This window comes from Amycolatopsis sp. CA-126428 (genome assembly GCF_002904335.1).
Taxonomy (GTDB): domain Bacteria; phylum Actinomycetota; class Actinomycetes; order Mycobacteriales; family Pseudonocardiaceae; genus Amycolatopsis.
Window position 1 is genome coordinate 168,303 of record NZ_PPHF01000010.1, and the last position, 57,671, is coordinate 225,973.

45 protein-coding genes, 2 tRNA genes and 2 pseudogenes (2 of these 49 cut by a window edge) are annotated in these 57,671 nt (G+C 70.7%); 29 read left to right on the plus strand and 20 right to left on the minus strand.

Features of this window, described 5'->3' with window-relative positions; all coding sequences use genetic code 11:
* From C2L58_RS02460 to C2L58_RS02475, 4 genes are all read left to right on the plus strand, one after another.
* On the plus strand, positions 1-765 hold the 3' end of the coding sequence (locus tag C2L58_RS02460) for an acetolactate synthase large subunit (protein WP_233225514.1). It extends 1,128 nt beyond the left edge of the window; only the last 765 of its 1,893 coding nucleotides appear in the window; its start codon lies off the left edge, out of view; its stop codon occupies positions 763-765.
* 1 nt (position 766) lies between these two features.
* A complete protein-coding gene (gene ilvN, locus C2L58_RS02465; RefSeq protein WP_003080760.1) occupies positions 767-1,273 on the plus strand; it encodes an acetolactate synthase small subunit in 507 nt (168 codons plus the stop codon).
* Between the two features lie 38 nt (positions 1,274-1,311).
* Complete coding sequence (gene ilvC, locus C2L58_RS02470) at positions 1,312-2,325, plus strand: ketol-acid reductoisomerase (RefSeq protein WP_013223583.1); 1,014 nt, start codon at positions 1,312-1,314, stop codon at positions 2,323-2,325.
* Between the two features lie 87 nt (positions 2,326-2,412).
* On the plus strand, positions 2,413-2,694 hold the full coding sequence (locus C2L58_RS02475) for a DUF397 domain-containing protein (RefSeq protein ID WP_013223584.1): 282 nt from the start codon (positions 2,413-2,415) through the stop codon (positions 2,692-2,694).
* Here C2L58_RS02475 and C2L58_RS02480 read toward each other — a convergent pair.
* The 4 genes from C2L58_RS02480 to C2L58_RS02495 all read right to left on the minus strand — a co-directional run bounded on the left by C2L58_RS02480 (position 2,691) and on the right by C2L58_RS02495 (position 6,991).
* Positions 2,691-3,554, minus strand: coding sequence for a nuclear transport factor 2 family protein (locus C2L58_RS02480; protein WP_103335448.1), 864 nt, complete (start codon positions 3,552-3,554; stop codon positions 2,691-2,693). The genes C2L58_RS02475 and C2L58_RS02480 overlap by 4 nt on opposite strands.
* A gap of 71 nt (positions 3,555-3,625) precedes the next feature.
* Positions 3,626-4,942 carry an ankyrin repeat domain-containing protein gene (locus C2L58_RS02485; protein ID WP_103335450.1) on the minus strand — a complete coding sequence of 439 codons (1,317 nt, stop codon included), beginning with the start codon at positions 4,940-4,942 and terminating at the stop codon, positions 3,626-3,628.
* 328 nt (positions 4,943-5,270) lie between these two features.
* Positions 5,271-6,095 carry a TIGR03620 family F420-dependent LLM class oxidoreductase gene (locus C2L58_RS02490; protein WP_103335452.1) on the minus strand — a complete coding sequence of 275 codons (825 nt, stop codon included), beginning with the start codon at positions 6,093-6,095 and terminating at the stop codon, positions 5,271-5,273.
* Positions 6,092-6,991 (minus strand): TIGR03620 family F420-dependent LLM class oxidoreductase, encoded by a 900-nt coding sequence (locus C2L58_RS02495; protein ID WP_103335453.1) that lies wholly within the window; start codon positions 6,989-6,991, stop codon positions 6,092-6,094. The genes C2L58_RS02490 and C2L58_RS02495 overlap by 4 nt, the downstream gene beginning before the upstream one ends.
* An 87-nt stretch (positions 6,992-7,078) precedes the next feature.
* On the opposite strand from C2L58_RS02495, the gene C2L58_RS02500 reads away from it, so the two are divergent.
* From C2L58_RS02500 to C2L58_RS02525, 6 genes are all read left to right on the plus strand, one after another.
* On the plus strand, positions 7,079-7,642 hold the full coding sequence (locus C2L58_RS02500; protein WP_103335524.1) for a TetR/AcrR family transcriptional regulator: 564 nt from the start codon (positions 7,079-7,081) through the stop codon (positions 7,640-7,642).
* 125 nt (positions 7,643-7,767) lie between these two features.
* Positions 7,768-9,366 carry a phosphoglycerate dehydrogenase gene (serA, locus tag C2L58_RS02505; protein ID WP_103335455.1) on the plus strand — a complete coding sequence of 533 codons (1,599 nt, stop codon included), beginning with the start codon at positions 7,768-7,770 and terminating at the stop codon, positions 9,364-9,366.
* Positions 9,367-9,596: 230 nt separating this feature from the next.
* On the plus strand, positions 9,597-12,989 hold the full coding sequence (locus tag C2L58_RS02510) for a S8 family peptidase (protein ID WP_199191060.1): 3,393 nt from the start codon (positions 9,597-9,599) through the stop codon (positions 12,987-12,989).
* Positions 12,990-13,217: 228 nt separating this feature from the next.
* Positions 13,218-14,255 carry a 3-isopropylmalate dehydrogenase gene (locus tag C2L58_RS02515; protein WP_103335456.1) on the plus strand — a complete coding sequence of 346 codons (1,038 nt, stop codon included), beginning with the start codon at positions 13,218-13,220 and terminating at the stop codon, positions 14,253-14,255.
* 665 nt (positions 14,256-14,920) lie between these two features.
* On the plus strand, positions 14,921-16,525 hold the full coding sequence (cimA, locus tag C2L58_RS02520) for a citramalate synthase (RefSeq protein WP_103335458.1): 1,605 nt from the start codon (positions 14,921-14,923) through the stop codon (positions 16,523-16,525).
* 31 nt (positions 16,526-16,556) lie between these two features.
* Entirely contained in the window at positions 16,557-17,327 is a 771-nt protein-coding gene (locus C2L58_RS02525; protein WP_103335460.1) for a fumarylacetoacetate hydrolase family protein, read from the plus strand.
* On the opposite strand, the gene C2L58_RS02530 is transcribed toward C2L58_RS02525, so the two are convergent.
* On the minus strand, positions 17,324-18,574 hold the full coding sequence (locus C2L58_RS02530; RefSeq protein WP_103335461.1) for an FAD-dependent oxidoreductase: 1,251 nt from the start codon (positions 18,572-18,574) through the stop codon (positions 17,324-17,326). The two genes, C2L58_RS02525 and C2L58_RS02530, sit on opposite strands and share 4 nt — an antisense overlap.
* A gap of 502 nt (positions 18,575-19,076) precedes the next feature.
* On the opposite strand from C2L58_RS02530, the gene C2L58_RS02535 reads away from it, so the two are divergent.
* From C2L58_RS02535 to C2L58_RS49715, 4 genes are all read left to right on the plus strand, one after another.
* On the plus strand, positions 19,077-19,811 hold the full coding sequence (locus C2L58_RS02535; protein ID WP_441296287.1) for an HAD family hydrolase: 735 nt from the start codon (positions 19,077-19,079) through the stop codon (positions 19,809-19,811).
* 51 nt (positions 19,812-19,862) lie between these two features.
* A tRNA-Gln gene (locus C2L58_RS02540) sits at positions 19,863-19,934 on the plus strand.
* A 100-nt stretch (positions 19,935-20,034) separates the two neighbouring features.
* Positions 20,035-20,110: transfer RNA gene (locus C2L58_RS02545), tRNA-Glu, on the plus strand.
* Between the two features lie 143 nt (positions 20,111-20,253).
* The gene (locus C2L58_RS49715; protein WP_199191061.1) at positions 20,254-20,646 is read left to right on the plus strand and encodes a hypothetical protein; all 393 of its coding nucleotides are present in this window, start codon (positions 20,254-20,256) and stop codon (positions 20,644-20,646) included.
* Here C2L58_RS49715 and C2L58_RS49720 read toward each other — a convergent pair.
* On the minus strand, positions 20,643-20,789 hold the full coding sequence (locus tag C2L58_RS49720) for a hypothetical protein (RefSeq protein WP_199191062.1): 147 nt from the start codon (positions 20,787-20,789) through the stop codon (positions 20,643-20,645). The genes C2L58_RS49715 and C2L58_RS49720 overlap by 4 nt on opposite strands.
* Before the next feature lie 90 nt (positions 20,790-20,879).
* Between C2L58_RS49720 and C2L58_RS02555 the strand changes: the two genes are divergently transcribed.
* Complete coding sequence (locus tag C2L58_RS02555) at positions 20,880-24,338, plus strand: tetratricopeptide repeat protein (RefSeq protein WP_146073517.1); 3,459 nt, start codon at positions 20,880-20,882, stop codon at positions 24,336-24,338.
* A gap of 192 nt (positions 24,339-24,530) precedes the next feature.
* Here C2L58_RS02555 and C2L58_RS48455 read toward each other — a convergent pair whose 3' ends face one another.
* Positions 24,531-25,403 carry a helix-turn-helix domain-containing protein gene (locus C2L58_RS48455; protein WP_233225515.1) on the minus strand — a complete coding sequence of 291 codons (873 nt, stop codon included), beginning with the start codon at positions 25,401-25,403 and terminating at the stop codon, positions 24,531-24,533.
* Between the two features lie 193 nt (positions 25,404-25,596).
* Here C2L58_RS48455 and C2L58_RS02565 point away from each other — a divergent pair, with 193 nt between their 5' ends.
* Both C2L58_RS02565 and C2L58_RS48460 read left to right on the plus strand, forming a co-directional pair.
* Entirely contained in the window at positions 25,597-26,043 is a 447-nt protein-coding gene (locus C2L58_RS02565; RefSeq protein WP_158264072.1) for a DUF2690 domain-containing protein, read from the plus strand.
* A 34-nt stretch (positions 26,044-26,077) separates the two neighbouring features.
* Positions 26,078-26,389: a hypothetical protein gene (locus C2L58_RS48460; protein WP_146073519.1), complete on the plus strand. Its 312-nt coding sequence runs from the start codon at positions 26,078-26,080 to the stop codon at positions 26,387-26,389.
* Positions 26,390-27,050: 661 nt separating this feature from the next.
* Here C2L58_RS48460 and dnaK read toward each other — a convergent pair.
* The 5 genes and pseudogenes from dnaK to C2L58_RS02585 form a co-directional block, all read right to left on the minus strand.
* Positions 27,051-28,778: pseudogene (gene dnaK, locus C2L58_RS50210) on the minus strand (molecular chaperone DnaK); the annotation flags it as partial.
* Positions 28,779-29,174: 396 nt separating this feature from the next.
* A pseudogene (locus C2L58_RS50215) lies at positions 29,175-29,828 on the minus strand (caspase family protein); the annotation flags it as partial.
* Positions 29,829-29,831: 3 nt separating this feature from the next.
* A complete protein-coding gene (locus C2L58_RS02575) occupies positions 29,832-30,188 on the minus strand; it encodes an effector-associated constant component EACC1 (RefSeq protein WP_103335469.1) in 357 nt (118 codons plus the stop codon).
* 137 nt (positions 30,189-30,325) lie between these two features.
* Positions 30,326-30,685 carry a DUF6292 family protein gene (locus C2L58_RS02580; protein ID WP_103335471.1) on the minus strand — a complete coding sequence of 120 codons (360 nt, stop codon included), beginning with the start codon at positions 30,683-30,685 and terminating at the stop codon, positions 30,326-30,328.
* 105 nt (positions 30,686-30,790) lie between these two features.
* On the minus strand, positions 30,791-32,326 hold the full coding sequence (locus C2L58_RS02585) for an alpha-L-arabinofuranosidase B (protein WP_103335472.1): 1,536 nt from the start codon (positions 32,324-32,326) through the stop codon (positions 30,791-30,793).
* Positions 32,327-32,757: 431 nt separating this feature from the next.
* Between C2L58_RS02585 and C2L58_RS02590 the strand changes: the two genes are divergently transcribed.
* From C2L58_RS02590 to C2L58_RS02600, 3 genes are read left to right on the plus strand one after another with little or no spacing between them, the layout of a single operon-like run.
* Positions 32,758-34,215, plus strand: a complete 1,458-nt coding sequence (locus tag C2L58_RS02590) for an NAD(P)/FAD-dependent oxidoreductase (RefSeq protein WP_103335474.1) — start codon at positions 32,758-32,760, stop codon at positions 34,213-34,215.
* On the plus strand, positions 34,212-35,288 hold the full coding sequence (locus C2L58_RS02595; protein ID WP_103335475.1) for a hypothetical protein: 1,077 nt from the start codon (positions 34,212-34,214) through the stop codon (positions 35,286-35,288). Before C2L58_RS02590 ends, C2L58_RS02595 begins: the two co-directional genes overlap by 4 nt.
* A 27-nt stretch (positions 35,289-35,315) precedes the next feature.
* Positions 35,316-35,915, plus strand: coding sequence for a TetR/AcrR family transcriptional regulator (locus C2L58_RS02600; RefSeq protein ID WP_103335477.1), 600 nt, complete (start codon positions 35,316-35,318; stop codon positions 35,913-35,915).
* A gap of 174 nt (positions 35,916-36,089) precedes the next feature.
* On the opposite strand, the gene C2L58_RS02605 is transcribed toward C2L58_RS02600, so the two are convergent.
* The 3 genes from C2L58_RS02605 to C2L58_RS02615 form a co-directional block, all read right to left on the minus strand.
* Positions 36,090-36,503 (minus strand): histone-like nucleoid-structuring protein Lsr2, encoded by a 414-nt coding sequence (locus C2L58_RS02605; RefSeq protein ID WP_103335479.1) that lies wholly within the window; start codon positions 36,501-36,503, stop codon positions 36,090-36,092.
* Between the two features lie 247 nt (positions 36,504-36,750).
* Complete coding sequence (locus C2L58_RS02610; protein WP_103335481.1) at positions 36,751-36,936, minus strand: hypothetical protein; 186 nt, start codon at positions 36,934-36,936, stop codon at positions 36,751-36,753.
* 520 nt (positions 36,937-37,456) lie between these two features.
* A complete protein-coding gene (locus C2L58_RS02615) occupies positions 37,457-38,128 on the minus strand; it encodes an HU family DNA-binding protein (RefSeq protein WP_103335482.1) in 672 nt (223 codons plus the stop codon).
* Between the two features lie 643 nt (positions 38,129-38,771).
* Between C2L58_RS02615 and C2L58_RS02620 the strand changes: the two genes are divergently transcribed.
* From C2L58_RS02620 to C2L58_RS02635, 4 genes are read left to right on the plus strand one after another with little or no spacing between them, the layout of a single operon-like run.
* On the plus strand, positions 38,772-40,514 hold the full coding sequence (locus C2L58_RS02620; protein WP_103335484.1) for an ATP-binding protein: 1,743 nt from the start codon (positions 38,772-38,774) through the stop codon (positions 40,512-40,514).
* 35 nt (positions 40,515-40,549) lie between these two features.
* Positions 40,550-41,710 (plus strand): exonuclease SbcCD subunit D, encoded by a 1,161-nt coding sequence (locus tag C2L58_RS02625; RefSeq protein ID WP_103335485.1) that lies wholly within the window; start codon positions 40,550-40,552, stop codon positions 41,708-41,710.
* 1 nt (position 41,711) lies between these two features.
* Positions 41,712-45,113, plus strand: coding sequence for an AAA family ATPase (locus C2L58_RS02630; protein ID WP_233225516.1), 3,402 nt, complete (start codon positions 41,712-41,714; stop codon positions 45,111-45,113).
* A complete protein-coding gene (locus tag C2L58_RS02635) occupies positions 45,110-46,102 on the plus strand; it encodes a hypothetical protein (RefSeq protein WP_103335487.1) in 993 nt (330 codons plus the stop codon). Before C2L58_RS02630 ends, C2L58_RS02635 begins: the two co-directional genes overlap by 4 nt.
* Before the next feature lie 41 nt (positions 46,103-46,143).
* On the opposite strand, the gene C2L58_RS02640 is transcribed toward C2L58_RS02635, so the two are convergent.
* A complete protein-coding gene (locus tag C2L58_RS02640) occupies positions 46,144-46,656 on the minus strand; it encodes a hypothetical protein (RefSeq protein WP_103335489.1) in 513 nt (170 codons plus the stop codon).
* 162 nt (positions 46,657-46,818) lie between these two features.
* Between C2L58_RS02640 and C2L58_RS02645 the strand changes: the two genes are divergently transcribed.
* Positions 46,819-48,873, plus strand: coding sequence for a glycoside hydrolase family 3 C-terminal domain-containing protein (locus tag C2L58_RS02645; protein WP_103335490.1), 2,055 nt, complete (start codon positions 46,819-46,821; stop codon positions 48,871-48,873).
* 4 nt (positions 48,874-48,877) lie between these two features.
* Here the strand turns inward: C2L58_RS02645 and C2L58_RS02650 are convergent, their stop codons facing one another.
* From C2L58_RS02650 to C2L58_RS02665, 4 genes are all read right to left on the minus strand, one after another.
* Positions 48,878-49,456: a hypothetical protein gene (locus C2L58_RS02650; protein WP_103335492.1), complete on the minus strand. Its 579-nt coding sequence runs from the start codon at positions 49,454-49,456 to the stop codon at positions 48,878-48,880.
* Positions 49,457-49,509: 53 nt separating this feature from the next.
* A complete protein-coding gene (locus C2L58_RS02655) occupies positions 49,510-49,773 on the minus strand; it encodes a hypothetical protein (RefSeq protein ID WP_441296286.1) in 264 nt (87 codons plus the stop codon).
* An 82-nt stretch (positions 49,774-49,855) separates the two neighbouring features.
* Positions 49,856-50,563: an MBL fold metallo-hydrolase gene (locus C2L58_RS02660; protein ID WP_103335495.1), complete on the minus strand. Its 708-nt coding sequence runs from the start codon at positions 50,561-50,563 to the stop codon at positions 49,856-49,858.
* Positions 50,564-50,858: 295 nt separating this feature from the next.
* Complete coding sequence (locus C2L58_RS02665; RefSeq protein WP_004560682.1) at positions 50,859-51,560, minus strand: IclR family transcriptional regulator; 702 nt, start codon at positions 51,558-51,560, stop codon at positions 50,859-50,861.
* Positions 51,561-51,702: 142 nt separating this feature from the next.
* Between C2L58_RS02665 and leuC the strand changes: the two genes are divergently transcribed.
* From leuC to C2L58_RS02690, 4 genes are all read left to right on the plus strand, one after another.
* Complete coding sequence (gene leuC, locus C2L58_RS02670) at positions 51,703-53,136, plus strand: 3-isopropylmalate dehydratase large subunit (protein ID WP_103335497.1); 1,434 nt, start codon at positions 51,703-51,705, stop codon at positions 53,134-53,136.
* A 21-nt stretch (positions 53,137-53,157) separates the two neighbouring features.
* Positions 53,158-53,760, plus strand: coding sequence for a 3-isopropylmalate dehydratase small subunit (gene leuD / locus C2L58_RS02675; RefSeq protein WP_103335499.1), 603 nt, complete (start codon positions 53,158-53,160; stop codon positions 53,758-53,760).
* Between the two features lie 220 nt (positions 53,761-53,980).
* On the plus strand, positions 53,981-54,766 hold the full coding sequence (locus C2L58_RS02680; RefSeq protein ID WP_103335500.1) for an HU family DNA-binding protein: 786 nt from the start codon (positions 53,981-53,983) through the stop codon (positions 54,764-54,766).
* 619 nt (positions 54,767-55,385) lie between these two features.
* A protein-coding gene (locus tag C2L58_RS02690) for an AfsR/SARP family transcriptional regulator (RefSeq protein ID WP_103335503.1) crosses the window boundary here: on the plus strand, positions 55,386-57,671 show its 5' portion. The gene runs 579 nt beyond the window's last position; 2,286 of the gene's 2,865 nt are visible here — the first part of the coding sequence; its start codon is at positions 55,386-55,388; its stop codon lies off the right edge, out of view.

A 57,671-nucleotide genomic window follows, 5' to 3' on the forward strand; every position in this document is an offset into this window, starting at 1 on the left:
GCCGACTGGTGGACGCAGGCCGACGACTGGCGCAAGAACTACCCGGCCGGCTACGAGTGGCCCGACGACGGTTCGCTGTCGCCGCAGTACGTCATCGAGCGGATCGGGCAGATCGTCGGCCCGGACGCCGTCTACGCCGCGGGTGTCGGCCAGCACCAGATGTGGGCCGCGCAGTTCGTCAAGTACGAGAACCCGCGCACCTGGATCAACTCCGGCGGCCTCGGCACCATGGGCTACGCGGTGCCCGCCGCGATGGGCGCGCAGTTCGGCGTCCCGGACAAGCAGGTGTGGGCGATCGACGGCGACGGCTGCTTCCAGATGACCAACCAGGAACTGGCCACCTGCGCCATCGAGGGCGCGCCGATCAAGGTCGCCGTGATCAACAACGGCAACCTGGGCATGGTCCGCCAGTGGCAGAACCTCTTCTACTCGGAGCGGTACTCCAACACCGACCTCGGGACGCACAAGCACCGCATCCCGGACTTCGTCCTGCTGGCCGAGGCGCTGGGGTGCGCCGGCCTGCGGTGCGAGACGAAGGAAGACGTCGACGCCACCATCCGCCGCGCGATGGAAATCAACGACCGCCCCGTCGTGATCGACTTCGTCGTGGGGAAGGATGCCCAGGTGTGGCCGATGGTCGCGGCCGGCACCGGCAACGACGAGATCATGGCGGTCCGGGGCATCCGGCCGCTGTTCGACGACGACGAGGTTTCGGTCGAGACGACCGAAGCAGCCGCGGAAGCCGCTGGAGAAGGTGAGCGCTGAGATGAGCGTCCACACGCTGAGTGTCCTGGTCGAGAACAAGCCCGGTGTGCTCGCGCGCGTTTCGGGCCTGTTCTCCCGCCGCGGGTTCAACATCGAGTCCCTCGCCGTCGGGCCCACGGAAAACCCCGAGGTGTCCCGCATGACGATCGTGGTCGCCGTGGAAGAGCTACCGCTCGAACAGGTGACGAAGCAGCTCAACAAGCTGGTCAACGTGATCAAGATCGTCGAGCTGGAACAGTCGACCGCCGTGCAGCGCGAACTGCTGCTGGTGAAGGTTCGCGCCGACAACACCGTGCGCAGCCAGGTCCTCGAAACCGTCCAGCTCTTCCGTGCGAAGGTGGTGGACGTGTCCCCGGAGGCGCTCACCGTCGAGGCGACCGGGACGTCGGACAAGATCGGCGCCCTCTTGCGGATGCTGGAGCCGTATGGCATCCGCGAACTCGTGCAGTCCGGCATGGTCGCGGTCGGGCGCGGAGCCCGCTCGATCACCGCAACATCGCCGCGTTAAGCAGTCTTTGTAAGTCAGGAAAGGAAGCAGTAACCCCCATGGCAGTGGAAATCTTCTACGACGACGACGCCGACCTCTCGATCATCCAGGGGCGCAAGGTCGCTGTCATCGGCTACGGCAGCCAGGGCCACGCCCACTCGCTGAGCCTGCGCGACTCCGGCGTCGACGTCCGCATCGGCCTGCCCGAGGGGTCCAAGTCGCGGGCGAAGGCCGAGGAGCAGGGCCTGCGCGTGCTCACCCCGGCCGAGGCGTCGGCCGAAGCCGACCTGATCATGATCCTGGCGCCGGACACGAAGCAGCGCTTCATCTACGAGCAGGACATCGCGCCGAACCTCAAGGACGGCGACGCGATCTTCTTCGGGCACGGCTTCAACATCCGCTACGACCTGATCAAGCCGCCGGCCAACGTCGACGTCGCGATGGTCGCCCCGAAGGGCCCGGGCCACCTGGTCCGCCGCCAGTTCGTCGACGGCAAGGGCGTCCCGGCGCTCATCGCCGTGGAGCAGGACGCCTCCGGCAACGCCCAGGCGCTCGCCCTCTCCTACGCGGCCGCCATCGGTGGCGCCCGCGCCGGCGTCATCAAGACGACGTTCACCGAGGAGACCGAGACCGACCTCTTCGGCGAGCAGGCCGTGCTCTGCGGTGGCGCGTCCGCGCTGGTGCAGACCGGTTTCGAGGTGCTCACCGAGGCCGGCTACGCCCCGGAGATCGCCTACTTCGAGGTGCTGCACGAGCTGAAGCTGATCGTCGACCTCATGTACGAGGGCGGCATCGCGCGCCAGCGCTACTCGATCTCCGACACCGCCGAGTACGGCGACCTGACCCGCGGTCCGCGCGTCATCTCGCCGGCGGTCAAGGAAGAGATGAAGAAGATCCTCGGCGAGATCCAGGACGGCACGTTCGCCCGCGAATGGGTCGCCGAGGACGAGGCCGGCCGGCCGAACTTCACCAAGCTCGAGGAGCAGGGCAACCAGCACCCGATCGAGGCGACCGGCAAGAAGCTGCGCGACCTGATGTCGTGGGTGGACCGGCCGATCACCGAGACCGCTTGATCGTTTTTCGGCAAGACGCTGAAGGGGACGCCCGGTGCCGGGCGTCCCCTTCAGTGCGTTCGGTGGTCGTTTCGCTACGCTGGAGACATGAGTGATCAGCCGGTCGACGACAAGGCGCACATCCGGCACCACCTCGACTTCACGAAGGCCGAGTGGATCCGGGCCGAGCCCGAAGGCGTCACCCTCGACGACTGCGTCGAGTACGCGTTCATCGAGCACACCGACGGCGTCACCTACACGGCGATGCGCCAGTCGGCGAAGCCGGACGGGGTGATCCTCGTCTTCACGCCGGGGGAGTGGGACGCGTTCGTGAAGGGCGTCCGCGACGGCGAGTTCGACCTGCCCGAGGACCTCGCCGCGGAGGCTTAGACCTTTGCCGCCAGCTCGGGGATCCGGCCGAGGTCGCCGGCGATGCCGAGGTGGTCGCCGTAGTCGCGCGATTCGACGACCAGGCCGCCCGAGATCCGCATCGCGAAGATGTTCGCGATCCGGACCGGCTTCCCGGCGTAGCTGCCCTGGTAGGCGAACTCGCCGATCAGCACTTCCGGATCGGCGCTCTGGTAGGTGACCAGGTCCGCGATGGCGAACTCGGGGTTCATCGCCTTGCCCGCCGCGAAGTGCGCTCGCAGCTCGTCGCGGGTGCGCACCACCGCGGAGCCCGGCAGGAACGGGTGCGTGACGTGCGTTTCCTCGGCGTACAGCTCCGGCAGCTCGTCCCGGCGCCCGCCGGCGACACCGTGCACCAGCCGCTCGAACACCGTGCCCGCGCTCTCCGGCGTGACCGGGGACAGCTCGCGCGGCGGCGCCCCTTCGTAGGCCTTGACCAGCTGGTCGACGCCGTCGCGGATGACCGCGAGCCGCAGGTAGTCGTGGTAGTCGCGGGAATGGACGATGAGGCCGTCGCGGATCCGCAGCACCTGGATGTTCGCCGTCTGGATCGTCCGCCCGGTCTCGACCGACTCGGCGTCGTAGTCGTATTCGGCGACGATCACCTCGGGGTCCGTCGTCTCGTGGACGACGACGTTCTTGCGCTTGAGCCGCAGCGCCCCGGCGAGGGCGCTGGTGAACCGTTCGTGGACCGTCGCGCGGCCGGTGATGCGGGTGGGCCGCGGCACGGCCTGGGGGTGTTCGACGACGGTGTCTTCGGCGTAGAGCGCGGAAAGCTCCGCCCATCTTCCTTCGCTGATGCCGTCGGACAGTGCGGCGAACACCTCGCGGGGTGAGTGCATGAGATCCTCCCAGTGGGCAAAACGGAGTCTGTAGTCCGCCTTGGACGATACGGACTACAGACTCCGTTTGTCTACTTCAGCAGGTCCCGCGCGGCCGGTTGCCCGCACACCTCCGCCCACTTCTCCGGGGTGCTGTCGAAGATCGCGTCCCGCGCGCCGACGTCGGCGCCGTTTTCGACGAGCGTGCGGAGGACGTCGAGATGCCCGGACTGCGCGGCCAGGTGCAGCGCCGTGACGCCCTCGCCGTGGTTCGGGCCGCCGAACGTGCCGCGGAAGTTCACGTCGGCGCCGAGGTCGAGCAGCGTCCGGACGGCGTCGAGCCTGCCCTGCGCCGCCGCCCAGGCCAGCGCGGTGCCGCGGTAGACGTCGGCGTCCACCTCGGCACCCCGGGCGACGAGCGTTCTCAGCGCGTCGACCCGGTTGTTGCGCGCCGCCCAGGTGAGGGCTTCGTTCCTGACTTCGGCGGGGTCGTCCGCCGGCTGCCAGCGGGGGAAACCGCTGTGGGGGCGGTAGAAACCGCGGTGGGCGCCGCCGCGGCCCGAGGTCAGGAGTTGGTCGAGGGCGTCGATGTCGCCGAGCCCGGCCGCGACGCGCAGGTTGCCCGGCGCGCGGCTGTGCGCGGCCAAGGTCTCCGCGGCTTCGCGGTGGCCCCAGAACAGGGCGACGACCAGGGGCGTGCCGCCGTCGCCGCGGGCCGAGACGTCGACGGGTGCGCCGTGCCGCAGGAGCAGGTCGAGCAGGAGCGGCAGGTTGCTGTAGGCGGCTTGGTGCAGGGGTGTCCAGCCGTGGACGTTGCCGCGGGCCGGGTCGGCGCCGTGGTCGAGGAGGATCCGGCTGAGCCGCTCGTCGTGCGTGGCGCCGGCCATGCCGAGCAGGTCGTTGCCGTTGGTGCCACGGGCGTCGACGAGCCCTGGGAACTCGCCGAGCAGCGTTTCGAGCCGCTCGGGATCCCGTGCCTCGATCGCCCGGTACGCGCGGGCGAACGGCTCACCACTGTCCACAAGAGACTTGACGTGGTCGCGAAGTGCTTTCCAGGAACCGAAACCGTGCTCGCGGGCGACGACCGCGCGGGCGCCGTCTCGGGTGAGCGGCTGGTCCCAGCGGGCGAACGGCTCCTTCACGCCGGGCGTCTCGTCCTCGGCCGAGGCGAGCAGCCCGAGCGCGCGTTCGGCGTAGTAGCCGACGTCCTGGTGATACGGGTGCTGCAGGGTTTCCCCGTGCTCGGTGACGCGCCGGACGTAGGCCTGAAGCTTCGGCCAGCTCGGGAACCCGTGGTCCCGCGCGATCCGGAACTGCGCTTCGGCGAGTTTGACGCCTTCGGCGCGCGCGAGGTCCTTTGCGCGCTTGCGCAGCTGGTCCAGGCTGGGTTTCGCGGGCAGCGTGCCCATGGTGCCTCCTTCCCTCGACGCCCGTGGTCCGCCGGCACCGGGCAGGAAAGAGGTGCGGAGCTGGTGGTGCGGTGAAACGGGGGTGGGCTCGGCCCTTTCCGCGGACGGGACGCGGCCCGCACCGCGCCCCGCCACCCTACCCCCGCGTGAAGGAAGGGTCATCACGCGTGATTGGCGGGTCGACTCGCGTGATTGAAGGGTCGACTCGCGTGATGGGAAGGTCGACACGGCGAAGCTGGGGCTCGTCGCCGTGTCGTCGCCTCAATCACGCGTGTCGGCTTCCCGATCACGCGTGTCGGCTTTCTGATCACGTGAGTCGACCCCTGAATCACGGGCGGAGGTCGGCCAAGAGGCGGTAGGACTTCTCCGTGCGGGCCAGGACCTGGACGCAGACGTGGTCGGCGCCCGCGTCGAGGTGGGCCTGGATCCGGGTGGCCGCCGCCTGCTCGCCGGTGGCGACGATGGCGTCGACCAGGCGATCGCTGCCGCCGTCGGCCAGGTCGGCGTCGGTGAAGCCGAGCCGGCGCAGGTTCGCCTGGTGGTGCGGGGCCTGCCGGACGTACAGGCCCACGTGCTCGCGCGCCGCTTCGCGGGCGGCCTCCGGCGGGGCGTCGAGGATCACCGCCTGCTCGACCGCCAGGTACTTGCCCGGTCCGAGCCGCTCCCGCGCGAGCGCGGTGTGCTCCGGCGGGACGAAGTACGGGTGCGCGCCGTCCGCGCGTTCGGCCGCCAGGTCGAGCGCCCGGGGGCCGAGCGCGGCGATCAGCCGCCGGGGCCGCGGCGACGGCGGTGGCAGGGCGGGCAGCTCGGCCTCGTCCATCCCGGTGAGGTACTCGCGCATCGCCGAAATCGGCCGTGCGCCCGGGAAGTGGCCACCGAGGCCGACGGCGAACCGGCCGGGGTAGGCCTCGCCGAGCGCCCGGGTCGCCGCCTCCGCCGTGATCGGGGCGCGGCGGTCGAACCGCGCGATCCCGGTGGCCACGGTGAGCCGGGACGTCGCCGCCAGGAGCAGGGCCGCCTGCGTGAACGCGTCCCGGCCGGCGTACTCGCCGAACCAGAGCGCGTCGAAGCCGAGTTCCGCCACCTCGGCGGCCGTTTCGCGGACCGCGCCGATCGGGGCGCCGTCGAAGAACCGCCAGATCCCGACACTCATCGGAGCACCTCCGGGGCCAGCTCGGCCAGGATGTCCACAGTGGATTCGAACGTGGCCGCCGACGGCGTCAGCAGCACGTGGTCCGCGCCCGCGTCCCGGAGCTCGGCGAGCCGTTTCGCGATGGTCGGCGCGTCGCCCCAGAGGACGAGGTCGTCGACGAACCGGTCGCTGGGCCCGGCGATGTCGGCGTCGGTGTAGCCGAGCCGTTTCCAGCCCGCCAGGTACACCGTGATGTGGTACTGCCGCGACTGCGCCACCCGGCGCCGCACGCTCTCGCGAGCGTCCTCGCGGCTGCCGACCAGCACGGTCTGCTGCGGGATCAGCAGCTTGTCCGGCCCGAGGATCTCGCGGGCGTACGGCGTGTGCGAGACGGGTTGGGCGAACGGGTGCGCGCCGTCCGCGTGGTCGCGGGACAGCTCCAGCATCTTCGGCCCGACGGCGGCCAGCACCCGGGGAAACGCCACTGGCGAAGGGCTTTCGGCTTCCGTGGCGTCCATTTCGGACAGGTACGCCCGCATCCGGTCGATCGGCCGGTAGTCCTCGCCGAGCTTCGCCGCCTGGAACGCGTGCCCGGCACCGATGCCGAGCACGAACCGGCCGGGGTGGGCCTGGGTGAGCGTGGCGCCGCCCTTGTGCGCGGTCGTCCCGCGCCGGGCCCACAGGTTCGCGATGCCGGTGCCGAGCACGACGTCGGGCACGGTCGCGAGCAGGTCGCCGAAGTGGGCGAAGACCTCCCGCGTGCCGGGTCCTTCGCCGCTCCAGACCGAGCGGTAGCCGGCGTCGGCGAGGCGCCGCGTGGCCGCGCGCTCGACGTCGGGCGGGGGTTGCATGGGCGCGCTCGGCAACCAGGCGCCGATCGCGCCGAGCCGGGTCCGCGTGTCTTCGATCAGGGTCATCCTCGATCCCTCCAGTAAGCTGAGGCTGCCTCCGGTTAATATACGGAGGCAGCCTCCGATTGGCTAGCCGGTATGGTCGGGAGTGCGATGACCGACGTGAAACCGATGCGCGCGGACGCCCGCCGCAACTACGAGCGCCTCCTCGAAGAGGCCCAACGCGCCTTCGCCGAACACGGCGTCGAGGCGTCCCTGGAGGACATCGCGCGCCGCGCCGGCGTCGGCATCGGCACGCTCTACCGGCACTTCCCGACCCGGGACGCGCTGCTCGAGACGCTCCTGCGCGCCCGCTTCGACGCCCAGGCCGAGCGGGCCCGCGAACTGCTCACCCACCCCGAGCCGCTGAACGCCCTGCAGGCCTGGCTCGCCGGGCTCGGGGACGCCACCGGCACCTTCCGCGGCCTGGCCGAGCTCACCGCGGACGCGCTGAACGACGAAACGTCCCGGTTGTACGAATCTTGCCACGCCATGCGCGAGGTCGGTTCCCAGCTGGTGGAACGGGCGAAGCGCGCGGGCGAACTCCGCGAGGACGTCACGGCGCACGAACTGCTTCTGTTGCTGCACGCGGCATCCTGGGCGGGCGGGCACCTGCCCGGCGAAGGGGGCATGCAGCGGCTGCTGGCCCTTGTTTTCGAGGGATTACGGGCGAGTTAACGCCGGGGGACGCCAAGGGCCGCCACCGCGCGTTAAACTCCGGCTCGACCGGGGCACAACGACGTGCTTTGACCGTTTGTCGACACAGAGCGTCCTGGAAGTGACCAGATAGTGGGAGCCGCATCGTGAGCAAGCCCAATAAGCCCGTCGTCCTCATCGCGGAGAAGCTCGCCCCCTCCGTGCTGAGTGTCTTCGGTGACGAGGTGGAGGTCCGGCACGTCGACGGCACGGACCGGTCCGCGCTGCTCGAGGCGGTGAAGAGCGCCGACGCGCTCCTGGTCCGCTCCGCCACCCAGGTGAACGCCGAGGTCTTCGCGGCCACCACGCAGCTCAAGGTGGTCGCCCGCGCCGGCGTCGGCCTCGACAACGTCGAGGTGCCCGCCGCGACCGAGCGTGGGGTCCTGGTCGTCAACGCGCCGACGTCGAACATCGTCTCCGCCGCCGAGCACGCCGTCGCCCTGCTGCTGTCGGTCGCGCGCCGCGTCCCGGCCGCCGACCAGAGCCTCCGCGGCGGCGAGTGGAAGCGCAGCTCGTTCTCCGGCGTCGAGCTGCAGGGCAAGACCATCGGTGTTGTCGGCCTCGGCAAGATCGGGCAGCTGTTCGCCCAGCGTCTCGCTGCCTTCGACACGAAGCTGATCGCCTACGACCCCTACGTCTCGGCCGCGCGCGCCGCGCAGCTGGGAATCGAGCTCGTCACCCTCGACGAGCTGCTGACCCGCGCCGACGCCATCTCCATCCACCTGCCGAAGACGCCGGAGACCAAGGGCCTCATCGACGCCGAGGCGCTGAAGAAGACCAAACCGGGCGTCATCATCGTGAACGCCGCCCGCGGCGGGCTCATCGTCGAAGAGGACCTGGCCGACGCGCTGCGCTCGGGCCACGTGGGCGGCGCCGGTGTCGACGTCTTCGTCAGCGAGCCGACCACGTCCAGCCCGCTGTTCGAGCTGGAGAACGTCGTCGTGACGCCGCACCTGGGCGCCTCCACGGCCGAGGCGCAGGACCGCGCGGGCACCGACGTCGCGAAGTCGGTGCTGCTGGCCCTGCGCGGCGACTTCGTGCCGGACGCGGTGAACGTCTCCGGCGGCGGGGCCGTCGGCGAGCACGTCCGCCCGTACCTGTCGCTGGTCCAGAAGCTCGGCCAGCTGCTGACGGCGCTCAACCCGACGTCGCCGACGTCGGTGACCGTGCAGGTCAAGGGCGAGATCTCCAACGAGGACACCGGCGTGCTGCAGCTCGCGGCGCTGCGCGGGGTGTTCACCGGCGTGGTCGAGGACCAGGTCACGTTCGTCAACGCGCCGCAGCTGGCGGAGAAGCTGGGCGTGCAGGTCGAGCTGGAGACCGAGCCGGAGAGCCCCAAGTTCCGCAGCCTGGTCACCGTCCGCGCGGTGCACGCCGACGGCGCGGTGCTGACCGTGTCCGGTTCGGTCACCGGCCTGGACGAGGTCGAGAAGCTGGTCGAGGTCAACGGCCGCGGGTTCGACCTGCGGGCCGAGGGCACCGTGCTGCTGGTCGAGTACCCGGACCGCCCGGGCGTGATGGGCCGGGTCGGCACGCTGCTGGGCGAGGCGGGCATCAACATCGAGGCCGCGCAGATCAGCCAGACCACCGACGGCTCGGACGCGGTGATGCTGCTGCGCGTCGATCGCCACGTTGACGCGCACCTGCTGGAGCCGATCGGGGCTTCGGTCGGGGCGCACACGATCCGTGCGGTGGACTTCAACTGACGTAACCCTTTCGAAGGCCCCCTGTCACCCGGCAGGGGGCCTTCGCGGGCAATCACATTCACGTAACGGAGTCCTTTGCCTACGTAAGTAGGTGTTTTGGGGCATTAGGTTCTCCCCGCGAGGTTGAACCACGCGTCGTCGAGGGCACGGCGCTGTGCCGCGCTTCACCGTCGGGGGTGTCAGGAGCGGCAGGCAGGTTCGGGTCCAGACCTCGAGTAAGGGGCCGACTCATGAGCAGATCCCGCCTCCCCACGCGCGCCACGACGGCGGCCTTCGCCGTCGTTCTGGCGGCCGCGCTCGGGGCGCCGGTCGCGAGCGCCAGTCCTGAACGGGCACAGCCTGATCAAGCACAGGGCGCGCAGCTCGCGGAAGGCGTTGCACCCGCCAAGATCGACGACGCGAAGCTGCAGGGGAAGCTGTCGCCGCGCCTGGGGGCCGCGCAGGGCCGGGTCACCGCGTTCGTCGAGCTGGCCAAGAAGCCGGCCGTCGACGCGTTCACCGCCACGCAGCCGCAGGGCAAGGAGCAGGCCAAGCGGGCCGCTCGCGCCGCCAAGGCGGACACCGCCGCCGCCGTGGACTCCGTCCTCGGCCAGCTGCGTGCGGGCAACGCCCAGCCGCAGGTCGTCACCCAGACCGCCAACGCCGTTCCCGGCGTGGTCGTCACCGCCGACGCCGCGAAGCTGCGTGAGGTCGCGAAGCGGGCGGACGTCGTCGCGGTGCGCACGGTCGTGCCGAAGACCCGCACCAACGCCAGCGCCGAGCAGCTGACCAACACCCTCGCCGCCTGGCAGCAGACCGGCAAGTTCGGCGACGGCGTCCGCGTCGGCGTCATCGACGACGGCATCGACTACACCCACGCCGACTTCGGCGGCCCCGGCACGCAGGCCGCCTACAAGGGTGTCGACAGCACCAAGCCGACCCCGCTCTTCCCGAGCGCCAAGGTCGTCGGCGGCACCGACCTCGTCGGCAACGACTACGACGCCGCGACGGCCGGCAAGACCACCCCGAAGCCGGACCCGAACCCGCTCGCCTGCGGTGAGCACGGCACGCACGTCGCCGGCACCATCGGCGGCTTCGGCGTCACCGCCGACGGCAAGACCTTCAAGGGCGACTACAAGAAGCTGGACGCCAAGAAGGTCGACGCGATGCAGATCGGCCCGGGCACGGCGCCGAAGTCGCTGCTCTACGCGATCAAGGTGTTCGGCTGCACGGGCTCGACGAACGTCACCTCGCAGGCCTTGGACTGGGCGCTGGACCCGGACGGCGACGGCGACTTCACCGACCACCTCGACATCGTCAACCTCTCGCTCGGCTCCGACTTCGGCGCGCCGGACGACCCGGACTCGCTGTTCGTGCGCAAGCTCGTCGCGAACAACGTGCTACCGGTGATCTCCGCGGGCAACGGCGGCGACATCAACGACATCGCCGGCTCCCCGGGCAACACCCCCGAGGCGCTCACCGTCGCCAGCACGCGTGACGCGGGCATCCTGCGTGACGCCGCCGAAGTCAAGGCGCCCGCGACCGCGGCGGGCCAGAAGACCGGGCAGTACAGCCAGAACTACGCCGGCTACGACACCCTGGACCTGACGGCGCCGGTCGTCGCCCTTTCGGCGGCGAACGCGGCCGGTTGCGCGCCGTACTCCGCCGAGGACAAGGCGAAGGCGGCCGGCAAGTTCGTCTTCCTGGAGTGGGACGACAACGACTCGACCCGCGCCTGCGGTTCGGCGGCGCGGGCCAACAACGCGCAGGCCGCCGGGGCGAAGGGCGCACTGCTTTCGTCCACGTTGGAGCACTTCAGCGCGGGTATCGCGGGCAACGCGGCGATCCCGATGTTCCAGTTCACCGGGTCCGCGACGAAGACGCTGCGCGCGGCGCTCACCGCGGGCACGCTGCAGGTCCGGCTCTTCGGCACCGGCCGCGCCTCGATCCAGACCTACGACAAGACGATCGTGGACACCCCGAGCTCGTTCACCTCGCGCGGCACCCGCGGCCCGGCGCTCAAGCCGGACCTCGCCGCGCCGGGTGACACGATCACCTCGGCGTTCCGCGGCAGCGGCAACGGCCGGACCGTGCTCTCGGGCACGTCGATGGCCGCCCCGCACACCGCCGGCATCACCGCGCTCGTCCGCCAGTCGCACCCCGACTGGTCGGTCGAGGAGGTCAAGGCGTCCGTCATCGACACCGCCGGCCACGACGTCGGCGACGGCGCGGGCCACACCTACGCGCCGCAGCGCGTCGGCAGCGGCCGGATCGACGCCAAGGCGGCGCTGGACAACCAGGTGCTCGCCTACGTCGTCGACGACCCGGGCGCGGTCAGCGTCAGCTTCGGCACCGTCGAGGCGTCCGGTCCGGTGACGCTGTCGAAGACGATCAAGCTCGTCAACAAGGGTGTCACGCCCGCCGAGTACTCCGTGGCCTACCAGGCGGTCAACGCGCTGCCGGGCGTGGAGTACACAGTGGACAAGCCGTCGGTGAAGCTGACCCCGCGCGGCACCGCCAAGGTCAAGGTGACGCTGAAGATCGCCGACCCGAAGGCGCTGCGCAAGGTCATGGACCCGACCATGGCGGCCACCCAGGCCGGCCTGGCCCGGCAGTTCGTCGCGGACGCCTCCGGGCGCGTCGCCTTCACGCCCACCAGCGGGGCCACCGTGCCGCTGCGGGTGTCGGTCTACTCCGCACCGAAGCCGGTTTCGACGATTTCGACGCCGCCGTCGGTGAAGTTCGCGCCCGACGCCACCCAGGCCGTGCTGAACCTGACCGGCAAGGGCGTCGACCAGGGCGCCGGCGCGCAGAAGTACCGCTCGCTGATCAGCGTGCTCGAGCTGCAGGCGGAGTCCCCGCAGCTGCCCGAGTGCGACGCGGACGTGGTCACCGACTGCACGCTGAACAAGACGGCCAAGGGCGGCGACCTCCGCTACATCGGCGCGGCTTCGACCGCTCCGCTGGCGAAGGCCCAGGGCGAGCCGGAGAACGCGATCCTCGCGTTCGGCCTGTCCACCTGGGGTGACTGGGCGAACATCGGCAGCAACACCTCGCCGTTCGTCGACATCGACACGACCGGGGACGGGCAGCCGGACTTCGAGACCTACGTGACCAAGGCGACGTCGACCGACGTGCTCCTGGCCACCACGGTCGCGCTGACCCCGGGCTTCCCGACCGTCGACGTCCAGGCGGTCAACGGCCAGCTCGGCGACGTCGACACCAACGTGTTCGACACGAACGTGCTCACGCTGCCGGTTTCACTGGCCGCGCTGGGCATCGACGCGAACGCCGACAGCCACCGCATCTCCTACACGGTGGGTGTGAGCGGTTTCTACGTCGCGCCGGGCACGACGAACGGGCTGATCGACTACGTCGGCACGCCGCTTTCGTTCGACGCGCTCGCGCCGGGCTACGCGGTCCAGGGTGGCGGCGACGCCGCGCTGGGCTACGTCGCGAAGCCGGGGACGGCGCTGGTCGTCACGCGGAACGCGGCGTCGGCCGCGGCCGACAACGCGCTCGGGCTGCTGGCCATCGAGCACCACAACGCCGCGGGCAATCGGGCCAACGTGGTCAAGGTGGACGCGACGCAGGGCGCCCGGCCGGGGAACGAGCGTCAGCCGATCGGGGCTGGTCGCCGCTAGGGCCCGACAAGATCGATTCCTGCAGGACCAGGGGCGTCTCCGGCGGATTTCCGCCGGGGGCGCCCCTCTGTTGTTCACCCGATTGGGTGTCTCACCCTGCGGGAGGATGCGGCATAAGGGTGGTGCGGCTACGGCGGTTTGTCTACGGCCGGTAACCTTCCGGCTGCTGGCGTTTTGTTGCGGTGGGCCATCGGTGCGGCCGGTGGTCCGGTCGACGGAGGTGTGTGGATGCGGCTCGCGGTGATCCCAGGAGACGGGATCGGGCCCGAGGTGGTCTCCGAGGCGCTGAAGGTGCTCGGCGAGGTAGTACCGACGGCGGAGATCACGAACTACGACCTCGGCGCCGCGCGATGGCACTCGACGGGCGAGCTGCTCCCGGAATCGGTCCTCGGCGAGCTCCGTCAGCACGACGCGATCCTGCTGGGCGCGGTCGGCGACCCGTCGGTGCCGAGCGGAATCCTGGAGCGCGGCCTGCTGCTGCGCCTGCGGTTCGAAATGGACCACCACGTCAACCTGCGCCCGGCGCGGCTGTACCCGGGTGTCCGGGGACCGCTGGCCGACGCGGGCGACGTCGACATGGTCGTCGTGCGCGAAGGCACCGAAGGCCCGTACGCGGGCACCGGCGGCCTGATCCGCAAGGACACCGAGCACGAGATCGCGACGGAGGTCAGCGTCAACACGGCGTTCGGCGTCCGGCGCGTGGTCGCCGACGCGTTCAACCGCGCCGAGGCCCGGCCGCGCAAGCACCTGACGCTCGTGCACAAGACCAACGTGCTCTCGTTCGCCGGGTCGCTCTGGTCGCGGATCGTCGAAGAGGTTTCGCTGGAGCACCCGGAGGTGACGGTCGCGTACTCCCATGTGGACGCGGCGACCATCCACCTGGTGACGGACCCGTCCCGGTTCGACGTGATCGTCACGGACAACCTGTTCGGCGACATCATCACCGACCTCGCGGCCGCGGTGACCGGCGGCATCGGCCTGGCGGCCAGCGGCAACCTGGACATGACCCGCCGCAACCCGAGCATGTTCGAGCCGGTCCACGGTTCGGCGCCGGACATCGCGGGCCAGGGGCTGGCCGACCCGACGGCGGCGGTGCTCTCGGTGGCGCTGCTGCTGGACCACCTCGGGCAGAAGGAATCCGCACGGCGGATCGAGGCTTCGGTGGCGTTCGACCTGGCCACGCGGGACCAGGCTTCACCGGGGGCCACGCAGGCCATCGGTGACCGGCTGGCGGCGCTGGTTTCGTCGAACGTGCGTACTGCTTGATTTTTCGGGGAAGCCCTGCACCTGTTGGCTGGGTGCGGGGCTTTTTCGTGTCCGTTGGCGGCTTGTCGCCGGGCTTGTCGCCGGGCTTGTCGACTGGCTCGTTGGCGGCTTGTCGCCGGGCTGGTCCATCGGCTTGTCGGCGGCTCGTCGACGGCTTGCTGCCCGGCTGGTCCACCGGCTTGTCGACGGCTTGCCTCCCGGCTGGTCCACCGGCTCGTCGAAGGCTTGTCGCCCGACTTGTCCACAGCGCTCCCGGGATGTGGAGAAGTGAGCGGTCGAGCGGCTTTTCGGGCGGTTCCGTCGGTGGGGGCCGATAGACTGGACCGGGGTCAGCCCCCAGGGTGCGGTGGGGTATGTCTGGGGCCTGATGGGGTCGTCAAGCCGCGGCGGGGGCGAAGTCGCGGTAGTGGGCGCCGATGCTGGGCATCGAGGTCAGGAAGCCCGAAAAGGCAAGCGCGAGTTTCCCGAATGGTGGGAGCTTGGCCCAGCTTCTGGACGTGGCCGCGAGCGCTGTGGCATGATGCGACCGTGACCAGCTTCGCGATCATTATCGACGAGCGCGCCGGACGATAGCTCCACAAGAGCCCCCGGCGCGCAACCTCTCGCACCCATGCGGGAGGTTTTTTTGTTGCCTTGAAACGCCAGGAAGACGCTAGGAGAAGACCGTGACCCGCAAGGAGCCCGCCGATACCCCGCTCGGCGACGCCTTCCACCTCTACGACACCACCCTGCGCGACGGTGCGCAGCGAGAGGGCATCTCCTACTCCGTCCAGGACAAGCTCGCCGTCGCGCGGCTGCTGGACGAGCTCGGGGTCGGGTTCATCGAAGGCGGCTGGCCCGGCGCGCTTCCCAAGGACACCGAATTCTTCGCCCGCGCCGCGAAAGGCGAACTGAAGCTCCGCCACGCCGCGCTCGTCGCCTTCGGGGCGACCCGCAAGGCCGGCACCACCGCCGACGCCGATCCGCAGGTGCGGGCCCTGCTCGACAGCGAAGCGCCGGTCATCACCCTCGTCGCCAAGTCCGACCTCCGCCACATCGAACGCGCCCTGCGCGTCGACGTCGACGAGGCCTGCGCGATGGTCGAAGACACCGTCGAGTTCCTCACGAAAGAAGGCCGGCGGGTCTTCCTCGACGCCGAGCACTTCTTCGACGGCTACGCGCATTCCCCCGAGACCTCGCTCCGGGTCCTCGACGCCGCCGCCCACGCGGGTGCCGATGTCCTCGTGCTCTGCGACACCAACGGCGGCCAGCTTCCGCTCGGGCTCGCCGAGACCGTGCGGACGATCAAGGAAAAGACCGGGTTCCGGCTCGGGATCCACTGTCAGGACGACACTTCCTGCGCCGTGGCGAACTCCGTCGCCGCGGTGCAGGCCGGCGTGACGCACGTCCAGTGCACCGCCAACGGTTACGGGGAGCGGGCCGGCAACGCCGACCTCTTCGCCGTGACGGGAAACCTGGTGACCAAGCTCGGCATGGAGGTCCTCCCGACCGGAGGTGCCGCCGAGCTCACCCGGGTCTCCCATGCCCTTGCCGAAATCGCCAACCTCGCCCCCTACACCCACCAGGCTTACGTAGGGGCGTCGGCTTTCGCCCACAAGGCGGGACTGCACGCGAGCGCGATCAAGGTGGATCCGTTGCTGTACAACCACATCGATCCGTCTTCCGTCGGCAACGACATGCGGGTACTGGTCACCGAGATGGCCGGCAGGGCCAGCCTCGAGCTCAAGGGACGTGAGCTCGGGGTCGACCTTGCCGGCCGGCCCGAAGCGCTGACGAGCGCGATCACCAAGGTCAAGCGGCTCGAAGCGGAAGGCTGGTCCTTCGAGGCCGCCGACGCCTCCCTGGAGCTCTTGCTCCGCCAGGAGGCCGACGTCCCGGCGCAAGCGCCGTTCGCGCTCGAGTCCTACCGGGTGGTCCTCGACCACCGCCCGGACGGCGAGGTCATGGCCGAAGCCACCGTCAAGGTGCACGTCGGCGGGCAACGCGTCATCGCCACCGCCGAGGGCATCGGGCCGGTGCACGCACTCGACGCGGCCCTGCGGAAGGCGCTGTCGCCGCACCTGTCCTGGTTGGACAGTGTGGAGCTGGCCGACTACAAGGTGCGCATCCTCCAGGGCCACCCCGGCACCGACGCGGTGACGCGGGTGCTGGTCGAGAGCACCGACGGCGAGCGCGAGTGGACCACCGTGGGCGTGCACGGCAACATCGTCGAGGCCAGCTGGCTGGCGCTGTGCGACGCCCTCGTCCACAAGAGCACCACCGTCAGCTGAGCCGAGGGTGGGGCGCACGTAGACTGGCTGCGTGCGCCTAGCCCGAATTGCCCATCCCGGTGGTGTCGCGTTCGCCTCGATCGAAGGCGACGGCGACGACGCCCAGGTCCTCGAAATCGCCGAGCACCCCTTCGGCCAGCCGAACTTCACCGGCAAGCGGTGGCCGCTGGCCGACGTCCGGCTGCTCGCGCCGATCCTGCCGTCGAAGGTGATCGCCGTCGGCCGCAACTACGCCAAGCACGCGGCCGAGTTCGGCAACGACGTGCCCAGCGAGCCGATGCTGTTCATCAAGCCGTCGACGACCGTCATCGGGCCCAACGCGGCCATCCGCCGCCCGTCGGGCATCGGCCGCGTCGACTTCGAGGGTGAGCTCGCGATCGTCATCGGGCAGCCGGTGAAGAACGTCCCGGCCGCCCGCGCGGCGAGCGTCATCCTCGGGTACACGGTCGCCAACGACGTCAGCGCCCGCGACCTCCAGAAGTCCGACGGCCAGTGGGGCCGTGCCAAGGGCTTCGACACCTTCTGCCCGATCGGCCCGTGGATCGAGACCTCGATCGACGCCTCCGACCTCTCCCTGAGGGCCGAGGTCGACGGCGAGCTCAAGCAGGACGGCCGCACGTCCGACCTCGTCCACAAGATCCCCGAGCTGGTCGAGTTCGTCTCCGGCGTGATGACGCTGCTGCCGGGCGACATCATCCTGACCGGCACGCCCGAGGGCGTCGGCCCGATCGAGGGCGGCCAGAGCGTCTCGATCACCATCGAAGGCATCGGAACCCTGACCAACCCGGTCGAGGACGTCTAACCCCTGGCCACCGGCTCCATCGGCCGCCGGGCGAACGCCGGAGCGTGCTCCGGCCGCAGCCCCAGGCCGAGGAGCCGGGCCGGGACGTACGACAGGCGCGGGAACCGGGCGAACGCCTTGATCATCGGCGCCGGCGGGCCGTTGCGCTCGCCGTTCATCACCCCGCGGACCACCGTGCGGTGCAGCAGGCGCTGCAGCCCCTGCACCAGCAGCGTCGGCGCGAGGCGGCGCGAGCGCACCTTCGCCAGCTCGGCTCCCGTCGGACGGCCCCGGCGCAGCGGCTCGGCCAGCAGCGTCGCCGCCGCGACCGCGTCCTGCACCGCCAGGTTGATGCCGACGCCGCCGATCGGCGACATCGCGTGCGCCGCGTCGCCGATGCACAGCAGCCCGTCGACGTGCCACTTGCGCAGCAGGTTGAGCCGCACGTCGAGGAACTTGACGTCGTCCATCGTCTCGAGCTCGTGCACCCGGTCGGTGAACTCGGGGCAGATCTGCGTGACGTTCTCCCGGAACGCCTCGATGCCGTGGGCGCGCAGGTCTTCGCCCTTCGGCGCGAGGTAGGCGACCTGGTAGAAGTCCGGCCGGGGGAGCGGCACCGCGAAGCGGCGGTTCCGCATCTTCGGCAGCAGCATGGTGCCCGCTTCGTCGTCGCCACGCGAGAGCCGGAACCACCAGACGTCGAACGGGCAGTCGTACTCCCGCGGCACCAGGCCGGCCTCACGGCGGGCCAGCGACCAGCGGCCGTCGGCGGCGATCACCAGGTCGGCGCGGATTTCGCCGGTTTCCCCGGCGCTCGTGCGGTAGGTGATGCCGGCGACCCGGCCGTCCTCGCGGACCAGGCCGGTGCACTCGGTCTCCATCCGCTGGACGAACGTCGGCTCCTTGCGCGCGCTTTCGGCGAGCAGGTCGAGGAAGTCCCACTGCGGCACCATCGCGATGTAGGGGTGCGCCACCTTCAGCCGGGTGAAGTCGGCCAGCTTCATGAGCTCGCCGTTCTCCTGGGGGAAGCCCGCCGAGGTCAGCTCGCTGTGCGGCAACGCGTGGAACCGCTCGCCGAGGCCCAGCTCGTCGAGCAGCGTCAGCGTCGACGGGTGCACCGTGTCCCCGCGGAAGTCGCGCAGGAAATCGGCGTGCTTCTCCAGCAGCGTCACCTCGACGCCGGCCCGGGCCAGCAGCAGCCCCGTGACCATCCCGGCCGGCCCGCCACCGATGACGACGCAGCTCGTGCGCTCGGTCATCTCGACCATCTCCCTTATTCATCGCTTGTTGAATAACTTGAGGATGCACCCGCGTGGCACCGGCGTCAAGGGGTGTGACCGGAGATACGCTGATCGGGCGACGGCCCCGGTGTCCGCGCCCGGTGGCCGAAAACCGTCCAAACGCGACAGTTGGTCGAAGGTGTTCCGGTTGTGCCCGGCTCCGGCGGCGGGATGCGGAAGCGCCCTTGTGGACGGAGCGGATTCCCAAGCCGCGCAAGGGTTTTCACGGAGGAATCGATTGCTTTCCCGGTCGGGCCGGCGCCGGGGGTGTGTACGGCCGGATAACCGAACGGGGACGGTCCGCCAACTGGGAGTAGAGAAAGTGCGCCGGAACAGGCGAGCGGCAATCACCTCTTTGGCAGCGTCGCGAACGCGGCGGTTGCCCTAGCCTCACTGGGTGGATTTCGCCCTGGCACCCCGGACCCCGTCGCGAACCGCCTCGCCCGCAGCGGCGGCGTCCGAGCCCTGGGCGCCGCCCGAGCTCCGGCTGGTGTGCCTGGACATCGACGACACGCTCATCGACTGCACCGCCGCGATCCGCCGGAGCCTCCACATCCTCACCGGCCGGGGTGACCTGTGGCCGCTGTGGGACCTCATCACCGAAGAGCACGTCGCGCTCGTCGTCGCGGGCGAACTCGACTACCGGACGATGCACCAGCGGCGCACCGACTGCTTCCTCGCCGAAATCGGCATCCTCGCCGACGCCGAACAGGTGAGCTCCTTCGAGCGCCGCCGCCGGGAGCTGCTCGACCACTCGTGGCAGCTGTTCGACGACGTCCTCGACTGCCTGGAGTGGCTGCGCGCGGCCGGCCTGATGCTGGCCGCGGTGACGAACGCCTCGGGTGTCCACCAGCGGAAGAAGATCGCCGACCTGGGCCTGGCGCCGTTCTTCGACCACGTCGCCATCGCCGGCGAGCTCGGCGTGGCCAAACCCGACCCGGTGATGTTCCACACGGTGTGCCTGGGCCTGGGCTGCGCCCCGGCCCAGGCGGTCCACGTCGGCGACAAACTGGACACCGACGCGATCGGCGCCCGCGACGCGGGCCTGGGCGCGGTCTGGCTCGACCGCGACCGCATCGGCGAGCGCGCCCCGGAGGGCGTCCACACGGTGGCCGGCCTCGCCGAGCTGCCTGAGCTGCTGGTTTCGGAGTACGCCACGATCGGCGTCCCGGCCCAGCGGAGCAGTGGCACCCCCGCGTTCACGGTCCGGAACGGCGTGCTCTAGTATTTCTCCTCGTGCGGTGCTGAACCGGCCCAGGCCGGAGCAGTACCTCACTGGGGTATGGTGTAATTGGCAGCACGACTGGTTCTGGTCCAGTTAGTCTAGGTTCGAGTCCTGGTACCCCAGCTGCGGAGAGTGACCCCCCTGCGGGGCGGGAAATCGCTTCTGGTAGGTTCTCTCCAGCAAGAAAAACAGAAAAGCCCTGGGAGACCAGGGAAGATCCTAAGCCCCCGTCGTCTAGCGGCCTAGGACGCCGGCCTCTCACGCCGGTAGCGTGGGTTCGAATCCCATCGGGGGTACCAGCAGTAACCAAACCGCCTGACTCACGTCGGGCGGTTTTTTGGTGTGTCTGGAGCGCGCGTCAGAGATCCTCTGCGGCTTGCGTGTGTCCTCGGCAGAGGGTTCACCGGCAGTCTGACTGTGATCGTCACCTCATCGATGTCCCGTGGACGTGATGCGGGACGATGTCCGCTCGGTATCCGCAGGGTGGCTGGCCAATGTTCCAGCCGTCCCGGACGTGCTTGCCGAGGCCGCCCCAGGACTGCTTGAGGGTATTGAGGACCTCGTACTCGGCGATGGACTGGTTGATCCGCCGCTGCAGAACCCGCTGGGCGCGGCTGCCCGAGAGTGTCAGCGGCTCGTTGGAGGCGTCGGCTCGTTCCAGCTCTCGCACCGCCGACAGACCTTCGAAGGCGCGGCGGGCGACGCGCGTGAGACGCTCTCCCAGAACACTACGTCGAAGCGGCGGCTGGGGTGGGATGCCTCGTCGACGAGGGCGGTGATGCCGCCTGCCGGACTTGATGTCGAAAAAGCGGCCGTGATGACCCAGGACTTTTAAACGGAGCTTTCATCGCCGGTTTTGCGGCCTTCCGGATGAATGGCGTCTTCGGCCACGGTGATCACATCTTCGGTGACGGCGCCGCCGACGCAGCGGCGCGTTCCAGTATTTTGATACGACTGGCCGAGCACCAATGGCGACACAGTTGGGACACAACTGGGTCACTGCGTCGGGGAGGCGCGTAACAGTGCGTTCATGCCGTCCTACTCCTTGAGTGAGTGGGGAGGTGCACGATGAGCACCCGAATTGACGAAGCCGAGGCCGCCTTGTGTTGCTTCGATGGCGCTGCCGCGTTGTCCGCGTTTGACGAGGTACTCGAAACTGACGCGCACAGCGACCGCGCGTTGGCCGGGCGCGTGCGTGCGTTGTGGATGCTTCGACGCTGGAAAGACGCCCGTGCCCGGCTTGCGGAGCTGGATGACCGCGATCACTCCGTCCACGTGGCGCTCGCGCGTGGTCTTGTCGCGCTCGGGCAGCCGGACGACCCGTCGTACCTCGCCGTCGACTGTGGGTCCGCGAAGCGGGACGACGAAACGGCCATCGCTGCCTTCGAAAGGGCGGCTCGGCTGGACGAATCATCAGTCGAAGCGGTGGCCGGCCTCGCCACGGCCTACCGGATGGCGGGCCGGCTCCCGAAGGCTGAAGAAGTTCTGCGGAATGCGCGTCCACGGTTGCGTTCGTCGGCGCCGGCCTTGGTGGAAAGCGCGATGTGCCGGATGGAACAGGACGACCTTTCGGCGGCGGAGGAATACGTCTCGCTCGCCATCGCGGACGACCCCGGGTATGTGCAGGCACAACTGGTCCGGCTGGAGCTGCGCCGACGATCCGATTACGGCAACGCGGAGCTGGTCGCGCTGGCGGAAGGGCTGGTGAACCGGCAACCCGGTCCGACCGCGGTCGCGCTCGAGCTCTACGGCTGGGTCCTGCTCGACCGGGCGGACCTGACCGGCGACCGGCAGTTGCGGGACAAGGCCCTGGAGCAGTTCAACCGCGCCGAGGCGTTGGGCCCGGTCATGCCGGGGGTGATCAACGGGAAGATCGTCATCCATCTGGGCAACAGTCAGTTCGAACAGGCTTTCAAGGTGGTCGACGCGGCGATCGAGAGTGAGCCGACCAGTCCGCAGCTGTACCTCAGTCGTGCGGAGATCATGGCGGCCGCGGGTGAACTGCCGCGGGCGCGGCTCGACACCTATCACCGCGTGCTGGACCTGGAACCGCGTGACCTCAGTGCGCGGCTCGCGAAGGTGCGCGCCCTGATCAGCCTGCACCGGATCCCCGAGGCGACGGAAATCGTCGAGGTGCTGCGCGAGGAGTTGCCCGGCAACCGCCGCGTCGACGCGGCTGCGATGTGGCTGCGAGAACCCGCGCAGATGCCGGAGTCTCGGGTACTCGAGCTGAAGATCGACCGGCCGTGGGAAAACGGGAAGGACGATCCCGATCAGCTGCTGGACCTGCTCACTAACGAAGTGAGTGTGAACCTGGGACTGACCAGGCCGGTCGCCGGTCGGCTGGGCGAACTCGTCGTGGGGGATCGCAAAGCGCTGCTCCAGCGCGCGTTCGAAGAGGAGCAGAAGTACCTGCAGGCGCGGGCCAGGTTCCGCGGCCAGGCACAACGTGCCCGGAAAGGCGCCCCCGTCCGGTGGCTCGGCCACCTGCTGTTCGAGTCGGCGTTCGTGTTCGGGACTCTCGCTCTCGCCGTGCTGATTTGGTTGATCTCTGGGCGGGGCGAGCCGTTCACGGGCTGGCGGCTGGCCTTGACGGCGGCCTTCCCGATCGTGTTCTTCGTGATCGCTTTTTTCGATCGGAAGTACAAGCTCCCTGTCGATCTCGCCCCCACCTTCGCGGCCTTCGGCGGTGCCGCGGTGCTGGCTGCGTCGATCTGCCTGGGTGTCGTTCGGTTCGGCGCCGGTCTTGGCAGCGTTGTCGGCATCGGCGTGGCTGTTGCCGTCATCGGTGCGGTCATCGGCGGTGCCCTGCTCCGCAACCAGTTCGCGAAGCCGAGCCCTCTCGGGCCGCAGCAGGCGTTCGACCAGTGGCTGGAAAGCCTGTACGGCAACGGGTTGCTGCCGTTGGCGATCGGCGCGAGGGCCAGCCATGAGCGCGTCTACGGTACCTGCCTGCCGGTCCTGGACGGAACATATTCGGACGCTCCGGTGGAGATTGACACTCCCGCTTCCGGCGACTTGCGTCGGCTGCTCAGGCAGCGCAGTAAGGGGAGTTTCGCACTGGCCGGTCCTCGCGGGGTAGGCAAGTCCACACTGCTCGACCGGTGGTGTGCGGGGCAGTTCCTGCGCGATGCGGAGTCGGCGCAGCGGGTGCGTCACGATCTGACCATCAAGGTCGATGCTCCCGTCGGCTACCAGTCGAAGGAGTTCTTGATCCACTTGTTCGGCAAGCTGTGTGACGAGGTCGAGAAGTACGTGCGCTCGCTGGAAGGGCTGCGGAACCGACCGGGTGAGCCGGCACCACGACGGCTGCTCCGTCTGACGGGTTCGGAACGTTTCGATCGGGTCGACCGGCCCGAGGGAAACGTCCAGCCGGCCGACCTGGCCGCCCGGGCGAAGGAAGAGCGGGAGAACATCCGCTTCGTGCAGAGCCGCACGAAGGAAGGGGAGCTTTCGCTGGGTCTCACCCCGCTGAAGGGGACGAGTGTCGGGTACAAGGCCAAGGGCACCGTCCGGCGCGACGACGTGCCGCTCAACCACCCTGAGCTGGTTGACCGGTTCCGCGACTTCCTGGGCCAGACCGCGCAGCTGGTCGAGGAGCTTCGCTGCAAGGTGCTGATCGGGATCGACGAGCTGGATCGGATCAGCGACGGCGAAGGGGCGCAGCGGTTCCTGAACGAGTTGAAGGCGGTCTTCAACGTCCGCAACTGCTATTTCCTGGTCTCGGTTTCCGAGGATGCGCTCGCGGAGTTCGAACTCGCGGCGATGGGCATGCGGACGGTGTTCGACAGCGCTTTCGACCAGATCGTGCGGGTCGACTACTTCTCGTTCGAGGAGGCGAGGTCACTGCTCAACCGGCGCATCCGCGACCTGCCCGAGCAGTTCGCTGCGCTGGCGTATGTGTTCTCCGGTGGCCTCGCGCGCGAACTGGCCCGGACGGCGGAGGCGATCGCGGGCGGTTGCTCGTCCGAGGAAGAGCTCGGCTCTGTCGCCGGGCACCTCGTGCAGCGCCAGCTTGACCGCACCACTCGCGCCGCGATGGACCGGGTCAGCCGGTCACCGGACCGCCGCGCCGGTGCGGCCCTCATCCCGGTGCTCGACGAGCGTCCGGTCGGCAAGCTGACCGGCGGGATGCTGCGCGAATACGCCGTGAAGGTGGCCGACATCGGCCACGCGAAGGCAGAGTCCGTGGGCCTCGCCGGTGTCCGGCTCGACGTCGTCGCGATGGTGGAGTACCTCGCGGTGCTCCTCGACGTCTTCGACGGGCGGCTCGTCGAGGACCGGATGGCCGCAGGGTTGGAACGAGGGTTCGGCGCCTTCGAGAACCTCGCCAGGGTTCGCCGTTATCTCGGGGCGAACTCCTCCGGGGCGCGGGAACTCCTACGCGGGTTCTGCGGGGCGTGGGAGCTCCCCGGAGCTGCTCCCGCCCCGAAGTCGCGAACCTGTGTGCTGCCGCCGCGGCGTGACGGACACGCACGCGGAGCCGCCCGCCTTGGTCTCAATCACTCGAACGGTGCCGGCCGGTAGCCAGTGCTCTGCCCATGAACGTTGGCCGGTTTGATGACACGCCGGTCAGCGTTCGGGGTCGGTGGTCGGGATGCGGTCAGGCTGGGGTGCAGATCGACCGATCGAGAAGGTCAGCGGCTGCATCCGATCGTGCGAGGAGGGACCGGCTCGGCAGCGCGGCTGCGCCGGGCTGCGCTCGGCGTGTTTCTTCGATCACTGCGTACCCCGGAGACAGCGGGTCGTCGCCTCGGCTTGTCCTGACAACACGGTCACGATCCGGACCGCCACCTGCACGCAGCCATGACGTATCGGCAGGATGTTGCCGAAGACCGCTTGACCGTCGAATACGGCTTGATAAACCGTATCATTCGGCGCGTCATTTCTCCGCTGAGCTGTGATCGTCACGATTGCGCCAGTGAGGCGAACAGTGCCGTCCGTGGGACTGAATCGTCCCCATGCGACGTCGCACTTCGGGGCGTATCTCAGCTCTATGCTGCCAAGGTAGGTTTCATCAGCCGTGTTGACCTCAACACTGTCAACCGTCGTCACATCCGGATCTGCCGCACATGTCGAACGCTTTGGATCTGCGCCATCCACCACAGGTTGCTGGCTCAGGGCTCCAGTGGGGACGAAGCGTGCTGTAGGTGATTCGTCGGATGTCGCAGGAGCTGCTGGGCTGATCGATGTTCTTTGCGAACTGTCGTCGCCTGACAGGAACACAAAAACAACGCCGATCAGTGCGCAGATGATCGTGGCGGAAACCAGGGTGATGCGCGCCCGGTTGTGGCGAGGCGAAGTACGCGGTGGTTCCGTCGCGGCTTCTACGGTCGAGGGTGCTCCGCCGAGCGCAGCGCGTGCTTCTTCCCATCGATGCCGCCAGGTCTCGAGGTCGCCTCCGCATGCCTGCGCATAGGCCAACGCCACATCGAGTGTCGGGAGCCTCCGGCCCTGTGCGGCGGCGGACAACGTCGCCTTCGAGAAGTGTGTCTTCTCCGCCAGCGTGCGGTAGGTCGGCGAGCCTGCCTCTTCGCGGAGTTGGCGTAGTTCGAACGCGAAGCGCTCACACGGCCCGTCGGCCGGGTCCACCGGACTCGGCTGCCTTGGCACCCGGCTCCCCCTCCCGAACTGCGATGTCCAGACTTCGATGTCCGCTACCGGACGGTGTTTTGGCCAACAGTGCGATCCATTACACCTGGTCAAAGGCGGCGTTTCAGGCTCCATTCGGGTGACGACAAGCACGGTCCGAGCGAGCGGCCCGCCTAACCGAAAAGGAGGATTCATGGAGACACATCACGTGCTCAGGCGATGCGTGGCAGCCTTTCTGATCTTCTGTTCCGCAGCCGGCATCAGCATCGCGGCCGCCGGCGCCGCCAACGCGGCCACGTGCTCCGGCTTCGGATGCACCTACCAGGACCCCCAGCTCAGCGGATGCTCTGCGGACGCCATCACGGTGGTCCACTACCAATTGCCGGCGGTGGCGCAGCGCCTGGAACTCAGGTGGTCCCCGAGCTGCAAGACGAACTGGGCGCGAATGTATCTCGACACGTCCCCGGTATGGCTGCGCGCCGTGCAGCCGGACCGAGGGGACGGCCTGCCCCGGGTGACCCAGCTGAGTGGCCACAACGACACCTACAGCTGGTCGGCGATGATCTACTCGCCGGTTCTTTGCGTGTATGCGGACGTGCAGACCAGCATATGGGGTCGTTACCGCACGGAATGCTACTGAGTGTGAATTTCAACATTCAATGTGAGGAGCAGAAGTGAGATATTCTCTTGCGAAAGTGATCGCGGTTGCGGCGCTCGGGTTGAGTGGTGCGGCGAGCATGCCGGGATCGGCATCGGCTGGTGGAAGCGTCGATGTGTCGGGTTGGTGTCAGGCGTACTATGGCAGTCAGGCATTTCACGGCGTTGTGGTCAGCAACAACGTCTACGGATGGCGCTGTCAATACGGAACCGACGCGGCGGCGCGATTCAACGTGGACATGAACGCGGCCTGTGCCCGTCAGTACGGTAACCCCGGCACCGCCAGATTCACCGACTACAACAATCCTTACTCCTGGTACTGTGTGTGATGAGGTGGTAACGGCTGATAAGTGATCGGCTGAAGCAGGACAGGCGCAGAGCAGGACGATACCGCGCAGGCTTCTGCGGGTCTGGCGTCCTGCTCTGCGCCATCGCGCGGTGGCGATCATCGGGTCCACGTCAAAGGAAATGCCCGTGCCGGTACTGGTCGCCGGGCAGCCTGGCCGGGCGAGACCCGGTGGCTCGGTCGCCCTTACGTATGCGTGATCGGCATCGAGCCACCGCAATGCGCACGCGGCGACGGGATCCCTCCCGCAGACAGCCGTTCCAGTGGTCTGGAGCACGGCAGCGAACGTGGAGCCGAGGCCGGCAGTCACCGGTTCTCCGTGGTGAATCTCCGGGGGCGACAGCGCCACGTGCTTCCGGCGGTACGGCGTCGAACGTGACGCGATCGCGAGTACCCATGGATGCCGCAACGCCCGGCAGCAGCTGGCACCGCGCCCCGTGGCGGGCACCCCAGGCGGTGGCGGCTCGCCAGAAGGCGCGGCCGTGCCCGCGGCCACGGTGACCGGGGCGGCCCCGAAGTACCGCGGCAGCAGCACCGGTATCCCGTCGCGGTCGGGGACCGCGGCGAGCGGGCCGATTGCCCCGACGACCACGCTGTCGTCGGTCGCACGATGGGAGCGCGCGCTACAGGCTCGGCCGCTGCTGGTAAATCGCCACACCGATCTGCCTGCTCACCTCGTCGAGCTTGTCGGCCGCTGTTTTGATTGCCGTTGTGTCGGTGCCGGTGAGGGTCGTGCGGAGGACGTCGATCGCCTGGCGGGCCTGGCCCTGCATCTCGAACGGGAACTTGCCGCCGTGCTCGCGGATGAAGGCCTCGAGCTGGTAGATGGACGTCTCGGCTCGGTTGCGCAGCTCCGCCTCCGCGCGGCGGCGCTGGTCCTCCTCGGTCCAGCGTTCCGCGTCGCGGACCATGCGGCCGATCTCGTCGCGGGACAGGCCTACTCCGCCGGAGATCTCGAGTGATTGCTCGCGGCCGGTGCCGAGGTCGCGGGCCGATACGTGCATCACGCCGTTGGGGTCGAGGTCGAACGTCACCTCGAACTGGGGCACGCCGCGCGGGGCCGGTGGCAGGCCCGTCAGCTCGAACGTGCCCAGGTGCCGGTTCTCCTTCGCGATCTCCCGCTCGCCCTGGTACACGCTGACCTGGATGGACGGCTGGTTGTCCTCCGCGGTGGTGAAGATCTCCGAACGCTTCGCCGGTATGCCGATGTTGCGGGGGATGACCCTGGTGAACACCCCGCCCTGGGTTTCGATGCCGAGCGAAACGGGGTTCACGTCGAGCAGGAGCGTGTCCTTCACCTCGCCCACCAGCACGCCGGCCTGCAGGGCGGCGCCGGCGGCGACGATCTCGTTGGAACTGAAGCGCTGCTTCGGCGACGCTCCGTGCAGGAGCTCGCGAACGAGCCCGAGGAACGCCGGCATCCGGGCGGCGCCGCCGGCGAACAGGACGTGGTCGATCTGCGCCGCGGTGATGCCGGCTTCGCGGAGGACGTCGGTGACCGGGCCGCGGACGCGGTCCAGCAGGTCCGCCGTGATGCTCTCGAACTCGGCCCGGGTGAGGGCCTCGTCGAGGTGCAACGGCTCCTTCTCCGCGCTCACCGTGATGTAGGGCAGGGTGATCGTCGTGCGCTGCACACTGGACAGGGCGATCTTGGCCTGCTCCGCGGCTTCCCGGAGCCGCTGCAGTGCCATCCGGTCGGCCTGGAGGTCGATGCCCCGCGCGCGCCGGAACCGATCGACGACGTGGTCGACGATCCGCTGGTCCCAGTCGTCCCCGCCGAGCCGGTTGTCCCCGCTGGTCGCCTTGACCTCGAAGATGCCCATGCCGCATTCGAGCAGGGAGACGTCGAAGGTGCCGCCGCCCAGGTCGCAGACGAGCACCGTGGCCTCGTCGGGGGCGCCCAGCCCGGAGGCCAGCGCCGCGGCGGTCGGTTCGCTGAGCAGCCGCAGGACGTTCAGCCCGGCGATCTCGGCGGCCTCCTTGGTGGCTTGCCGCTGGTGGTCGGTGAAGTAGGCGGGCACGGTGAGCACGACGTCGGTGATCCGGGCGCTCAGCCCGTCTTCGGCGTCGTGCTTGAGCTTCGCCAGGATCCGGGCGGCGATCTCCTGGGCCGTGTAGCGCTGCCCGTCGATCGGCGGCGTTTTCCAGTCGGTCCCGATGCGCCGCTTGACCGAGCGGAACGTCCGGTCCGCGTTCGTCACCGCCTGGTTCTTCGCGGACTGCCCGACGAAGACGTCGCCGGACTTCGCGAACGCGACGACGGACGGTGTCGTCAGCGTTCCCTCGGCGTTGGGGACCAGGAACGGGCTGTGGTTTTCGAGCGTGGCGAGGGCGGAGTTGGTGGTGCCGAAGTCGATGCCGACCGCCGTCAGCCGCCGCCGCGGCGGCTCGTCGGCCTGCGGACGCTCCGGTTCGCGGGGCTCGGCCGGCGGTGTCTCGGGGACGGGCGGGGCGGCCGGTTCCTCCCGGAGTTCCCGGAGGGCTTCGGCCGCCTTGCTCGCCAGGGACCGGCTGTCGTCGTCGGTGAGCTCGGTCAGCGTCTCGAGCGCCGCCCGGGCCAGCCGCGGCTCGTCGCCCTTGATCAGCGTGACGAGCATGCCGATCGCTTCCGCCCGGTCCTGCGGCAAGGGTTCCCGCAGGGCGCGGGCGACCGCGGACGGCAGAACGGTGTGCGGGCCCGCAGTCCAGGCGGCGTTGCGGGCGATCGCCAGGTCGTCGACGGTGCCGCCGCCACGGCGTTGCGGCTTCGGCAGCCCGCGGGCGTGCAGGGCGCGAAGCAGGTGGCGGTAGATCTGCGCGAGCGTGAGCAGTTCGGGGCCGTCGGTCAGGCCGTCGCCGAGGAGCCGGAGGAGTTCGCCGGTGAACGCGGTGTGGGGCGCACCCGCCGGGGCGTTGGCGGTTTCGTTGGCCGCGGAGGAGGTGAGGGTGTAGCGCCCGGGGATGTCGATCTGCCCGGACACCACCGAGCCGGGATCGGCCATCGCCTCGATGGCCCGGCCCGAGAAGCAGCAGTCGAGGATCAGGATGTTGTGGACCGCGGGGCTGTCGCGGAAGATCCGGTCGATCGTGGTGAGCGGCATCGCCGTGTAGGCGACGCGCTGGGCCCGGGTGGAGGACAGGCCGAGGTAGAGCGCGCCGTCGGCGTCGACCAAGCCGTGCCCGGCGTAGTAGACGAGAAGGGTGTCTTCGGCCTGCTCGGCGATTTCGGCCATCCGGGAGCCGAGCTGGTTGCTGTTGGCCGGATCGGTGATCACCGTGCAGTGCCGCGACGAGAACCCGCCGAGGTCCTCGCGGGTCAGGTGGTCGGCGAGACCGTTCACGTTGCCCAGCACCCCGGGCAGGTCCGGCAGGGTCTCGTCGTCGGGGTAGCGAGCGGTGCCGACGAGGACGACGCGAGACCGCCCCGGATCGGGCAGGCGCACCGGCTACCTCTCCCGCTCGGCGTCGAGGACGCTCTTGATCACGGCTTCGGCGTCCTCGACGCGCTGAGCGGTGACCTTCACCGAGCGGGCGCCGTCCCCGGCCGTGGTGATTTCGATCGTGGTGTCCGAGCGTTGCTGCCGGAGCCAGACCGACAGCGACCGGGCGAGCACCGCCGCCGCGCCCCCGCTGCCCAGCGCCACGGTGAGCACGTCCGCCACCGCGCCCATCTCGTCCGGTGCGGGGGCGGCGCTGGTCAGTTCGAGCTGCCCGCGCAGTTCGTCCTCTGCTCTCAGCCAGGACATGAGCGGCCGGAGCCTGTCGCGGGAATCCCCCGCGGTCACCCGAATCCGTGCCTGCATCCGCGCTCCTCCGCCCGACCCCCGCCCATCCAGTCAATCGCAGGACGTGGTGGCTTTGCTACACGGGAGTTGCCGGCGGGAGGTTCGACGCCTCGCTCAGGACACCGTCCACGGTGGATCAGCGCCCAGGCCCGCGGCTACCAGGGCCGCTGAGCCGGCTCGGGAACGTCCTCGTCCGACCGGCGCACCGGGCGCTCCCCGCGCTCGGACAGCGAGGTGAGGACGAAGTCGGCCACCGCCTCGGGTGGCTGGGTTCCCGGCAGTCCGGCGACGATCCGCAGCACCGATTCGCCGGCTTCCGCGGCCAGCTCCCAGCCCTGCCCGGGCGTCCAGCGCAGCAGGTAGTCGCTCGGTTCGCGTTCAGCCGCCTGGCCCGCGAAACGGATCTGGCCGCCCGCGAAGTCGCCGGTGTGCGAGCGCGTGTCTTCCGGCTGCAAGCCCAGCTCCGCGGCCACCGCCCGCACGAGCGCGGCCGTGGACGGTTCGTCGTCGGTCATGGGCCGCCCTCCTGTCGCAGGCGGGGACTACCCCTGCGGGCGGGGCGGGAAACGCCGGACCCGCGGAACCGCACGGGGGACGGTTCCGCGGATCCGGAACGCCGGTTACGGCGCCCAGGGAGCGTTGACGGCCCAGCTGACGTCGTCGGCCCAGGAAGCCGTCGCGTCGAAGGTGTCGGGGCCGCCGTTGCTCGCGATGTACACCGTGTTGTCGTAGTGGCGGAGGAAGCGGTCCGGGTAGTTGAACGAGGCGAAGGACGTGCCCTGGCCGTTCTTCCCGGCCTGCGGGCAGAACGTCGCGTCGGCGCGGAAGGCCGCGCTGCCGTCCATCGGCCGGCGCAGCAGCCGGTAGTTGTAGTGGCGCAGGAAGTCACCCGGGTAGTTGCGCGACTCGAACGACACGCACGACGGGTTCGCCAGGCCGCGGCGCACGATCCAGGACGCGTCGTTCTTGTCCAGGGCCGAGCTGCCCGAGCTCACCACCGACGTGACGGCGTCGTCGAACTGGTGCCGGATGTAGCGCGTGGTGCAGCACGCCGTCGTGGCGCGCAGCGAGATCGTCGAGCCGGGGTTCAGCGTGCCGCCGGCCACCGGGCTCGGGCCGCCGTAACCGACCGAGACGACGTTGGCCTGGACAGCGTTGTCGGCCGCGTCGGTCGGCAGTCCGCTGGTCATCACGCCTTCGAAGAACGAGCCGATCGAGCCGTTGCTGTTGTCGCCGCCGGTGCCGAGGACGATCGACCCCTCCTGCTGCATCGGCGAATACCCGGGCTGGGCCGGCTCCGGTCCGGCGTAGCGCGTGGCGAGGCCGCCGGACTGGGCGTTGCCGTCCTTCGTGGCGAAGAAGTTCTGCCCGTTGTTCTTCAGCAGCGCGGTGACGAACGGCGCGGCGTTGCCGGTGTAGGCGCTGTTCTTGCTCGGCCCGGCGTCGGACTGGAACAGGCCGTTCTCCAGGTCGGCCTGCACCCACGGGCCCTGGCCGGCGCAGGGGGAGAACCAGCACTCGGTGCCGAAGTTGATCGCGTCCATGTGGCCGTTGCCGGTGTCGGCGATGGACACCTCGGCGTTGCCGTAGTCGAAGCAGCACCGGTTGTTGACGTGGGTTCCGGACGTCACCATGTACATGCCTTCGGCCTGGCCGTTCACCGCGACGCCCGCGGCCGAGGTGTGCCGGTAGCCCATGCGGCCGGAGAACGACGCGCCGTAGACCGCGTGGCCGCCCGCGGTCACGGGCAGCGCGTCCGCGGGCACGCCGGAGTTCGCGGGCCCCGCGGCCCCGGCGGGTTCGACGAACAGGTCGTTGTGCCGGGGCGACTGGTCGTAGATGACGGTGATGACGCACGTCGTGCCGGTGCAGAAGGAGTCCTGCGCGGCCGCGTTGGCGTACCCGCCGGCGGCCAGCAGCCCGACGTTGGCGACGGCGCCGTCGGACGCCCGCTTCAGCTGGTAGAGCGGACCGTTGTAGGACGAGTACAGCGCGCGGGTGGTGCTGTGCGCGGCGACGCAGGCGGTGCCCGCGGCGCCGTAGATGTCGCACGGCAGGGACGTGGCCGCCGCGGCGGCTTGACCGGCGTTCAGGACGGTGGCGGCGAGCGCCAGTGTCCCGCCGGCCAGAAGGGAAGCGGTTCTCCGAGCGAACATGAAAAGCTCTCCGTTTCGAGGGTGGGGACCGGGAAAAACGCAGGGCGAAACGATTCCGCGACGCCGGCGTGCGAAATCGTCCGGGCGTCCGGAATGCGGGAAAAGGCGATGGGGGATCGGTCGGCCGGGCCTGTGATCAGGAGCGGAGCGAGGCTCAGGGCGAACCGGCGACGATGGGCAGCATGAAAACCTCCCTGCGGCGCTGCAAGGTGTTAGCGCTAACATTTGTGCTGGAGAGAGCTTAGACGGTGAGTTCCGCGGTTGGCAACCGGCGTCGTCGAATCGTCGATCGGCCGAAGTCGAGGGCATTCGGAAATCCGCGGCGAATCGGGCAACTGTGTCCACTGTGGACGTCGGGTGGGGCTTGACACCCGCTGGTGGTCATTCATACATTCAGTGTCTTTTTGTATGAATGACGGGAGTTGATCCGCATGCGGCTCGGCAAGACCGCCGTCGTCCTCGGAGGCAGTGCCGCCGGTCTCTGCGCGGCCGGCGCGCTGGCCCCGCACTTCGACCGCGTGCTGGTGCTGGAGCGCGACGAACTGCCCGACGGGGCCGAGCACCGCCGCGGCGTACCGCAGAGCAAGCACCCGCACTTCCTGCTCAACTCGGGCCGCCGCGCGATCGGCGCGCTGTTCCCCGGCTTCGAGGACGACCTCATCGCGGCCGGCGGCCTGCTGCTGATGCCGTCCATGGACGCCGCCTACCTGGACGGGCCCGGCTGGTCGGCCCGCAAGCGCAGCGCCATGACGATGGTCTACGGCTCGCGGATCCTCATCGAGCGCGTGTTGCGGGACAAGGTGCGGGAGCTGGCCAACGTCGTCGTGCGCGAAGGGGTCGCGGTGCGCGGCCTGACCACCGCGGACGGCGAGATCACCGGCGTCGGCTTCACCGCGGCCGACGGCGAAGAGCACGTCGACGCCGACTTCGTCGTGGACGCCATGGGCCGCGGGTCCCCGGTCGCCGGCTGGCTGGCCGCGGCCGGCTGGCCGGAACCGGAAGTGCAGACGCTCGACGCCAAGGTCACCTACACCTCGCGCTGGTACGACCTGCCCGCCGAACGCCCCGCGTCCTGGTGGTGGCGGCACCTGGTGATCATGCCGACGCCGGACAAGGGCGAGCACCCCGCCGAGCACGAGTTCCTGGTCAACTTCTTCCCGATCGAGGGCAACCGCGTCATCGCCTGCATGGGTTCGTGGGGACTGGAGATGCCCAGCACCACCGACGCGTTCGTCGAGACCGCGCGCCGGGTGCGGACGCCGTTGTTCGCCGACGCCATGGACCGGTGCGCCCCCGCCTCGCCGGTCCACCTCACCCGCTCGACCGGCAACAAGTGGCGGCGCTACGACCGCCTGCCCACCCCGCCGCGGCGGCTGGCCTTCGTCGGCGACTCGATCTGCGCGTTCAACCCCTTCTACGCCCAGGGCATCAGTTCCGCGTCGGCTTCGGCCCTGCTGCTGCGCGAGCACCTGGCCCGCGCCGAACGGCTCGACGCGAGGTTCACCGCCCGCTTCTTCGCCGCGCAACGCGGATTGCTGCGCGTGCCGTGGCGCCTGGCGATGGCCAGGGACCAGGGTTACGCGTGCGCGGTGGGCACCGAACAGCTGCCGGAGTGGCGGCGGCGCATCGTCGCGGCCATGTCGGCGCCGGCGTTCAGCCTCGTCGTCGGAGCGGCCCGCGAGGACGAAGTGGTCGACGAGCACTTCGCCAAGGTGTTCAACCTGGACGAGTCGCTGGGGCAGATGCTGCGCAACCCGCGGGTGCTCGCGGGCCTGGTGCGCTACCGCGTCCGCGCGGCGCTGGGCCGGCACCGCGTCCCGTTCGGGTTCGACCCCCAGACCGAACCACCGGCCACGGACTACTCGACGGCGACGGCGACCGCGCGATGAGCACCGCGTGCGGGCCGGACGCCGAAGCCGTCACCCGCGGTCTCGGTTTCGACTGCCACGACGTCTCGCCGGTGGTTTCGGTCCGGCCGCCGTGGGCGCTCGCCCACTGGACGATGCCGCTGCTGGAACTGCTGATCGTCGGCGGCGCGGTGTTCGCCCTGGTGCATGCGCTGCGCCGGCGCCGCGAGGGTGATCCGGTGAACCTGGCGCTGTGGTGGGCTTCGCTGGTCTACCTCTTCGTCACCGAGCCGCCGTTGTACTTCCCGGAGTGGTTCGGGCTCGACCGGCTGTACGGCTTCATCTTCGCCCACAACCGGTTCACCGTGCAGTTCATGGCGGACCGGTTGCCGCTCTACATCGTGGCGTTCTACCCGGCGTTCAGCCAGCTCGCCTACGAGGTCGTGCGCTCGCTGGGGCTCTTCCGGCGCGGTGCGCTGCGGGGTTCGGTGGCCGTGGCCTTCGTCTGCCAGGTCTTCTACGAAGTCTTCGACCACCTCGGCCCGCAGCTGAAGTGGTGGGCCTGGAACCCGGCCAACGTGATCGTCGACCGGCCGGCGCTGGGGTCGGTGCCGTTGAACAGCATGCTGCTGTTCGCTTCCGTCTCGATGGCCGCCATGACCTACCTCGTCGTGCGCCTGACCGGCGGCCCGCCGCGGCGCCGGCTGGTGTGGCGGACGCTGGTGGCCGGCGTCCTCACCCCGCCGGCCATGGCGATCGCCGGGATCCCGTCGAGCTTCGCCGGCGAGAACGCGGGAGCGCGGGCGTGGATCCTCGGCGTCGAGCTGGGCCTGCTGTGGGTGGTGGGCGGGTGGATCGTCGTGGCGCACCTGCGTTCCGGGGAACCGCGCGAGCCCCTTTCGGTCTTCACGCGGTGCTATCCGGCGCTTTACCTGGGCGGGATGGCGGTGTTCTGGCTGGGGACCCTGCCGGCTCACCTGTCCGCGAAGGACGGCGTCACCGCGGACGGCACCCCGATCGGCAGCGGGTGGTACGCGCTCGCCTGCTTCGCCGGAGCCGGGCTGCTGCTGCTCGCCCTGTACCGGTCGCGGGACCGCGCCCCTGCCCCCGCCTGAGCGACCGTTCTCGGGGAAGATGACGGCATGGGGCACCACGGATGGCAGGGCAACCCGCCCGGCACCGAAGACGAGGCACGCCGCCGGATCGTCGAAGCGGCGACGGCGTGCCTCGACCGGGCCGGGCTGGCCAAGACGAGCCTCTCCGACGTCGCCGCCGAGGCGGGCGTCACCCGGCAGACCGTGTACCGCTACTTCCCGGGCCTCAAGAACATCCTGCGGGCCGTCGCGCTGGCCGGGGTCGAGGAGTTCGCCGGGCGGATGGAGCGGCACCTGGCCACGTCCGGCACGGCGGCCGAAGCCGCGGTGGAATCCGTGGTGTTCGCCGTGCGGACGCTCCCCGGGGAGCCGCACATGGGCCTGCTCCTGCAGGCGGGCGAAGCGGACTTCTTCACCGACGGCGTCGTTTCGCCGCTGGCGTTTTCGTACGGCGCGCGGATCCTCCGCAACCTGCCGGTCGACTGGGCAGCCGCCGGCATCGCGACCGACGAGGACCTCCGGGGTCTCGCCGAAGTCCTGATGCGGCTGTTCCTGTCGTTCCTGCAGTACCCCTCGACACCGCCGCTCACCGACGACGAGCTGCGTGCCCTGGTCCGCCGCTGGATCGGACCGGCGCTGCACGGGTGAGGGCCCGCGGGTTTCCGGAAAACCGTGCGCTGAATGCGCTGACAATTCATGACAACGCGGGCAGTGTGACGCCTCCCACGCCCGCCGGGAATGCCGACGGCGGTGGCCAGGGTGTTCAGCCCTCGCCACCGCCGTTGCGGTGATCTCTCCCCAGTGATCTCCCGGCCACCTCGTTTACTTCTTGGCGGCGGCGACCTTCTTGCGCGGCGCCCGCTTGCGCGGCGCTGCGGCGGGCGCCTCGGCCTCTTCGACCTGGGCCTGCTCGTAGGCGGCGATCACCTCGGAGGACAGCCGGCCCCGCTCGGAGACCTCGTAGCCGTTCGCGTTGGCCCAGGCACGGATCTGCTGGTTGCGCTCGCGGTCGGTCGTGCTGGTCGTGGTCGACTGCCCGGTGGCGACGCGGACCTTGCGGCCGCCGATGCGCCGGCCGGCCGCGATGTAGCGGGCCAGTTCGTCGCGCAGGGCGCCGGCGTTCTCGTCCGAAAGGTCGATTTCGTAGGTGACGCCGTCGAGGCCGAACTGAACGGTCTGGGCAGCGGTGCTGCCGTCGATGTCGTCCAGGATCTCGACGAGGACTTTCTGGGCCACGGGAATGCTCCTCAGCTGGATGTGCGTCCGGGGGAACGCGACGTGTGACAAGTTGCACAATGGTCGGCGTTCTTCGGTCGAGTGTATCCACCCGAGGAGACCTACGGCAATTTCCTAGCGGAAACGCGGAACGGCGGCGGCCCGGGGTGGTCCTGATAGGACCGGCCACCGCCGTTCCGGACGGGTCGCGGCTTTCGCCCGGCGACGGCGGCGCGGCGGCAATACCGGCGGAAATGCCGCCGGGAATCTACGTTCCGGACGGCGTGGAGCCCTGCTCGCCGTGGTGGTAGGGCGGATCCGTCTCGAGCGCCTCGTCGGCGGCCCCTTCGGCGGGATCGGCCAGATGGGCCTCCGCGGCGGCTTCTTTCGCCTCTTTGATGAGCTCCCGGCTGTGGGCGAGGTCCGCTTCGGGCCGGTTTTCGTTCTCCGTCATCGCGGCTCCTTGCCGTCGGATTGCGTTCTCTGCCGGACGGCTACCCGCGAAGGCCCGAACGCAACCGTCGGGGGGCGGGGGGTGGAAAGGGCCGCGGGGCGTTCACCCCAACGAGTGGCCGCGGTGAATTGTTCGGCGGCCGGCGGGGGATCGGGTGAGCCGTGACCGGGACCGGTTCCGTGGTGCGGGAGGGCGGGGAATTGCGGCGGCGGTTCCGTCGCCGATGTCCTGTGTGGCGGCCGCTGGGCGATGGGCGGCGTTCAAGCGGCCGGAGAGTGGACCGGAGTGGATCGGCGGTCCGCCAACGCCGAGTTCGCGCGGCAAGCTGTGAGCGGCGATCTCAGCCTGGTTTGCGCGCGAACGGCCGTCTCCGGCCCGTGAGGATCGCTGGGCGTCCGCGGTGCCGGGGGCGTCCCGCACAAACGTGGAACCGGCCCGGTGGGCCCTCACCCTCCCCCGGAACGCCGGAAGGGCCCCGCACCAGGCAGGTGCGGGGCCCTTCCGATCGTCGCCAGGGGTGTTACTTCTTCTTGGCGGCGGAGGTGCGCTTGGCCGGGGCCTTGGCAGCGGCCGGCTTCTTGGCCGCGGCGGTCTTGGTCGCGGCCGGCTTGGCGGCGGCGGTCTTCGCCCGCGTGGTGGTCGCCTTCGCCGTGGTGGCCTTGGCCGCCGTGGTCTTGGCGGCGGTCTTCGGGGCCGCCTTGGTGGCGGTGGTGGCCTTGGCGGCCGGCTTCGCCGCGGTGGCGCGGGTCCGCGTGGTGGCCGGGCGCGTGGTGGCCGGCTTGGCCGCCGCCGCGCGGGTGGTGCGGGTCGTCGTCGCCTTGGCCGGCGCGGCGGCCGCGGCGGTCTTGGTGGCGGTCGCCCGCGTGCTGGTGGCGGCGGTGGCGCGCTTGACCGGGGTCGCCTTGGGCAGCTTCTTGGTGCCGGAGATGACGTCCTTGAAGGTCGTGCCGGCGCGGAAGGCGGGCACGTTGGTCTTCTTGACGCGGACGGCCTCACCGGTGCGCGGGTTGCGGGCGGTGCGAGCGGCGCGGGCGCGCTTCTCGAACACCCCGAAGCCGGTGATGTTGACCTTTTCGCCCTTGTTGACCGTCCGGATGATGATGTCCACCAGACCGTCAACGGCCTGCGAAGCCACCTTCTTGTCGCCCAGACGCTCCGACAGCGCCTCGATCAGCTGGGCCTTGTTCGTCATTCCAGTCCTCCATAGTGGAACTACTAGTACACGGCCCATCTCGGCCGACACTGCACACGGTATTACCAATACCGCACAAAATCCAACCGGGGGTCGAAATATTTCCTTGTACGGGGGCGGGTTCCGCCTCCGGAGAGCCCCGGTCCGGAGGCCGTCCGGCGCGCGGCCCGGACTCCCGTCATGCCCCTGAACAGGCAAAACCCGGTGGAGGAGCCGTCCACAGTGGTCGTCCATATAGGACCCGAGGCCCTTCCGGAGAACTTTTCCCGCGACACGCCGGTGCGGGGTGTCGCGGCGTGTGTCCGAGCCCACCCGGGCCCGATCCCGCGCAACGGCGGGGGATCGCGGGCCTCCCGCGGGGCCCTCCGGCGCCGCTTCGCCGTGGAGCCAGGCGGAAGCGGCGCCCGTAACGCCGCGGCCGTCCGGCGCGACCCCCGGGCACGGCGTTGCGCCGCAACCGGGTACGCCCCCGGGAATGCCTGTGGCGGGGACGAAAGGCACTCCCCGAAGGGTGAGCTCACTCGTTCGGCGCAGTCGTGGCCTGCGGCGACGCCGTGGCGGCAACGCCGTGTTGGCCGTGGGACTGTCGGTCCGGCGGGCTAGTCTGCCGCGGGAGGAAGCGCCGGGTGAGACAGGGAGAACCGTGGACCAGGAGACGCTCACCACCGTGGTCGGCCGGGTGGCAGGCACCGAGGACTCGACGCCGCTGCAGTTCTGCGTGGCCATCGATCAGGACGCCTATCTGCAGCTCGACGACGTCGTCGTGACCCGGCGGGAACTCCCGGGGCTCGGCGAAGTCACCTCGTACGGCGTCGTGACGCAGGTGAGCGCGCGGCACGAGGGCGCCAGCTTCGGCAGCGACGTCTTCCTGATCTCCGACGGGGTCCTGCCCGCCCAGGTGCAGGAGATCGCCGAGATCGCCACCACCCGCGTCGAGCCCGAATGCTACGTGCCGCCGCGGCCGGGGGCGGTCGTGTCCCGTGCCGTGGGAGAGGATCGCGCACAGGCGCTGTACTTCGACAACATGACCCGCCAGGTGGCGGTCGGCCTGGGCCGGGACGGCGAACCCGTCTACCTCAACATGGACTTCCTCGACGGCACCCGCGGCGCGCACGTCAGCATCAGCGGCGTCTCCGGCGTGGCCACCAAGACGTCGTTCGCGTTGTTCCTGCTGCACTCGATCTTCCGCGGCGGCGCCCTGCCCAACGCCCACAACGCCAAGGCCCTCGTCTTCTCCGTCAAGGGCGAGGACCTGCTGTTCCTCGACACCCCGAACGTCCACCTCGACGAGAAGCTCAAGGCCGAGTACGCCAAGCTCGGCCTGCCCGCCGAGCCCTTCGCGTCCACCGGGTTCTTCGCACCGCCGACGCCGTCGGACACCACGGGCAAGCCGCACGTGACCGGGCGGACCTCGGGCGTCGGCGCGTTCTGGTGGACCATCGCGGAGTTCTGCGCCAAGGACCTGCTGCCCTACGTGTTCGCCGACGCCGAGGACGAGCGCAACCAGTACACGATGGTCATCCACCAGGTCGCGAACCGCCTGCGGCTGGACAGCACCCCCGCGGGCAAGGACGGCGCCGCGAACGTCGACGGCGTCCTGTGCCGCACCTACGCCGAGCTCGTCGACGTCGTCTGCGAGCGCGTCACCGACGAGGAAACCCGCGCGAGCTGGGCGGGTGCGGTCACCGGCGCGGGCACGGTCAACGCCTTCATCCGCCGCCTGCGCTCGAGCCAGCGCGCGCTGTCCGGCCTCATCCGCGGCGACCTCACCGACCACCCCGCGCGCCAGTTGTCCACGGAGAACCAGCAGGTGACCGTGGTGGACATCCACAACCTCGTCGAGCGCGCGCAGCGGTTCGTCGTCGGCGTCACGCTCGCCGCGGAGACCGCGCGCAAGGAGGCGGCCGGCCCGGGCGGGCTGTTGTTCACGATGCTGGACGAGCTGAACAAGTACGCGCCGCGGGAAGGCAGCAGCCCGATCAAGGAGGTGCTGCTGGACATCGCCGAACGCGGCCGCTCCCTGGGCGTCATCCTGATCGGCGCGCAGCAGACCGCCAGCGAGGTCGAGCGCCGGATTGTCAGCAACAGCTCGGTCCGCATCGTCGGCCGCCTCGACGCCGCCGAGGCTTCGCGGCCCGAGTACGGCTTTCTCCCGGCCAGCCAGCGGGTCCGGGCGACGCTCGCCACGCCGGGCACGATGTTCGTGAGCCAGCCGGAGATCCCGGTGCCGATCGCCGTCGGCTTCCCGTTCCCCGCCTGGGCCACGCGGCTTTCCGAGGCCGGGGCGATCCCCACGACCACCGCCGCCTCGAAGAAGGGCGATCCCTTCGCCGGGCTGCCCACGCGCGGCAGCGACCCCTTCGGCGACGACCCGCCGCCGTTCTGAGCCGGCTGCCCACCACCCGAACGGAAGGATGAAGGGTGAAGTTCCTGCACACCTCCGACTGGCACATCGGCAAGACGCTCAAGGGGCGCAACCGTCTCGACGAGCAGCGGGCCGTGCTCGGCGAGATCGTCCGGATCGCGCGGGACGGGCAGTTCGACGCGATCCTCGTCGCGGGTGACCTCTACGAGACGTCGGCGCCGTCGGCGGCCGCGCAGGAACTCGTGGTGCGGGCGCTGATGGCGCTGCGCGAAACCGGTGCCGAGGTGCTGGCCATCGCCGGGAACCACGACCACGCCGCGACGTTCGAGGCGTACCGCCCGTTGCTCAAGGCCGCGGGCATCCAGCTCACCGGCGATCCCCGCCCGGTCCACGACGGCGGCGTCGTCTCGTTCGACGCGCGTTCGACGGGCGAGCGCGTCAACGTCGCCGTGCTGCCCTTCCTTTCCCAGCGCTACGCGGTGCGCGCCGCCGAGCTGCTCGCGGGGACCCCGGCGGACAACGTCGGCGAGTACGACCAGCGCGTGCGCGACATCCTGGAGCACCTCAAGTCCGGGTTCACCCCCGGCGCGGTGAACCTCGTCATGGCGCACCTGACGGTGACCGGCGGGACGATGGGCGGCGGGGAACGCGCGGCGCAGTCCATCTTCGAATACCACGTGCCCGCGACGGCGTTCGGCGCCGATCCGCACTACGTGGCGCTGGGCCACCTGCACCGGCGCCAGTCGCTGCCCGCCGCGTGCCCGGTGCACTACAGCGGTTCGCCGTTCGCGGTCGACTTCGGCGAGCAGGACAACACCAGCGTCGTGCTGTCGGTGGAGGTGAGTCCGACGACGCCGGCGAAGATCACCGACATCCCGTTGACGGCCGGGCGGAAGCTGCGGACGGTCCACGGCACGGTGGCGGAACTGATCGCCCGCGCGGGGGAGTTCGGCGAGGACTACCTCCGCGTCTACCTCCGCGAAGCGACCAGGGCCGGGCTGCGCGAGGAGATCCAGGAAGCCCTGCCGAACGCCCTGGAAATCCGCATCGACCCGGAGTTCGCCGCACCGGTGACGACCTCGGGCGGCGACCGCGCGATCGCGGACCGTTCGCCCGGCGAGCTGTTCGCGAGCTACTGCGCGGAGCGAACCGTCGAGGACAAGCGCGTGCAGGCGCTCTTCGCGCGGCTGCACGACGAAGAGACGAGCGGGGTGTGACATGCGGCCAGTGCTGCTGGAGATGACCGGCTTCGCGTCCTTCCGCGAGAAGACCGAAGTCAGCTTCGAAGACACCGATTACTTCGCGCTCGTCGGGCCGACCGGCGCGGGCAAGAGCACGGTCATCGACGCCCTCACGTTTGCACTGTACGGCTCGGTCGCCCGGTGGGACCACGAAGGCCTCGTCGCGCCCGCGCTGGCCCCGACGGCGAACCGCGCCACCGTGCGGCTGGTCTTCGACGCGGGCGGCGCGCGCTACCACGTCGTGCGGGAAGTCCGGCGCAGCGGCGGCAAGAAACCCACGGTCAGCGTCAAGAACGTCCGCCTGGAACGGCTGATCGACCCGGCCGCGCCGGGCGGGCCGGAGGACGACGCCGACGCCGTCGCCGCGGACTCCGAAGTGACCCCGGCGGTCGAACGCCTGCTCGGGTTGACGTTCAAGCACTTCTGCACCTGCGTGGCGCTGCCCCAGGGCGACTTCGCCGAGTTCCTGCACGCGAAGGCCGCCGACCGGCAGAAGATCCTCATCAAACTGCTGGGCCTGGAGGTCTACGAGCGGATCGGCCGCCGGGCCGGGGTGACGGCGGAGCAGCAGAAGCAGCGTGCCGCCGTCCTCACCGAACAACTCGGCAGCTACGCCGACGCCACCGAAGAAGCCGTCGCGGAGCTGGCGGCGCGGATGACCGCGCTCGCCGAGCTGGACGCGCGGGTGACCGCGGCCCTGCCGGGGTTGAACGACGCCACCCGCGCGCACGACGAGGCCCGGCAACGCGTCGGCACGCTCACGGCGGAGCTGAAGGTCCTCGACGCGGTGGAACGCCCGGACGGCGTCGAAGACCTCGAAACCCGGCGTCGCGACGCGGCGGACGCGGTCACGACCGCCCGGGGCGCGTTGGAGACGGCGGAAACGGCCGACGAAGCCGCCCGTGCCGCCCTCGCCGCGGCGCCCGCGCGCGGTGAACTGGAACGGATCCGCGCCGACCGCGCCGAGCTCGAGGCGACCGAGACGGCCCTCCCACGGCTCGAAGAAGCGGCGAAAACGGCGTTGCGGACCAAGGACGCCGCCGCCGTCGCGGTCACCGAAGCCCTCGCCGTCGTCGAGACGGCCCGGCAGAATTGGGACTCGACGGCCCGCGCCGCGGAGGACGCCGCCGCCGAAGCCGGGCGGGCCCGCCAGGACCGCGACCGGCTGGCCGGGCTGCGGCCGCCCGCGGATCTCGGGGACCTTTCGGCGGATTCGGCGCGCGTGGCGAAGCGCACGGAGGCCGCGGCCGCCCGCCTGGGCGCGGCCGAGGCCGCCGACGCCGAAGCGCGGGCGGCGCTGGCCGCCCAGCCGGACGTCGCGCCGCTCGCCTCGGCCCGCTCCGATGCCCGCACGCTGTATGCGGTGTGCGAGGCGCAACGGAAGGCCGCCCCGGAACAGGCCGTGCGCCGGACGGAACTCGAAGCGGCGCGAAGCACCTTCGCCCGCACCGACGCCGAAGTGACGGCGGCGAAGACCGAGGTGACCGAGGCGGAACGCGCCGGGCAGGCGCTCAGCCTGCGGGCCGGCCTCGCCGTCGGGCACCCGTGCCCGGTGTGCGAGCAGGAAGTCACGGCGCTGCCCGACGCCGGCGGGCACGCCCACCTGGCCGAGGCCCGGGACAGCCTCGAGCGCGCCGAGCGCGAGCGCGCCGCCGCCGAAGCCGCCGTGCGCAAGCTGGAACGGGCCGTCGACCGCGACGCCGACTCGGCCGCGTCGGCGGCCGCCCAGGCGGAGGAACTGCGCGTGGTGCTGGCCGAGGTGGCCGGGCCGCCGGAGTCGGCCGTGCTGCTGCGGCCGGTCGAGGCGGCTTTCTCCGAGCGGGATTACGCGGACCTCGTCGCCGCCGTGCGCGAGCGGGGCGAGTGGCTGTCGAAGACGATCGACGGCCGCGCCCGCGTCGCCGAGGCCGCGAACGCCGCCGACAAGGAACTGGCCGCGGCTCGCGCCGAACGTGCGGCGGCGCAGCACGAGGCCGACGCCGTCGAGAAGTCCTTCGCGGCGGCCAGGGAAGCGCTGCGGGCCGCGCGCGACCCCCTGGTGGAGCTGGGCGCGCCGGCCATCGACGGCGACGACGTCCCGGCGGGCTGGCAGCGGCTGACCACGTGGGCGGCTTCCGCGCTGGCGGACCGGCGGACGGCACTGGCCGCGCTCGAAGCGGCCGCCGAAGCCAGGGGCAAGGAAGCCGTCGTCGCGGCGGACGACCTCGCCGCCGCCGAGCGGAACGCCGAGGAGCGGCGGAAGCGGGCCGTCGACGCGGGCCTGGCCGAACAGGCGGCGGCCACCGAATTCGCCACCGCCCGGCGCCGCCGCGGAGAACTGGCCACGGCGCTCGACGACGCGCCGTCCGCCGCCGTCGTCACCGAGGAGCTGGCGAAGGTCGCTTCTCTGGAAGAGGCCGCGAAGCAAGCGGACGCGGCTTTGCGCACCGCCCGGGTGGCCGCGAAACGCGCCACGGAAGCCCAGGCCGGCATCGGCGCCCAGGTGGACGCCGCGCGGCAGCGGCTGTCGCGGGCGCGTGACCCGCTGGTCGGCCTCGGCGCCCCGCCGATCAACGGTGAGAGCCTCCTCGAAGCCTGGACCGTGCTCACGGATTGGGCCGCCGGCCAGGCGAAAGCCCATCGCGAGCTGCTGGCCGTCGCGCAGACCACCGAAGGCGAAGCCGCCGAAGCGTTGCAAGCGGCCGAACGCGCGGTCGCCGGCGACGTCACCGCGCTCGGGGTCGCCGTGCCGGAGGGGCCGGTGCGCGACCGCGTCCCGGTCGCCGTCGCGGCCGCCCGGGCGCGCGCCGAAGCCGACCACGCCGACATGAAACGGCGTGTGGCGCGGGTGGCGGGGCTGCACGAAGACATCGCGGCCGCGGAGTCCGACGCCCAGGTCGCCCGGCTGCTGGCGGACCTGCTGCGCTCGGACAAGTTCCCGCGCTGGCTGATCGCCGGGGCGCTGGACACGCTGGTCGCGGAGGCGTCGGCGTCGCTGCTGGAACTGTCCGGCGGCCAGTTCGAGCTGACCCACGACAAGGGCGACTTCCTGGTGGTGGACCACAACGAGGCCGACGCCCGGCGCCCGGTGAAGACGCTGTCGGGCGGCGAGACGTTCCAGGCGTCGCTCGCCCTGGCTCTCGCGCTGTCCTCGCAGCTGGGCGCCATGGCCGCGGAAGGTGCGACCAAGCTGGAGTCGATCTTCCTCGACGAGGGCTTCGGGACGCTGGACGAGGCCACCCTCGACGTCGTGGCGTCCACTTTGGAGAACCTCGCCGCGTCCGGCTCCCGGATGGTCGGGGTGATCACGCACGTGCCGGCGCTCGCCGAGCGCGTCCCGGTGCGGTTCCTGGTCACCCGGGACGGCACCGGCTCGCACATCGCCAGGGAGGGTGCATGACCGTTCGGCAATTCAACACGGTGGCCGGGATGAACTTCAGCATCGACGCCTGGGACCCGGGCTACGGCAGCTCGATGGAGGCCGAGGACCTCGGCCGTTCGCAGGCCGAAGTCGAGCTCGACGTCGAGGTCCCGGAGGCCGAGTGGGCGCCGATCGACCCGTCGCCGGTGTCGCCGCCGGAGGCCGTGCTGTTCGTCGACGGCGTCCGGCGGATCGACGCGCGCGTCTGGATCGACGACCCGGCCGGCACGAACTCGGCGTCCATCGGGATCTGCGCGTCCTACGCGGCCGGGGTCGTGTGCTGCTGCGAGGGCCAGGCGCACGTCGTCGGCACCGACGTCCGGCGGGGGCTGTTCACCGTCGCCCCACGGGCGGACGACATCGCCACCCCGGCCGGGACGTACACGGCCTACCGCGCGGCGGCCAAGGAGGACAAGCCGCTGCCGGTGGTGCTGTCGTCGGCGTTGCAGGAGCAGCTGGCCGAAACCGAGCTGGAGACGGCGATCCGGGCGCGCACGGCGATCGACGGCCACGTGCGCGGCGACCTGCTGGTCGTGGACGGCCCGCTGCGCGGCCGGGCGCACCTCGACCGGGCCGTCGGGTTCATCAAGAGCCACCAGACGACGTACCTGCCCGGGGAGCTCAACGCGATGGTCGGCCGGCTCGGCCCGCACCAGCGCACGCCGGTGTTCCTGATGGGCACGACGTGGGTCCGGCACTCGTGGTACCTGCGGCTGCCCTCGGCCGGCGGCCCGCCCTGGTCCGGGGTCGTGCGGGTGGAAGCGGCGCCGCACCTCGGGCGCGAGCAGGTCGCCGAGCTGGCGAACGTCACCCAGTCGGTGCTGGGGCGGTTCGCGTCGGTGCCTTACAAGGACTCGCGGGCGCCGCAGAACCTCTACCCGATCGCCGGGCTGGAGCGCGACCTGCGGCACCGGCTCGGGGACCAGCAGTTCGTGTACCGGGCGCTGCGCCTGGCCGCGGTTCGCTGACGCCGGTCCCCGGGCCGCCCTTGAGAGTCCTCTGTGGAGGGTCAGGGCAGTGAACCGTCCCCGGTCTGCGGTGCCCCGGCCGGCTTGATGCCGACCTGCGGTTTCGCTGGTTTCGGTGCTTTCGACGACGTCGGCGGCTTCGGTTTGGTGGTCGGTGGCTGGGGCTTCGCCGTCGCGGGCGGCTTCGGCTCGACGGATGTCGTGGGCGGCGGTGTGCCCAGGATCGTGAACGTGCGGGTCGCCGTCCGGCCGTCCGTGCACGGGAAGGAGGCGGAGTACTTCCCGGGCCGCTCGATCGCATGGGTGTACCCGAGGTGCTTGCTCGGGTTCCCGACGTCGACCCACTGCATCGGGGCCGCGAATCCCGGCGACGTGACCGGTCCCACCGGGGCGCAGCCGCGGCCCACCTCGGACGCGACGAACGCGCTGAGCAGGCCGCCCGGCTCGACCTCCGACGTCAAGCTCCAGTCGGTGAAGTCGGCGTGGGCTCCGGCGGTGAACGTCAGGGAAGCCGCGCTTGCGGCCATTAGGCCGATCAGGGTTTTCTTGACCATGACTGATCCCCTCTCTTCTGTGCTCCTGCCACGCGTGAGCCGGAGAAATGGTTGAGCCCCACGTCTTGTTCAAGTACGTGAACAGGAATCGAGTCTATGTTTAATAGTCACATATGAGTTAGCTTGTTCGCCGTTGGTCCCGTCAGCGGCGAGGGAGACTCGATGCGCACCGGCCCGTTCGTTCTTGTTGCGGTTCTGGGGTTGTCACTGGTGGCCCCGGCGGCCGCCGAGGCACAGCCCTGGCGAGACGTCCGCCAGTCACCCGACCGCCGGGCCGCCGCACTCGTCGCGGCGATGACCCTCGACGAGAAGATCTCCCAGCTGCACCTGCAGCCCGACGCCGAGCACCAGCGGTTCGTGCCGCCGATCCCCCGGCTGGGCGTGCCGGGGTTCCGCATCGCCAACGGCCCGGCGGGCATGGGCCCGGCCGACGACAAACCGCAGAAACCGGCGACCGCGCTCCCGGCCACGATGGCGCTGGCGTCGACCTTCGACACCGACGCCGCCCGCCGGTACGGCCGGCTGATCGGCAGCGAAACCCGGGCGCTCGCGCACAACGTGTCCGAAGGGCCCGACATCAACATGGCCCGCGTCCCGCGCAACGGCCGGACGTTCGAGGGCATGGGGGAGGACCCGGTGCTCGCCGGCGCGCTGGCCGCCGCCGACATCCGCGGGATCCAGGAGAACGGCACCATCGCCGAGGTCAAGCACTACGCGGCGAACAACCAGGAGACCGACCGGCACGGGGTCGACGAGCACATCGACGAGCGGACGCTCAACGAGATCTACCTGCCGCACTTCGAGCAGGCGGTGACCGAAGGGCGCGCGGGCTCGGTGATGTGCGCGTACCCGAAGATCAACGGCGTGTTCACGTGCGAGAACCCGGCGCTGCTGCAGGACAAGCTGCGCGACGACTGGGGGTTCAAGGGGTTCGTCCAGTCGGACTGGGGTGCCGCGCACAGCACCGTGGGGTCGGCGAACGCGGGCATGAACCTCGAAATGATCGACGGCACCTGGTACGGCGAGAAGATGAAGCAGGCCGTGCTGGCCGGGCAGGTGAGCGAGCAGCGCGTCGACGAGTTGCTGCTGCCGAGGTTCCGCACGATGTTCGCCTTCGGCCAGTTCGACCACCCGCCGGTGCTCACCCCGCTCCCGACCGCGCGGCACGACGCCGCCGCGAAGGAGTTCGCCGAACGCGGCATGGTGCTGCTGCGCAACGAGCACGCCCAGCTCCCGCTCGATCCCGCGGTGAAGTCGGTCGCGCTCATCGGGCCGTTCGCCACCAAGGCCAAGACCGGCGGCGGGGGCAGCTCGGCCGTCATCCCGACGTCCACAGTGGACCCGCTGCCGGGCCTGCGGCAGCGCGTCCCGGGGGCCGCGGTGACCCTGGACGACGGCAGTGACGTGGCGCGCGCGGCCGAGCTGGCCCGGACCGCCGACGTCAGCGTGGTGATGGTCGGGGACAACGAGGCCGAAGGCAAGGACCGGCCGAGCCTGGCCCTGGACGGCACCCAGGACGCCTTGGTGGCCGCCGTCGCCGAGGCCAACCCGCACACCGTGGTCGTGGTGAAGAGCGGCGGCCCGGTGCTCATGCCGTGGGCGTCGCGCGTGCCCGCGATCCTCCAGGCGTGGTACCCGGGCCAGCAGGACGGCGCGGCGGTGGCGGCCGTGCTCTTCGGCGACGTCAACCCGTCGGCGAAGCTGCCGATCACGTTCCCGGCGGCGGACGCCGACACGCCGGCGAACACCCCGGCGCAGTTCCCCGGCGTCAACGGTGTCGCGACGTACTCGGAGGGCCTGCAGATCGGCTACCGGTGGTTCGACGCGCAGGGGCGGGCGCCGCTGTTCCCGTTCGGCCACGGCCTGTCGTACACGACGTTCGCCTACTCCGGCCTGTCGGTGCGCAACACCGGCGACGGCGCCACGGCGACGTTCACGCTGCGGAACACCGGGCACCGGGCGGGCGCCGAGGTCGCCCAGCTGTACGTGGGCTTCCCGCCGGCCGCGGGCGAGCCGCCGCGCCAGCTCAAGGGCTTCGAGCGGGTGTCGCTGGCGCCGGGGCAGGCCCAGCGCGTGACGATCCGGCTGGACGCGCGCGACTTCTCGGTCTGGGACACGGCGACCCACGCGTGGCAGCCGGCGCGCGGCGCGTTCACCGTGTCCGTCGGCGGCTCGTCGCGGTCCCTGCCGCTGCAGGTTCCGCTCGTGCGGCGGTGAGGTTTCAGGCCTTGCAGCCGGGTGCGGTGGCGGCGGCGAGCATCAGCTCCGGGGACGCCGCCATCGCGCCGACCGGGTCGTAGGTGCCGTCGACGTCCTGCTGCGCCTGGAAGAGGGCTTGGCCGGCCTGCTCCTGGGCCGCCGTGTTGTCCGGCTTCGCGCGGTCGAGCTCGGTCTTCGCCCCGGCGGCGCGGTCGCGGGCCTGGGTGAACTTCGTGACGAAAGCCCGGCGGACGGTGTCGCCGAGCGGCACGGGCGCGGGCGGCAGCGCGGCGAGCTTGTCGGCGGTCTCGCCGGTGCGGGCCGCGATGCCGCCCAGCGTCACGCTGAGCGCCTTCTTCGACTCGGCGATCGACGTGGGCGTCGGCTGCTGGGGGTCGGCTTCCCGGTTGGTGCGCTCCCGGTAGCCGTGGACGGCGGAGCAGAAGCCGTCCGTCCAGCGCACGGCGGCCGGATCGGCGGCCGGCGCGGACGTGCTGGTCTCCACCGGCCTGAGGTTCTGGGACGGCGGGGCCACGGCCGGCGTGGTCCCGCACGCGGACAACAGCAGGCCGGCGCCGAGCAGAACAGCAGTCACCTTCATGGATGCCCCCTCGCGTTTGCCGGGTACACGCGCGAGCGGGCCGGAAGGTTGACTCAGGCGGCGGCGAGGGTGTCGCCCAGCGCCTGGAGGCCCTCGGCGGTGAGCTCGGCCCGCGTCCACTGCCCGACGGCGACGGCCCGCACGGGCCGGATCAGGCCGGCCCGGGCCAGCTGGTGGGCGGTCGCCTGGTCGCAGCACGGCAGGCCGTCGACCCGCAGGTCGGGTTCACAGCTGCAGGTGAGTTCGGCCCGCCCGGCCCCGACGGCCCGCAGCATCGCCATCGCCCGGCGATTCAGTTCGGTGGTCATGGTGGTCATCCCCCTCTGGTGGTGCTGACAGAGAGGAGACGTGGCCGCCGTCACCGAATACGCCACTTCGCCCACGGTCACCCGAACGGCGCTACGGGCGCTTACCCCACCGCTGGTCGTCCGGTTCCTCGCCGCGTTGCCGGATTTCGAGGTAGGCCCGGTCGACGGCGAAGCGGGCCGCGATCTCCGGCCCCTCGGCCACGGCGCCGTGCCCGGGGATCAGGACGTCGACGTGCTGGACGGCTTTTTCCAGCCGGTCGAGCGCGGCCGGGTAGGCGGCCTCCTGGCCCGGGCGGCGAGGATCGAGCAGCGGGATCAGGACGTCGGAGAGCATGTCGCCGGCGATCAGGACGCCCCGGTCGGCGAGCAGGAGAGCGGCGTGCCCGAGGGCGTGCGCGTCGTGCTCGAGAATTTCGCCGGGGATCGGGCCGCCGTCCGCGGGCAGCGGCGTGACGAGCGCGATCAGGTCAACGGGAATGTCCGGCGCGGTTTCCAGGGCCATGGCCCGGGCTCGTTCCCGGGCTTCGGCCGCGATGCCGGCGTTGGCGGCGGTGGCGTAGCGGGGGACGTCACCGAGGCGGGGGTGCCAGAGCAGGTGGTCGAAGTGCGGGTGGGTGGAGAACCCGGCGACGACGGGACTCCCGAGCCGGTCCAGGTCGTCGGCGAGTTCGTCGAATTCGGCACCGTGGATACCGGGGTCGACGACGATCAGCCCGTCGTCCGTCTTGACGACGGTGGTGTTGCTCCAGACCCACGCGCTCTGCCGCACCCACACGCCGTCGGCCACCTGATTCAGCATCGGCTCACCGTGTCAGGAGTCCCTGCCGGACGCAATCACCTCGGGCGACGGGGTTTGCCGTGTCTGCGGGGGATCGGGAGGTTGCCGGTTTACCGGAAATTCGGGCTTCTGGTTTTCGGCTCTTCGGCGTGGAAGCCGCGGCTCGACTGCCGGATCGCGGGGCGCGGATCCTGGGGCGCCCCCCCGAATACCAGTCTATCGGCCCCTTCCGACGAAAACTCCGGAAAAAGCACCGCCCGGGCCGGCTTGTCCACATCACGTACAGCCTGTGGAAAAGCAGACCCGGGCAGAGAACTCAGAGCCGTTCCTGCAATGCGTCCGCGGCGGCAAGGAGATCCGCCGCCCAGCGGGCTCCCGGCTTGCGGCCGATCCGCTCGATCGGTCCCGACACCGACACCGCGGCCACGACCGTGCCCGCCGAATCCCGCACCGGCGCCGAAATGCTCGCCACGCCCGGCTCTCGTTCCGCCACGCTCTGCGCCCACCCGCGCCGCCGGACCTCCAGCAGCGTCCGCTCGCCGAAGACCGCGTCGGCCAGGATCGTGCGCTGCGTGTGCGGGTCCGCCCAGGCCGCGAGCACCTTCGCGCCCGATCCCGCCGTCATCGGCAGGCGCGAACCCACCGGCACCGTGTCGCGCAGGCCACTCGGCGGCTCGGCGGTCGAGACGCACACGCGCTGGACGCCGTCGCGCCGGTACAGCTGGACGCTCTCGCCCGTGACATCACGCAGTTTCGGCAGCACCACGCCCGCGGCGTCGAGCAGCGGGTCCGTCGAACCGCCCGCGAGCTCGGCCAGTGCCGTACCGGGGCGCCAGCGCCCGTCCGGACCGCGGCGCAGCAGCCGGTGCACCTCGAGGCCGACCGCGAGCCGGTGCGCGGTGGCCCGGGGCAGGCCGGTCCGCGTGCACAGTTCCGCGAGGCCGCAGGGGTCGTCCGCGACCGCCTGCAGGACGGCCACTGCTTTGTCCAGTACTCCGATACCGCTATGCTGTCCCACGACCCGATACTAGCGTCCCGCACTTTGGGAAGTCCAGCATCTGGGAAAACCCTGAACTCGAGCTGCGCCCTCCTTCGCGGCTCGCACCCGGTTCCGCAGGTGCGCGCCCGAGTTCGACGACGAACCGTGGAAGGAGCCGGAGATGACCAGCCCGACCGGCAAGGCCCGCACGCTGGCGGAGAAGGTGTGGGAAAGCCACCTCGTGCGCCGAGGCGAAGGCGCCGAACCGGACCTGCTCTACATCGACCTCCACCTGCTGCACGAAGTCACCAGCCCGCAGGCCTTCGACGGCCTCCGCCTGGCCGGGCGGCCGCTGCGCCGCCCCGACCTGACCATCGCGACCGAGGACCACAACGTCCCGACCGTCGACATCGAGCTCCCCATCGCCGATCCGGTCTCGCGCACCCAGGTCGACACCCTTCGCCGCAACTGCAAGGAGTTCGGTGTCCGGCTGCACCCGATGGGTGACGCCGAGCAGGGCATCGTGCACGTCATCGGCCCGCAGCTCGGCCTGACCCAGCCCGGCATGACCGTGGTCTGCGGCGACAGCCACACCTCGACGCACGGTGCGTTCGGCGCCATCGCCTTCGGCATCGGCACGTCCGAGGTCGAGCACGTCATGGCCACCCAGACGCTGCCGCTGCGGCCGTTCAAGACGATGGCGATCACGGTCGACGGTGAGTTGCGGCCCGGCGTCACGGCGAAGGACATCATCCTCGCGGTGATCGCGAAGATCGGCACCGGCGGCGGCCAGGGCTACATCCTGGAGTACCGCGGCCAGGCCATCGAGGCACTCTCGATGGAGGCGCGGATGACCGTCTGCAACATGTCGATCGAGGCCGGCGCCCGCGCCGGGATGATCGCCCCGGACGAGACGACGTTCGCGTACCTGAAGGGCCGTCCGCACGCCCCGCAGGGCGCGGACTGGGACGCGGCGGTCGAGAACTGGCGGCAGCTGCGCACCGACGACGGCGCCGAGTTCGACGCCGAAGTGCACCTCGACGCGAGCGCGCTGACGCCGTTCGTGACCTGGGGCACCAACCCCGGCCAGGGCCTCCCGCTGGGCGCCGAGGTGCCCGACCCGGAGGCGATCCCGGACGAGAACGACCGCATCGCCGCTGAAAAAGCCCTGTCCTACATGGACCTGAAGCCGGGCACGCCGCTGCGGGAGATCGCCGTCGACACCGTCTTCCTCGGCTCCTGCACCAACGGCCGGATCGAGGACCTGCGGGCCGCGGCCGAGGTGCTGCGTGGTCGGAAAGTGGCGGACTCGGTCCGGATGCTGGTGGTTCCCGGCTCGATGCGGGTCCGCAAGGCGGCCGAGGAAGAGGGCCTCGACCAGGTCTTCACCGAGGCCGGCGCCGAGTGGCGCCAGGCCGGCTGCTCGATGTGCCTCGGCATGAACCCGGACCAGCTGAAGCCGGGGGAGCGCAGCGCGTCGACGTCGAACCGCAACTTCGAGGGCCGGCAGGGCAAGGGCGGCCGGACGCACCTGGTCTCGCCGCTGGTGGCCGCCGCCACGGCCGTCCGGGGCACGCTGTCGTCGCCGGAAGACCTGCTGACCGCCGCCCGCTGACCACCCGAGGAGCTACCGAACATGGAACCGTTCACCCAGCACACCGGCGTCGGCGTCCCGCTGCGCCGGTCCAACGTGGACACCGACCAGATCATCCCGGCGGTCTACCTCAAGCGGGTGACCCGGACGGGGTTCGAGGACGGCCTGTTCGCCGCCTGGCGCGGCGACGAGAACTTCATCCTCAACCAGGAGCCGTTCAGGAACGGAAGCGTGCTCGTCGCGGGGCCGGACTTCGGAACCGGTTCCTCCCGTGAGCACGCCGTCTGGGCGCTGATGGACTACGGCTTCAAGGTCGTCATCTCCGCCCGGTTCGCCGACATCTTCCGCGGCAACTCCGGCAAGGGCGGCCTGGTGGCCGCCCAGTGCGAGCAGCACGACGTCGAACTGCTCTGGAAGCTGCTCGAAAACGAGCCCGGCACCGAGGTCACGGTCGACCTCGAAACCAAGACCGTGCGGGCCAAGGACTTCACCGCGCCCTTCCAGATCGACGACTACGTCCGCTGGCGGCTGCTGGAAGGTCTCGACGACATCGCGCTGACGTTGCGCCATGCCGGTGAGATCGACAGCTTCGAGGAAAGCCGCCCGTCCTGGAAGCCGACGACGACGCCGGTGGCCGCAGGCTAGTCCGGTCGCGGGGCGGGATCGCTTGCGTGGCAAGGGATCCCGCCCCTTTCCGGGTTGCTGTGCCCGGCCCTCCAGAAGCCCTTGACCGGCCCTCGCCGTGCGGCGGAACCCTTCCCGGGGCAGGGGAAAGTTCCGCGCGCCGGTTGGATTTGTGCTGCCTGGGTAATACCGTGTCGCTAGCCGGCCGACGCGGCCGTGGATCCTTCCTGGAGGACTGGACATGGCCAACAAGGCCCAGCTGATCGAGGCGCTGACCGAGCGCTTGGGCGACAAGAAGGCCGCTTCCGAGGCGGTCGACGGTCTGGTCGACATCATCATCCGGACGGTCAACAAAGGCGAAAAGGTCAACATCACCGGCTTCGGGGTGTTCGAGAAGCGCGCCCGCGCAGCGCGGACGGCCCGCAACCCGCGCACCGGCGAAGCGGTGCGGGTCAAGAAGACGAACGTGCCCGCCTTCCGCGCCGGCACGACCTTCAGGGACGTCGTTTCCGGAGCGAAGAAGCTGCCGAAGGCCACCCAGGTCAAGCGCGCGACGACGGCCACCACCCGCGCGGCGGCCACGTCCCGCGCGGCGGCCGCTCCGAAGCCGGCCACGACGCGCGCGACGACCACGCGAACCCGCGCAACGGCGGCAAAGCCGGCCACGACGCGGACGGCGGCGGCAAAGCCGGCAACCACCCGCACCAGGGCGGCGGCCCCCAAGTCGACGGCGGCGAAGGCGACGACGGCGGCAAAGACCGCGGCGGCGAAGGCGACCACAGCGGCGAAGACGACGGCCGCGAAGGCGACCACAGCGGCGAAGACGACGGCCGCGAAGGCGACCACGGCGGCGAAGACCGCGGCGAAGCCGACCGCGGCTCGCAAGACCACGGCTGCCCGGACCCCGGCGGCCAAGAGCACCGCGGCCAAGACCACGGCGACCCCGGCGGCCAAGACCACGACGGCCAAGACCCCGGCGAGGCGGACTTCGACGAGGCGGACTTCGGCGGCGGCGAAGAAGGACTGATCACCCGAAACTGTCGGACCCCTGCGGTAACGTGAAATTAGGGGGACCCCCTGGGGGCGACCCCCTGCTAGACGAGCACCTTTTCGGCAGGGCCCAGCGCGATGTGCGCGGGGCCCTGCCGCACGTCCGGACCTTTGCGGCAGAAGCGGCCAGCCCGCCTGGAAGGACAACTCGCGTACCCAGCCAGTCGGTTCGCGTACCCAGCCAGTCGGTTCGCGTACCCGGACAGTCGGCTCGCGTACCTGGACGGTCGGCTCGCGTACCGGGAGGGTCGGTTGGCCTACCTGGATGGTCGGGCGCGCGGATCGAGCCAGGGTGCGGATGAACCGGCTGTCCGGCTAGGTAAACCAAGTCCCTGGTCCCGCGAACGAACTGCGGATGCAAGCGATCCGACTGTTCGGGCCCGTGAACCGACCCTCCAGGTAACGCGTTCCGACTGTCTGAGTACGTGAGCCGACCCTCCAGGCACGCCAACCGACTGTCCACGTACGCGAACCGGCGCCAAGCCGGGCGCTTGAGAAGTCACCCGCTGCCAGCACCGGCGTCCCGAACGGACACCGCGCGTCACCCGCTCGGCCCAACCCCGGCCCCGGGACCGGTTCCGCCCAATTTCGCAAAGTTGCTTGAGCGCCCGGCCGAGTGGTGCCACGCTGCGTTCCTCGGGGCCCGCGGGTGGCGCGGGCCGGCCGTGCGCGAGGCGAACCTGGGGGCGACCACCATCGACATCCGGCTGCTCGGCCCGTTCCAAGTGCTCGTCGACGGTGCGCCGGTCGTGCTGACCAGTTCCCGTCAGCGCGCGCTGCTCGCCACGCTCGCGCTCGCCGCCGGCCGCCTGGTTTCGATCGATGCCCTCGCCCGCGGCGTGTGGGGCGAGACTCCGCCCGCGCACATCCGGGGCAGCCTGCAGACCTACGTGATGCGCCTGCGCCGGCTCTGCGGCGAAGACACCGTCGTCACCGAACCGGAGGGCTACCGGCTGGTCGCCGACCCGTCCCGGGTGGACGTCCTGCGCTTCCTCCAGACCCTCGACCAGGCCGCCGCCGCGACGGAACCCGCCCGCCGCCGCGACCTGCTCACCGCCGCGCTCGACGGCTGGGGCGGCGTCCCCCTCGAGGGCGTCGGCTCGCCCGCCCTCGCCGCGGAATGGGGGCCGCTGCTGACCGAGCGGTACCTCTTCGCCGTCGAACAGCGCATCGACCTCGACGCCGGGCTCGTCCCCGACGCGCGGCTCGTCGCCGAACTCACCGATCTCGTCGCCCAGCACCCGCTGCGGGAGTCGTTGTGGGAACGGCTGGTGCGCGCCCTCGCCCGGTCCGGGCGCCGCGCCGAAGCGCTCGCCCGGTACGCCGGGTTGCGGGCGTTGCTGGCCGACGAACTGGGCGTCGAACCGGGCGAAGACCTGCGCCGCCTGCACGCCGAGCTGCTCGCCGCCGATGCCGATCCGGCCGTCCACACCGTCCCGCGGCAGCTGCCCTTCGACGTCGCGGGCTTCACCGGCCGCGGCCCTGAGCTGGCCGAACTCGACCGGCTGCCGCCCGGCGGTGCGTCCGGCATCGTCGTCATCGAAGGCACCGCCGGTGTCGGGAAGACGTCGCTGGCCGTGCACTGGTCCCACCGCGTCCGCGACCGCTTTCCCGGTGGCCAGCTGTTCCTCGACCTGCGCGGCCACTCCGCGGCCACCCCGGTCACGCCCGGCGCCGCGCTGGCCGGCTTCCTGCGTGCCCTCGGCGTCCCAGCCGAAAACCTGCCCTCCACTGTGGAGGAACGTTCGGCGCTGCTGCGCAGCAGGCTGGCCGGCAGCCGCACCCTGATGCTGCTCGACAACGCCCGCGACGCCGACCAGGTCCGTCCGCTCCTGCCCGGGCCCGGCAACCTCGTCGTGGTGACCAGCCGCAACCAGCTTCGCGGCCTCGTCGCCCGCGACGGCGCCCGCCGCATCGCGCTGCGCTCGTTCGACGACCGCGACGCGACCGCGTTGCTCGCCGGCAGCGTCGGGTCGCAGCGCCTCGCCGCCGAGCCCGACGCCGTCGCCGAACTCGTGCAGCTCTGCGGGCGTCTGCCGCTGGCCCTGGCGCTGGCCGGGGAACGCGCTTCGCGGTTTTCCGGCGTCTCGCTCGCCGGAATCGTCGAAGAACTCCGCGACCAGCGGCTGCGGCTCGACACCCTCCGCGACCCGCAGGACGCCGGCACCGACCTCCGGGCCGCGTTCTCCTGGTCGTACAAGGCCCTGCGCCCGGCCGCGGCGCGCTTCTTCCGGCTGCTCGGCCTGCACCCGGGCCACGGTTTCAGCCTCTCCTCGGCGGCCGCGCTCGCCGGCGTCGAGCTACGTGAAGCGCGTGAACTTGCCGATCAGCTCGCCGCCGCCCACCTGCTCAACCAGCCCGGGACCGACCGCTACCAGTTCCACGACCTCTTGCGCGTCTACGCGGGCGAGCTCGTCGAAACCGAAACGACGGAGGCCGAGCGCGCGGCGGCGCTGCGCCGGCTCGTCGACTGGTACCTCGCCAGCGTCGCCGAAGCGAACAAACTGGTCCGTCCGGACCTGCTCACCGAGGACATCACGCTCGACCCGCCGCCGCTGCCCGCCGTCCGCTTCGCCAAGCACGAGCAGACCATCGCCTGGTACAACACCGAACGGCAGGCCCTCACCGCGCTCGTCGGCATCGCCGCCGGTCACGGCTGGACCGCGCACGCCTGGAAACTCGCCTGGCTCCTGCGCGGATTCTTCGCCGAGCGCCACGACCGCGACGACTGGATCGCGACCGCGCGCACGGCCGTCGCCGCCACGCGCGACGCCGGCGACAGCACCGGTCTCCAGTACAGCGCCAACAACCTCGGCTCGGCCTACCTGCGCACCCTCCAGCCCGACCAGGCGCTCGAGGCGCTGGAGGAAGCGCGCGCCGCG

Coding starts and splice junctions, on each gene's coding strand:
- C2L58_RS02635 (WP_103335487.1), top strand. CDS start 45,110: ATGACCGTTCGGCAATTCAACACGGTGGCCGGGATGAACTTCAGCATC.
- C2L58_RS02585 (WP_103335472.1), bottom strand. CDS start 32,326: ATGTTCGCTCGGAGAACCGCTTCCCTTCTGGCCGGCGGGACACTGGCG.
- C2L58_RS02510 (WP_199191060.1), top strand. CDS start 9,597: ATGAGCAGATCCCGCCTCCCCACGCGCGCCACGACGGCGGCCTTCGCC.
- ilvN (WP_003080760.1), top strand. CDS start 767: ATGAGCGTCCACACGCTGAGTGTCCTGGTCGAGAACAAGCCCGGTGTG.
- C2L58_RS02500 (WP_103335524.1), top strand. CDS start 7,079: ATGACCGACGTGAAACCGATGCGCGCGGACGCCCGCCGCAACTACGAG.
- C2L58_RS02475 (WP_013223584.1), top strand. CDS start 2,413: ATGAGTGATCAGCCGGTCGACGACAAGGCGCACATCCGGCACCACCTC.
- C2L58_RS02600 (WP_103335477.1), top strand. CDS start 35,316: ATGGGGCACCACGGATGGCAGGGCAACCCGCCCGGCACCGAAGACGAG.
- C2L58_RS02530 (WP_103335461.1), bottom strand. CDS start 18,574: ATGGTCGAGATGACCGAGCGCACGAGCTGCGTCGTCATCGGTGGCGGG.
- C2L58_RS02645 (WP_103335490.1), top strand. CDS start 46,819: ATGCGCACCGGCCCGTTCGTTCTTGTTGCGGTTCTGGGGTTGTCACTG.
- C2L58_RS02680 (WP_103335500.1), top strand. CDS start 53,981: ATGGCCAACAAGGCCCAGCTGATCGAGGCGCTGACCGAGCGCTTGGGC.
- C2L58_RS02655 (WP_441296286.1), bottom strand. CDS start 49,773: ATGACCACCATGACCACCGAACTGAATCGCCGGGCGATGGCGATGCTG.
- C2L58_RS02640 (WP_103335489.1), bottom strand. CDS start 46,656: ATGGTCAAGAAAACCCTGATCGGCCTAATGGCCGCAAGCGCGGCTTCC.
- leuC (WP_103335497.1), top strand. CDS start 51,703: ATGACCAGCCCGACCGGCAAGGCCCGCACGCTGGCGGAGAAGGTGTGG.
- C2L58_RS02595 (WP_103335475.1), top strand. CDS start 34,212: ATGAGCACCGCGTGCGGGCCGGACGCCGAAGCCGTCACCCGCGGTCTC.
- C2L58_RS02565 (WP_158264072.1), top strand. CDS start 25,597: ATGGAGACACATCACGTGCTCAGGCGATGCGTGGCAGCCTTTCTGATC.
- leuD (WP_103335499.1), top strand. CDS start 53,158: ATGGAACCGTTCACCCAGCACACCGGCGTCGGCGTCCCGCTGCGCCGG.
- C2L58_RS02575 (WP_103335469.1), bottom strand. CDS start 30,188: ATGCAGGCACGGATTCGGGTGACCGCGGGGGATTCCCGCGACAGGCTC.
- C2L58_RS02630 (WP_233225516.1), top strand. CDS start 41,712: ATGCGGCCAGTGCTGCTGGAGATGACCGGCTTCGCGTCCTTCCGCGAG.
- C2L58_RS02590 (WP_103335474.1), top strand. CDS start 32,758: ATGCGGCTCGGCAAGACCGCCGTCGTCCTCGGAGGCAGTGCCGCCGGT.
- C2L58_RS02660 (WP_103335495.1), bottom strand. CDS start 50,563: ATGCTGAATCAGGTGGCCGACGGCGTGTGGGTGCGGCAGAGCGCGTGG.
- C2L58_RS02495 (WP_103335453.1), bottom strand. CDS start 6,991: ATGACCCTGATCGAAGACACGCGGACCCGGCTCGGCGCGATCGGCGCC.
- C2L58_RS02615 (WP_103335482.1), bottom strand. CDS start 38,128: ATGACGAACAAGGCCCAGCTGATCGAGGCGCTGTCGGAGCGTCTGGGC.
- C2L58_RS02485 (WP_103335450.1), bottom strand. CDS start 4,942: ATGGGCACGCTGCCCGCGAAACCCAGCCTGGACCAGCTGCGCAAGCGC.
- ilvC (WP_013223583.1), top strand. CDS start 1,312: ATGGCAGTGGAAATCTTCTACGACGACGACGCCGACCTCTCGATCATC.
- C2L58_RS02555 (WP_146073517.1), top strand. CDS start 20,880: ATGAGCACCCGAATTGACGAAGCCGAGGCCGCCTTGTGTTGCTTCGAT.
- C2L58_RS02490 (WP_103335452.1), bottom strand. CDS start 6,095: ATGAGTGTCGGGATCTGGCGGTTCTTCGACGGCGCCCCGATCGGCGCG.
- C2L58_RS02610 (WP_103335481.1), bottom strand. CDS start 36,936: ATGACGGAGAACGAAAACCGGCCCGAAGCGGACCTCGCCCACAGCCGG.
- C2L58_RS02480 (WP_103335448.1), bottom strand. CDS start 3,554: ATGCACTCACCCCGCGAGGTGTTCGCCGCACTGTCCGACGGCATCAGC.
- C2L58_RS02650 (WP_103335492.1), bottom strand. CDS start 49,456: ATGAAGGTGACTGCTGTTCTGCTCGGCGCCGGCCTGCTGTTGTCCGCG.
- C2L58_RS02515 (WP_103335456.1), top strand. CDS start 13,218: ATGCGGCTCGCGGTGATCCCAGGAGACGGGATCGGGCCCGAGGTGGTC.
- C2L58_RS02580 (WP_103335471.1), bottom strand. CDS start 30,685: ATGACCGACGACGAACCGTCCACGGCCGCGCTCGTGCGGGCGGTGGCC.